This window comes from Paenibacillus terricola (assembly GCF_014779765.1).
Taxonomy (GTDB): Bacteria; Bacillota; Bacilli; order Paenibacillales; family Paenibacillaceae; genus Paenibacillus_T; species Paenibacillus_T terricola.
This window is the reverse complement of the sequence record NZ_JACXZA010000001.1, coordinates 922,744-980,414: the sequence shown is the minus strand read 5'-3', so window position 1 is coordinate 980,414 and position 57,671 is coordinate 922,744. Positions and strand designations below refer to the sequence as shown.

Sequence of the window (57,671 nt, the reverse complement as noted above, 5' to 3'; positions counted from 1 at the left end):
ACCGATCGCTTGCCGCACCGAGACGCGAAGCGACTCCCAGCCTTCCTCGGCTAATACCGAGGATGTGCTGTAGAAGGAGCCGTCTTTCTTAATCGCAAGCGGCAGCACCTCGGAATGTCCGGAATCGAGCTCGCCATCCATAAGGCGGACTACACGTTCGTCGGCAACTAGCAGCCCTTTAGGCTTAAACTTCTTCAGCCGCTGCTTGCGTGCTTCCTCGCGATCCATGCCGCCCGATGAGCTAAGCAGCGGATTATGCACATGGAAATAGAGCACACCAGCTGGCTTTACTTCTTGACCGAGCCATTCCGCTCCATGCGTCAACAGCACGTCGAGGTAAGCGAGCATCTGAAGCGACAAGCCAAATGCGACTTCTTCCATCCGTAAGCTGGTCGAGCTGGACTTATAGTCCATAACGCGCAGCAGCAGACCTTCATCCGTCTCTGCCGCATCGACGCGGTCGATTCGCCCGACCAGCTCTACTTCGCCGCCTTCCGGCGTTGGAATGATTAGCGGAGGCAAATGGCCTTCCGGTCCAAAATCAACTTCAAGACCAACCGGATGAAACTCTGCGCGGCGCGCATGATCGGCAAGCATCATAGCAGCCTGCGTAATGATCGCCTTCAGCTTAACGAGCATATAGCGATGTCGTCCGCTGCTTAGCAGTATTTCCGATTGCAGCCGCGGCGCAATCGCCTCCACCGTTTCTGCGACGACATCAACCGCTTGCTGCTCCGTAACCGCACCCCAGCGTTTGCCGAAGCGATCAGCAATCCGACTAAGCGCAGCATGGAACAACTGCCCAATATCCGGCGCCTCCAACCGATAGATTGGACGCTCCTCCAGACGCAGCCCATATACGGCAAAATGCTGAAACGGACAAGACACAAACCGTTCCATACGAGAAACGCTTGCTCGTAGACGCTCTCCATAAAGCTGACGCGCCGTCTCGGGATCCAGCGGTTGAACATCATTCGTATAGCCAAGCGCAGCAATCCGCTGACGCAGCGGCTCCTGCCAGTCCGGACGGATCGCTAACCAGTTGAAAATATCCCACCAGATCGCATCCAATTCAGCGCCTTGCTGCCATGCACGCAGCTGTGCATTCAAGTAAGGCAGCACGGCTGCAGGGCGAACAATGAACGATAGCTGCTCGTCCCTGCTCATCTCCGTTGTTGGTTCGCTGCTGAGCGTCCTTTCTTGAAGCAGCGGGAACATCACGCGCAGATGCCGAATCAGTTCGGAAGGATGAAGGCTCTTGCCTTCTTCATCCGCCATCGCATAGCTTATCCACAGATGGCGGCTTGGCGCAGCAATCGCGTTGTAGATCATGAAGCGTTCGTCAAGCAGACGACGCCGAACACTTGGCGCTAACGGCAGCCCTTTGTCCGCTAGCGTGTCGCGTTCCTGCTCGGTCAGGATGCCGTCCTCCTGCATCCGCATCGGCAGCACGCCGTCGTTCGCTCCCAGCACATAGCATATTTTCACCTCGCCCGAACGTGTCCGATCCACGCTGCCGATCAGCACTTGATCAAGCGATGGAGGAACAGAGGCGAGCTTCAGACTGTCGAGGCCGGTCTCGACCATACCTGCGAATAGCTCTGGCGTCAGCTGCTCGTCCCCTGTCATCTCGACGAGCTGGTCGAGCAGCGACATGACGCCATCCCACAGCTGGCGATGGGAACGCGACTGCCTTACGCGGCCCGCTTCAGCGTCCGCACGGCTCCAGCGCTCGAGTCTGTCGGCAGCGTCCGCGCGTTCGAGCAGCCGGTACAATGCCATGCACATGGACCGGACATCCTTCGCGCTGCGGAGCGCGTCGCCGAAACGCTGGAGCGGCGCGACAATCGCTTCGCGCGCCTCCAGCACGACTTGGAAGCGAGCAAGCTCACTCTTGCTCGCTTCCGCCGCCTCTTCGTTGTCGAGCGATTCGCGGACGAGCGGTCTCCAGCTTTTCTTATCGCACCAGCGCCAGCCGTCGATGCCGGCGGCGAGGGCGTAATTTTCGAGAAGGTCAAATGACTCACGGGTTAATCTCGACTCACTGCTATCCGGAAACAACAGCTCTGTCTTCATGCAGCGGCATACCGCGTCATAGCTCCAGCCATGCAGCACCGTCTCCATCGCCGAACGAATAAACTCGACAAGCGGATGATGCGAAGCAGTACGCTTCTGGTCAAGGAAATAAGGAATGCCATGATCATGCATCAGCTCGGTGAGATAGTCCGTATAATCGGTTGCGTTGCGCACCATGATCGCCATATCGCGCCAGCGCATGCCCTCTTCGCGCGCACGGCGGACCATATCGCGTACGGCGGCTTCCGCTTCTGTCCGCCTATTAGGCGCTGCATGAAGCGATACTTCACCCGCAGGCTGTTCAGGGTCGAACATCGCTTCCGTACTGATGGACGATGGCATTGGTCTGCGGGCAGCGTAACTTCGCTCCGCATGCGCAAGCGCTGCTCGTCCTTCGAAACGCGGCAGCGCAGCGCTGCTCAATGTGATCGTGTCGAGGATCTGCACACCGTTTAATTCCGCAATCTCACGCAGCTTAATAAACGTCTCGGCCGTTGGATGGAACAGTTCGAGCTCATGCGGCTGTTCTCCCGCCTCATAGGGACGGTCAAGCGTTAGTGCGATTGTTACGTTAGATGATGCGCCAATAATCGCAGCAAGCGCTTCGTACTCCTTCGGCGTGAAGCCATGGAAGCCGTCGATCCATATCTCAGCGCCTGCTACAGCAGAACTAAGCGCGAACCCTCGTGCGAGGTACGTCAAATAATCTTCAGCATCTGCATATAAATGTGCGGTTTCCAGCTCAAGCGATTGGTAGAGCAGCTTCAAATCATGCATTTTGTTCGCTAGTAACGGTGAAGCTGCTGCATCTGCAGCGGGGTGAGTATTCGTCACATCTGCCAGCTGTCCGTCGTCTACTCCATACCGCTTCCATTCCGTCAGCAGCTCGCCGAGACGCTCAATGAAGCCAGGCTGCGAGCCTGCTCCTTGAAACAGCTTCAAGTCCGGCGACAAACGATGCATCAGCTTGTAGAGCAGCATGTTTTTGCCGTTCTCATCAATCGGCACAAGCGCTGTTCCGCCCGTTTCTTGCATAACGCGAAACGCAAGACGGCGGAAGCTCAGCGCCTGGGCACGGATCGTGCCTGGACGCGTGCTCTCGCGCAGCATCTCGTATTCGGTCTGGAAGGTTGCCTGTTCCGGCACCAGCATAATAAGCGGCGGACCATCGGGCTCCGTCCGCAACTTGGCGCGAATTTCGTCAATGCAGTACCGGGTTTTCCCCGCCCCGGAGCGGCCTAACACAAATCGCAGCGCCATCTCGATCCACCTTTTCCCGATCATTTTCACGCTCTTGGCGACGCATGAAGTGACTTCTATTCTAGCATATTGCGACATAGATTTCACAGGGAAGTCGAACGTACATTCTGGGAAAAGACGAGCGATTGGGCAGTATCATCAATGATGGTTTTAATACTTAGATGATTACAATAATTTTTGCGCCGGAATCCGCTGCGAGTCAGGGTCATGCTTACGATCGCTGTTGTCCTCGGATTGTTCTGATTATATAAATTCAGAATTTGTAACAATCCGAGTGACAAAGGCGAACGCTTAAAGCTTTTCGGAGAAAAGCTACTTCGGAAGCATATGCTTGCTTCTACAGCATGACCCTGACCCCTCCGCTTTGCGGACGCAAATCAATGCGTTTAAAAGATAATTGCGACGTGCATGATCCGCCAGTTGGAGCCGGGGGATCGAGATTATTAAATAAACTTAACGGCGGTGCTTTTAGATATTAGCACCGCCGTTTCTTGGGCGATGATTAAGCCGCTGCTCGGCTGGTGAGTGAGTCGATATAGGCAATCCTTAACGGCCGACATCGGGCTTATTTGGCCCCTATAGGACCTTTTTCCACTGTAAAGGTTGTAGCTGGGCTTATTGGCTCGGATTTGTGTGGAAATGCGGCTCTCGGAAACTATTAGCCACTGTGGGAACCGTTACGTTTGAGAAGTGGCGATTTTCGGCGTTATAAGCACTGTGACAACCGTAATACCAATGAGCGTGTATAAACGTATAGTTTCGTATGGGGAGAGGCTGTTGTGGCTAGGCTCTATTGAGTTTAATATGGTTCCCTGTGGTGTGCGGCTGTTGTGGTGGAAAGTTTGATTTATTGTGCGGTGGTGAATGCGTCGAGAATGAGAACAGACGGTGCTAGGGGATGATAACACCGTCGTTTAAGAGCATATTACTCTGATAGGGAGTAGACGTTGTACTTGAGATAATGATTATTGGTTTGGATGTCGGCGGTTGAGCGAGTTAGTCCGGAGGATGCGTTTGCATGTTGGTAGGAGCGGACGATTTCTTGGGTTAAGCCTACAATTTGAGGATCTGCTAATACGTCGGCGATGGGGACGTATTTCACTTCTGAGATTTCTGCGCCGTCTGCGGCGAGATCTCCTGAGATGGCTTCCATCTCGAAGATGAAATAAATGCCATGCTCAGAACCGTTAGGCTGTTCTTTCAAGCCGGTTCTGACGCCGATGAGACGTTTCGGGACTGCGTGGATCCCTGTTTCCTCCTTCACTTCTCTGACAGCCGCTTCTTCGAAGGATTCCCCTTCTTCAACAAATCCGCCTGGCAGCATCCGCAATCCCTTATTCGCACCATACGTAACTTTTACGAGCAGCACTTTGTTATCCCTAACAATCAAACCTCCAGCCGAAACTGCGATTCTCATGCTTTCCCCTCCATCTGAACATGATTTGCTGTGATCTTATCACACCTAGTTATATAAAAATTATATCGAATTCCTATCTCGTAATAGAAAAAGACTATAAACGATACTCAGTCAGATGAAAAATATATTCTGTGCAATATTTACAACAGTTGAAAGGCTTGAGCGGCTCCAGTACAATGAAGCTTAGTAGAAAGGACTGATACGTCATGAGAATAGGCATCTTGGACCAAGCGCCGATTGCCAAAGGCAATACGGCGACGGGTGCGCTGCAGAACGCGGTTGAAACAGCGAAGCTTGCGGAAGAACTGGGCTACCACCGCATGTGGATGGCTGAGCATCATAATTTACGCACGTTGGCGAGCAGCGCGCCTGAGATTACTGCTTCATTCCTTGCCGCGAAGACGAACCGCATTCGCGTAGGCACTGGCGGCATTATGGCGATGCACTACTCGCCGCTCAAGATGGCTGAAATTTTCAAAACGTTGAGCGCCCTTGCGCCAGGCCGTATTGATTTTGGCGTGGGACGTGCGCCAGGCGGCGATCATCGTTCCACTCAAGCGCTGGCAGAAGGCCGTCCATATATGCCAACGGACCTTTATGATAAAATCCAGACTACCTTGGACCTCATCAGCGAACAGTCGCTCTCTGACTCGCTGCATGATGAGATCGTAGCGACACCTGCCGAGATCCAGCTGCCCGAGGCGTGGCTGCTCGGTTCAACAGGTAACAGCGCGATTCGAACAGGCCGACTAGGCGTTGGCTATTCGTTCGCACAATTTTTCAACGGGGAAATGTCCAAGGCTATCTTCGATGCATACAAATATAACTTCGTCCCTTCGGCTTTCATGGAGAAGCCCGTCATTAACGTGACGTACTCCGTGTCCGTCGCCGAAACCAAGGAAGAAGCTGAATACATTGCGCTGCCCGGCGATCTAAGCCGCCTCTTCCTGATGAAAGGCCGCATCCAGCAGCCGCTTACACCAGATGAAGCGCTCGAATACCCACTGACCGCATCGGACCGTGCGCTTATCGAATCCAACCGCGAACGAAAGCTGCATCTGGTCGGTACCGCTTCAGAAATCGCCGATCAACTGCGCGCGGACCAACAAGCGTTCGGTTTCGATGAGGTGATGATCTCCGCTTCGGCTCCAACCCAGGAGATCCGATTGAAGCAGCTGCGGCTGCTAGCCAAAGAGCTTCTCTAGGCCCCTCAATACAAAAAGACATTCGCCCCTCAACGACGAGGGATGAATGTCTTTTATTTTAATTACTCGAGTCTTCAATTCTGAGATCCATTACATTCGTATCAGGATTCAGCCATTTGCCGATAACTTCATTCGCAAACTTAACATCATCTTCATCAAGGATGTAATAATAGACGCCATTCTTCATGGAGTCTTTGCCTTTCAGCATATAACTCGTGATTTGCGGTGAGAATTTAAACGTCGATTCCGCCAGATCAATAATTTTGTCTGGCTTCATATTCGTTTGCAGATTGTTTCCGCCAATCCGAATGACATCATCGATCTTGGTCACGTTGTTAAATGTTTTGATCCGACTGAACAGCTGGCCAATAAACTCCCGCTGCCTTGCCGTCCGATTAAAGTCGGAGTCTTCGCGATACCGCACATAGTTCAATGCTTCCTGGCCGTTATATATCGGCTTGTTCGCCTCGATCGTGAACTTCTCATGATCCTTTTGTTTATTCACAATATCCTTAGTGATGGGAAGCTTAACGCCGCCTAATGTATCTACGATATTGATAAGGCCTTTAAAGTTAACCGTTGCATAGTATTGAATAGGCTGGTCAAGCAGCTTCTCGACGGTATTGATCGTCATGCTTACGCCGCCATGCGCATACGCCGAATTGATTTTACTTTTCGCATCGCCTTTGTAGCCAACGATCGTTGCATAGCTGTCCCTTGGAATGGACAGGAGCAGCATTCGATTATCTTTAGGCCGCACAACCGAGTAAATAAGGGTGTCGGAACGAGCCGGTTCATCCGCCCTCTGGTCCGTGCCAATGAGCACCAAGGAGAACGGCTTATCGGGATCATCAGCTTCCGCTGTATCCGACTGTTCATCGCCTTCTAATGGGACATAGGAATCTTCAAGTGTAGTTTTAATGCCGTTCTCGAAAAAAGTATGAAAAGCGAACAATGCGAGCTGTTTCTTAAAAAGAAGTCCCGAACCTGCTGCGAGCACCAGGATGATGCCGATCACTAGCAGAAGCGGGCGCCAACTCTTCTTTTTCTTCCTGGCTCGCTTAAGCTCACCGTTATTTTTAGCCATATCATTTCCTCATCCTTCTTTTGGTTTAATCGTTCTCGCCCGTCTCAGGCCAGCTCTTCAAGGAATCGAACATATGCACAAACCTAATTAACCAATCACATCGTCTGTAAAACATGTAATGAATATCAAATTTCACCCTTCTTCGACAGAATGCTCATAAAAACAAAAACAACGGACCTATGGAATCTCCAAAAAGTCCGTTGTTTTTCACTTAAATAGCGAACCGCTTATCGTTTACTGCGCACTTCGAAAATCGCAAACTTGAGATAATGTCCTTCGCTGACACCTAGAAGCTGCGGGTGGTCTTTGCCTGCAGCGCGCCATTCAACGAGACGAAGCAGCTTGCCTGCATCGCTTGCCGCCTCTTGAATCGTATCGAGGAACAACTCTGGCTTCATGTGGTAAGAGCAGCTCGCCGTTACAAGATAGCCGCCTTCGTTAACCAACTTCATGCCGTGCAGGTTAATGTCCTTATAACCGCGGACTGCGCCGCCGACTGCACCACGCGTCTTCGTGAACGCTGGCGGGTCAAGAACAACGACGTCCCAAGTGCGACCGCCGCCTGCAGTCAGCTTCTTGGAGGTGTCAACCTTGCCGCCGTCCTCGCGGTTAACGACTGCACGAGCAGTACGCTCGTCCACTCCTCTTGCTTGCTGGCGCAAATAATCAAACGCATCGGCTACCACGAATTCTACCCGATCCTCGAAGCCGTTGCGGGCAACGTTGCGACGAGCGGTGTCAATCGCATGCTCCGAGATATCGAGGCAGGTTACTTTCTTCGCCCCATATTGGCACGCATGCAACGTGAAGCTGCCTGTGTGAGCGAAGCACTCAAGCACTGTAGCGCCATCCCAATACGGGAACGTGACTTCTTTGCCATTCGGGTTAACAGGAACGCGCTTCACGCCTGCTCCATCCTCCGCAGGCACATCCTGCAGTCGGATGCCGCTTCGCTCGCCCCAGCCCGTCATAAGCGGTGCGATAGAAGCCCGATTTTCCCGCTGGTCGAAGAAATAACCCGTCTTCTGCCCCTCAACAATATCGACTTCGATCTTGAGGCCGTTCTCCGTAATTTCAACGATGCGTGGGCAATCGCCATACAAAACGCCTGTCCGCTGCTCGAGACCCTCTAACGAACGCACGCCAACATCGCTGCGCTCATAAATGCCCTGAGGCGCAAACACTTCGATAAGCGCTTGTACAATCGCATCTCGGCGTAAATCCATGCCAAGCGTTAGAATTTGTACGACAAGCACGCCGCCGAAACGATCTACCACGAGTCCTGGCAAATAATCAGCTTCTCCATATACGAGCCGGCAATCGGCATCGCTTACGAAACGACGGCGATGGTCAGCGCTGCGCTGAAAACGTTCGCGGAAGAACGCTGTGCCCATCTCGATACCCGTTTGATAGCTGACAATCCGTACCGTAATTTGCGATGCAGGATTCCAGAACCCGCTCGCAATATATTTGCCTTGGTGGTTGAGCACATCCACAATGTCGCCTGGTTGTGCTTCGCCATCCATCTTGCTGATCTCGCTTGCGTATACCCAAGGATGACCTTCCTCGATCCTTTTCTTCCGGTTCTTGCTCAATATAACGGTCGCGCGCGTCATAGTCGTCCATCCTTTCCGCAATCTTTATGATATTGTCCAATCTTTAACTAGAGGCTTGTCATTGCAGCTCTCGCTGCCACATACAAATACGAATAGTGCTTGTACGTCATATCGTCGTATGTATGATTTCATGGAGTCACCATGCAGTACTACTGATGCCTTATCGAAAGGAGCCATCGCTATGATGCATACCATTATTATACCTTTAATTCTCGGGTTCGCGATATTCATGTTCGGCATGAAGCTGATGGAGCTGGCGCTCAGCCGCTGGGCCGGACCCTACTTGGCTGCTGTGCTAAGGCGTTTCACGGCTACACCCATACACGGTCTGCTGACGGGCACTGCAACAACGGCGGTGCTGCAGAGCAGCACCGCCGTTACCGTCCTATCAATCGGCCTCGTCAACACGGGCCTATTAACATTCTCACGTACGCTTGGCATTGTACTTGGCACGAACATCGGTACCTGCATAACAACCGAGCTCATAGGGCTGCAGCTCGGTCGTGTCGCCATGCCGCTGCTTCTTGCAGCTTCTGTCGCTTGGCTGCTGACCGCAGTTCTAGGCGAGATGCGTATACTGGCATGGAGCCGTGCACTGCCTTTCTTGCAGCCCGTTCGTCTGATAGCCGTTGCATCAGCAGGCTTTGCCCTTATCCTAATCGGCATTACAACGATGCAGTCGATTGGGCCGGCTGTTCAAGCTACTCGCTTATTCGGAACATTCCTTGAACGCTCGCAAGGAAACGTGCTGTGGGGCCTTGCAGCAGGTACGCTGCTAACGGCAATGGTACATAGCAGTGCTGCCGTCATCGGCCTTGTCATGGGACTTGCCGCTACAGGCGCTATGCCCATCGATGTTAGCGTCGCCATTGTACTAGGCGCCAATATCGGCACCTGCTTCACTGCGATACTCGCCGCAATCAGCGCGACGAATGCTGGCCGGGGCGTCGCAGTCGCTCATATCGTCCTGAACGCCGCAGGCGCGCTGCTGTTCCTTCCGTTCATCCCGCTGTTAGCAGCTGCAGCAGGCGCAATCAGCGACTCTCCCGCCGCTCAGATCGCCCACGCTCAGACGATCTTTAATATGGCGTGCTCGCTTCTGGCCCTGCCGCTGTGTTACCTGCCGGTGTGGAATTCACGTTTCCTGCAGCCTCAGTAACAATCGCAACACCTGCGCTCGTACCAAGACGCGTTGCACCTGCATTCAGCATAATAAGCGCTGTTTCACGGCTGCGGATGCCGCCTGAAGCTTTAACCCCGATACCAGGCGATACGGATTTGCGCATGAGACGAATGTCCTCTTCCGTAGCGCTGCCCACGCCGAAGCCAGTTGAAGTTTTCACGTAATGGGCGCCTGCTGCTTCTGCTACCCGGCACGCTTCGAACTTCTGCTCATCGGAGAGCATGCCAGTCTCAAATATGACTTTCACGATCGCGCTGCCTTCTACAGCCCGTACGACAGCACCGATATCGTTCGCTACGACTCCGTAACGGCCTTCGAGCAATGCACCAATCGGCAGTACCATATCGATCTCGGCAGCGCCGTCATCCACCGCTTCAGCCGCTTCGAATACTTTCACCTTCGTAGACATCGCACCAAGCGGGAATCCAACGACGGCGCTTACAGCGACATCCGTTCCAGCCAGCTTCTCCGTGCAATACGATACCCAAGAGCCGTTCACGCATACGCTGTAGAACTGATGCTCCATCGCTTCTTCGCACAACTTATCGATGTCAGCAGCCGTCGCGCCTGGCTTAAGGAGCGTATGGTCGATGAACCTTGCAATGCTTTTCTCAGGTGACCACAACTCAAGCATGACTCTCTGCCTCCAAGCCAAGCAGTCTCAGAGCGCCAGCAACAATCCGATCATTGTTGTCGTAACCCGATGTCCGCTGCTTGCGCCATGCCTCTTCAGGTGAGAACCAGTCTACGCCGCGGATTTCTTCCACCTGCGGCTGCAGCGTTCCCCCGATCGCTTCTACAAGGTAGTAATGAACTTCCTTGTCCACGATCCCTTTGGACTCATGTTTATATTGATATTTAATTTGATCGATGGGTGAAATGATGGAACCGATCATGCCCGTCTCTTCAACGATTTCACGAAGTGCCGTCTCCTCGACCGTCTCGCCTGGTTCCATCTTGCCCTTAGGAAGCGACACTTTGCCATAACGATCCTGAATCAACTGAATTTGCAGCACATTGTCCTCGGTGCGACGGAATACGACGCCTCCGGCCGATATTTCTTTCATGCTCGGCACTCCTCTCACGGTTATCGATTGATTTACAGCGCCTTCGCTTCCAGAGCAGGTGCGCTCATTTCATGGCGAACCGACGATGTGCCTTGATCCAATACGCGTACGAGTTGACCGCGACATTCGTTCACGCCTGCCTCCGTGATCTTCACGCGGCACAGCTGACCAACGAGCGCTTCGGTTCCTTCGAATACGATTTGCAAGTAGTTATCCGAGTAACCCATCACAAGACCTGTGCCTGGCGCACCTTTGTAGTCTCGTTCAGGAATAACGTCCACAACCTCGCCAACCCACTTCTTCGCATAATCAAGCTGCATGCTCTCCGACAGTTCGATCAGCTTGTGTACGCGTTCGTTCTTCACTTCCTCGTCCACTTGGTCGTCCATGCGGGCAGCAGGCGTGCCTGTACGCTTCGAATAAGGGAATACGTGCATCTCGGAGAAAGCGATATCCTGCATGAAACGGAAGCCTTCCTCGAACATTTCCTCCGTCTCGCCAGGGAAACCAACGATTACGTCCGTCGTAATGGCGACGCCTGGCAGTGCTTCATGCAGACGCTTAATCTTAGCAGCGAACTCTTCCGTCGTGTACTTGCGGCGCATCCGCTTTAATACGGAGTTTTCGCCCGCTTGCAGCGGGATATGCAAATGACGGCACATTTTACTCGAACGATTGAGCACGTCAATCATTTTCTCATCGATTTGGCTTGCTTCAATGGAACTAATTCGGATACGCTCCAGACCTTCCACTTTGTCCAGCTCCATAATCAGATCGGCCAGATCAAAGTTCTCCATGTCGTCGCCATAACCGCCCGTATGGATGCCCGTCAGAACGATTTCCTTGTAACCAGCCGCAACAAGCTGCTCTGCCTGCGAGATAACGCTCTTCGGATCACGGCTGCGGGACAAACCGCGGGACCATGGAATAATGCAGAAGGTGCAGAAGTTGTTGCAGCCCTCTTGAATCTTCAAGAAAGCACGCGTACGGTCGGCAAAATCAGGCACGTCGAGTTCTTCGAACTCACGCGTCTTCATAATGTTGCGAACAGCATTAACCGGTGTACGATCCGATTGGATCTGACCAACAAAATCAAGCAGTTTCTCGCGATCCTGTGTACCTACAACAAGGTCGACGCCTGGAATGGCTAGAATCTCTGCTGGCGATGTCTGCGCGTAGCAGCCCGTCACTGCGATTACGGCATCCGGGTTGCGGCGCACCGCGCGGCGAATAATCTGGCGGCTCTTCTTGTCGCCTGTATTCGTAACGGTACATGTATTGATGATATAAACGTCAGCAGTCTTCTCTTCAAAATCCACCTGCTCATAGCCGGCGTTTTTGAACAGCTGCCACATCGCTTCCGTATCGTAAAAGTTAACTTTGCATCCCAAGGTGTAAAATGCGACTGATGGCATTTCTTATAGTCCTCCCATTTCTCCGGATTCGTACAGCAGTGCCGTCAGTGCGACTATACCCGCTGTTTCCGTACGCAAAATGCGCTTGCCTAAGCCAACAAGCACGGCGCCGGCAGCCTGCGCCTGAGACGCCTCCTGCTCGGTGAAGCCGCCTTCCGGCCCGACAATGACGAGCGCCCGCAGATCGCGGCGCGCGGCGAATGGCGCTGCCGCTCCGCGCAGTCCAGCAGAGCCGCTGCGTCCTTCTTCCTCATAGCAAAAGAGCACCAAGTCATATTCCTTCATGCTGCCGACAAGCTGCTTCCAGCTCAGTGGCTTGGCGATATCAGGAATACGACTGCGATGCGCTTGTTCTGCTGCTTCTTTGGCGATTTTCTCCCAACGCTCCAGACGCTTCGCTTCCTTCTTGGCGTCATACTGGACAATCATCCGCTCGGATTCGAAAGGAATGAACGCATAAGCGCCAATCTCCGTCCCCTTCTGGATAATTAGCTCCATCTTATCGCCCTTCGGCAAGCTCTGAGCGATCGTAATCTGCCAAGCAGGCTCACGATCGGAAGCCAATAGCTCCTCGATCGCGGCATCCACGCGTCCTGCTGCAATGTCGGTAACCTTCGCGATTGCCTCGCGCCCCGCTCCATCGCTTACGATGAATGAATCGCCGACGCGCATTCGCATGACACGGGATGCATGATGGGCATCGTCGCCCATCAGTGCAACCGTATCATCTGCGAACTGCTCCACCGGCACAAAATATCTCTGCATACGTCATACCACACTTTTCAGAGGTTGTTCAAAAAGTCCGCCTTTGATGGACCTTTTGAACTCGCACTATTTACGAAAGTTCCAAAATACTAACCCTCATCATACCATGGAACGGTCGTGTAATCCATGTTGAACTCGTTGCCAGCTAGAGGAACCATGGTTGAATGATGTCATTAAACGCAAGCATAATATCGTCAATCAAGCCGAATAGCGGTCCAATTGTAATGTCATGAAGCGGCGGAATGAATACGAGCAACAGGAAGAAGATCATGCCCCAGTGCAAATTTTGTTCCAGCTTCATCTGCACGCGAAGCGGCAGCAGGTTCGAAATAATCCGGTAACCATCAAGCGGCGGCAGCGGAATTAGGTTGAACAAGAACAGCAGTATATTAATCCAAACGAAATATTTGATTAAGAAAATATAGAGCGCCTTCTGTACACCAATCGAGCTTGAATCAAGTATACCGGTGCTAAAAAGAAGGTGGAAGACGATGAGTCCAATAAACGCCATCACCAAGTTGCTGATAGGACCGGCAGCCGTCACAATTATACTCATCAGCCTTGGCCGTTTGAACCGGTTCGGGTTCACTGGAACAGGCTTCGCCCAACCGAAGCCTGCCAGCAGGATAAGAATCGTTCCAAGCACGTCCAGATGGACGCGCGGATTGAGTGTGACACGTCCTGCATTATACGCTGTCATGTCACCAAATTTATAAGCTGAATAGGCGTGTGCGAACTCGTGCACGGTGAATGCAATAACGAACGTCAGGACGACAAATGGAAATTCATTAAACGGAAACCAGAGAAGGCTCTCCATTCCGGCTTATTCACCTGCTTTCGGCTTGCTCGCAACGAAGGCGATCCAATCATCTTCGCGGCGGCGGTCTACAATCTCAAAGCCTGCCTGCAGCAAGCCCGACTCCACAACATCCTCTTTGTTCTTCCAAATGCCCGAAGCGATATAGAAGCCGCCTGGTTTCAGCGCGTCATATACATCACCGATGAACAACATAATTATTTCAGCAAGAATGTTCGCTACAACAACGTCAACAGGCACGCTCACATTGATCGGACCTGCATCCGCTCCGCTCTCGTCCTTCGTCTCGCCCTTCAGTACGCCAAGCAGGTCGCTCAGACGGACGTCGATCTGCTCTGACAGGCCGTTCAGACGCGTATTCTCTTTCGCGCTGGAGACCGCAACAGGATCAAGATCAACTGCAAGCACCGCTTTCGCGCCAAGCTTCATAGCGCCGATGGCAAGAATGCCGGAGCCCGTACCAACGTCGATGACTTCTTCGCCGCCACGGATAACAGAATCAAGCGTACGCAAGCATAGAGCCGTCGTAGGATGCGTTCCTGTACCAAACGCCATACCGGGGTCAAGGTCGATGACGCGCTCATTCGGACCCGCTTCATACTCCTCCCAGGTCGGACGAATCGTCAACCGTTCGGATACACGGATCGGTTTGAAATACTTCTTCCACGAATCTGCCCAATCCTCTTCATCCACCATCTTATAGGACAGCTTGAAGTCACCGGGATCAAGATCGAATTCCCGCAGTCCCGCGATAAACGGCTCGATCGCTGCGATCAATGGCTCCATATCCGTCTCTTCTGCAAAATAGCCCTGAATAACCGCATCGCCAAGCGGAATGTTATTCAGCGGACGGTCGTACCACTGGCCCAACTTCGTGTCGCGCGGACGCTCCAACGAGCCGGATTCCTCAATCGCTACGCCGCCTGCTCCCGCTTCGTGCAAATAATCAGAGATCGCCTCGACGACTTCCTCGCGTGTCGAGATCGTTAGTTCATGCCATTTCAATGTCTTTATCCTCCTAGAACTTCTTGTACTTCTTGAACTTCTTCTTGGTACGGCTTCGTAAGAATACACCGTTAACCTGTGTCGGGAGCATTTGCTCCACTTGTACGACCTGATAGCGACTATTGTAGCATAAATCGGACCATAAAATCTTCCTGCCCCCTCCCTAACGCTCAACCAAGCCCATTTTTCAAAAAGGACAAGCCCCACCTATTGACACTCAGGTTCATCGGTTGTATGGTTAGTTACATGAGTAATTAACCAACACGGTGGTGAACGCAAATGGGTCCTGCAATGGATGATACAAGGCCAATTTTCTTGCAGATTGCTGAACGGATTGAAGACGACATTATCGAAGGCGTACTTGAGGAAGAAGCGCAGGCGCCATCTACAACTCAAATTGCGGCCTTCTACCACATCAACCCTGCAACGGCGGCGAAAGGCGTCAACCTGCTTGTTGACGAAGGGATTTTGTACAAGAAAAGAGGGATTGGCATGTTCGTAGCGACAGGAGCACGAGAGATAGCACTGACGAAGCGCAAGGAGCAGTTCTATGAGCAATACATTGTCAGCCTTGTTAGAGAAGCTAACCGGCTAGGCATTACCGCTGAGCAATTAAGCGACATGATCAAGAAAGGGGCTGTTCAGCAATGACCTATGTAGTCGAAGTTAACGGTTTAACGAAAGCCTATGGCGATGTCAAAGCGGTCAACAACGTTAGCTTTAAGCTGGAAACAGATAAGATCTACGGCCTGCTCGGCAGCAACGGCGCCGGTAAAACAACGATCATGCATATGATATCTGCTCAGCAGTTCGAAACGAGCGGCAGCCTCCGCGTATTCGGCGAGCACCCTTATGAGAACAATCATGTCCTGCAGCAGGTTTGCTTCATCAAGGAAAGCCAGAAGTACCCTGACAACTATAATGTCCGCGACGTGCTGGAAACAGCGGCAGATTTGTACCCGAATTGGGATCAGCAGTTTGCCATGTCTCTTGTGGAGGAGTTTCAACTCCCGCTGAAGCGCCATATGAAGAAGCTCTCTCGCGGCATGCTCTCCTCAGTCGGCATTCTGATTGGTCTTGCGAGCCGTGCGCCGCTGACGATATTCGATGAACCTTATCTCGGATTGGACGCAGAGAAGCGCCAGCTGTTCTACGATCGGCTGCTAGAAGATTACGCCGAGCATCCGAGAACGATTCTGCTCTCCACCCACCTTATCGATGAAGTCGGAACGATGTTAGAGCATGTGCTGCTTATTAACCGCGGCCAACTGCTGTTAGATGAAGAAACCGACTCCTTGCGCGGGCGCGCCTTCTCTGTATCTGGTACGGCTGCAGCTGTCGATCGTTTCACTTCAGGCCGCACGGTCATTGACCGCCAGCAGCTTGGCGGACTTGTAACAGCTTCAATTCTGAATAATCCAGGCCAATTGAATGGGCAGGCAGAAGCCGAAGCAAACGCTCTTACCGTTGCACCTGTGTCCTTGCAGCAGCTCACCGTCTATTACACGCGATTGCAAAACCGAGACTCCGTATCATCGAAGGGGGCCAAATGATGAACAGAACATCTGCCGTTATGCGCATGCATTTGCGCAAAAAGTTAAATTGGTTACTCGTTCCGGTTGCCGTCCTTCTCTCCAGCTTCATCATTAATGTGCTCATCGGGGCATTCGCCGAGGATCCTATCTACACAGGCGGCCTATCATCGATCTTCGTCTACATGATGGTCATGGGGATCATCACGTTCGCACAGACGTTTCCCTTCTCGCTTGGCATGGGCATTCGGAGAGCCGACTATTACAAAGGGACTTTCGCGACAGGCCTTCTAGCTGTCTTCGTCTTCGCAATATTCCTGTTCCTTATGTCAATGGCTGAGGGCAAATGGACGAATTATTGGGGCGTACGACTTCATTTCTTTGATCTGCCGTACTGGAGCGACGGTCCGATCATTAACCGGCTGTGGATTCCTTTCCTGCTGCTGCTCTGCATGTTCGCTGCTGGTTTTCTGATCGGCACGTACTACCGCCGTTTCAACAAAACAGGTCTGCTGATCGGCGCGCTCGCTATCGTCCTTCTCGGTACAATCGCCTCGTTCGTTATTGGTCTGAACGACTATTGGACGAATATCTTCCATTGGCTGCAAGATCAAACGATGGCCGGCCTTGCCCTATGGACACTACCGTTTACAGTGCTGTTCGCGGCGGTCTCTTATCTGCTGCTTCGCCGCTGCACCTAACGAATGTCTTCTATATTTAAAAGCGCCTCATCGACCTGATAGATAGGTTCGATGAGGCGCTTTGCTATAGACGAAAGCCGCTAGCAGATAGTCGTTATAGTGGTCGAATCGTAAACTCGAACGACAGCGATTGGTTCGCCTTGATCCGATACTCCTCATGAACCGGAGCGCCCCAGCTGTCATCGCCGCCAACGCCCATCTGACGACCAGCAACGGTAACAACAGTATAATGTACCTTTGGCAGTTCGTAGTGATGCGCTGCATTCTCCAGCTCGAACGCTGTATACGGCGAGATATTGCACTCTACCGGCTGCGTCGCAGGTGAAGTAATCCGGATTCCGTGATTGCTGTCATCTGCGATGTCGACGCGACGGACACCTGTACGGTTGCCCGATTCCTGGGGCACAACATAAGCCGCAACGTTATCGGACGCTTGATTGCGGAAGACGCCAAGTCGAGCGCCGAATGCGCGGTCAATGTAGTTCTCCTCTGGTCCTAATGCGTAATATTCGAGGTTCGAATAGTCTGCCGGCACTTTGAACGATAAAGCGAAGATAGGAAGATCTGGCAGACCTTCAGTACCGTCGTAACGAGATTGAACGTTCACGCTGCCATCCGCATAGACGGTGTAGCTAACCGTGACCTCTACATCCTTGTTGATGCTAAGGGCATAGCGATACGATACCGTTACGCTGCCGGGCTGCTCCTTGAGCTCGATGTCGACACATTTGCGTGTCAAGCTTGCCGCATACCAGCCAGCCGCTTCGAAGCCTTGCGCATATCCCTTGTCGTTGTCCGTCGACGCTCGCCAGAACAGTGGCGCCGGCGGCGTTGCAATCATCTCGCGGCCGCCATAACGAAGCGAGGTCAGACTGCCGGCCTGCTTCGAGAACATGACCGTGAAGTCGTGTCCATGCACGCCGATATTGACGTCGCCATGGGCAACGCGCAGCGGACCTGCAGGAAGCGCAGCTTGCTGGTTGCTCTCAACAATATACACATGCTGCCCGAATGCAACTTCATAGCCTGCATCCGCCCACAATTCAGGCTGCTTCAGCACTAACGATACATGAAGGGCATACTCACCCGCCTTGTCCGCTGTGTTCGGGAGATCCAGTGAAATATACTTCTCCGTTTGCGCATCCACTTGAATATCCAGTTGTCCCGCGTACACCTCTTCACCCTCGAGGAATAGCGTGTACTTCAGAGCATAGCCATCCGTACCGATGAACAAATTCTCATTACGGACATGTACGCCATTCGCATCCGGCGTCAGCTTCACATTCTGGTACAAATATTTTACTTCCTGCATCTTCGGCGATACGCGGCGATCCGCGTACACGATGCCGTCTGTACAGAAGTTATAATCGGTAGGACGATCATCAAAGTCACCGCCGTAAGCAAGGAATGTCTCGCCATAACGATTCTGCTTCACTAACACTTGATCGATGAAGTCCCAGATGAAGCCGCCTTGATACTTCGGATATTTGTTCTCCAGCTCGGTGTACTTGTGCATGCCGCCGACGGAGTTGCCCATCGCATGCATGTATTCGCAGCTAATGTAAGGCTTCTGCGGATTATTGTTCAGATATTCCTCGATCATATCAGGCCGAGCATACATCCGGCTCTCCATGTCGCTCGTCGCATCATAATCGCGGTTATGGAATACACCTTCATAATGAACGAGACGGCTGCTATCCCGTTCGTGGAAGTAGTTCGTTACACTGAGAATAACCTCACCAGCATACGATTCATTCCCGCAGGACCAGATCAGAATCGATGGATGGTTTTTGTCCCGCTCCAACATGGATACCGCACGATCCATAACAATATCATGCCATTCCGGCTTATTGCCTGGAATGTTCCATGAAGGCTCTACAGCACCCATCTTCTGCCATGAACCGTGCGTCTCCAGATTCATTTCGTCAATAAGATAAATGCCGTATTCGTCACACAGCTCATACCACCGCGTCTGGTTCGGATAGTGAGACGTTCGAACCGCATTCATATTGTTCTGCTTAATCGTCTTAATGTCCCACAGCATATCCGCTTCCGTAATGACTCGGCCGCTGCGGTGGTTAAACTCATGGCGGTTCACACCCTTGAAGACGATGCGCTTGCCATTGATCTTCATGATGCCGTCTGCCATCTCGAAACGTCGGAAACCAACCTTCTGCGGTACGACTTCCACAAGAGCGCCGGATTCATCGAACACTTGCACATAGAGGGTATAGAGATAAGGACGTTCTGCGCTCCACAGCTGAACAGCGCCAGCATCGAGCGATACAGAGACAAGCTCACCCGACGATGAGGCTTCGCCAGTCACTACTTGATTCCCCGCTGCGTCTTGAAGCTCGAATGCGATACGACTCGCAGATACGCGGCCAATCATCTTCGTATCTACACGAAGCGTACCCTCGCTATATGTCTCATTCAACTCAGCGCGCACAAACAGGTCACACACGTGAACATCGGGTACCGTATATAGATAGACGTCGCGGAATATCCCCGAGAACCGCCAGAAGTCTTGATCCTCCAGCCAACCGCCTGTGCTGCGCTGATAGACCTCAACAGCAAGCTTATTCTCACCTGCTTGCACATAAGGCGTAAGATCAAACTCCGAAGGCGTAAAGCTGTCTTCGGAATAGCCAACGAACTTGCCGTTAAGCCATACATAGAAGGCGGATTCCACGCCTTGGAACGAAATATATAGAGGTCTGCCGTCCATCTGTTGCGGCAGATCAAACACTTTTACATAACTGCCTACAGGATTGTCGTTCTCCGGGATCGCTGGCGGACGCAAATCATGATGGCCATCCCATGGATACATCGTGTTGACGTATTGCGGCTTGCCGTATCCTTGCAACTGAATGTGGCCTGGCACTACGATGATGTCCCAGCCGCCACAGTCATAATCGGCCTCATAGAACGACGCAGCCCTTGCAGCCGGATGCACTGCGTAGCTGAACTTCCAATTGCCGTTAAGGCTGTGCCGCATCGCCATCGGCGCAAGCTTCTGCGCCTCTTCCATCGTTCCATAGTAGCGATGATCCGAATGAGCAGGAATTCGATTAACAGCGAATACTGCCGGATCCACAAGCCAATCGAGGCTTGGTTTTGTTACGTTAGTCATTGCACTATCTCCTGCCTTCCTATATCAAACCGTTACTTCACGGAACCTGTCATACCTGCTACAAAATGCTTCTGCATCAGGAAGAACACAAGCGCTGTTGGAATCGTCGAGATGACAACGGCTGTCATAATGACGCCGTAGTCAGGCGAGTAGCTGGAGCCCAGATTCGAGATCAACAGCGGAATGGTTTTCTTCTCCGGCGTTTGCAATACGATCAGCGGCCACAGGTAGCTGTTCCAGCTCGACATGAACGTAATGATGCCTGCAGCTGCGTAAGTTGTCTTCATCGTTGGCATGTAGATGCGGAAGAACAAACCAAGCTCACGGAGACCGTCGATGCGGCCTGCCTCAAGCAGTTCCCTCGGAAACATCTTCGTGCTCTGCCGGAAGAAGAAGATAAGGAACGCCGTCGTGAAAGTTGGCAGAATAACCGCTGGCAGTGTATTGACACCAAGTGCCGGGAAGCTGTTAGCGATTGACGCGAACATTTTGAACAATGGAACCATCAATGCTGCGAACGGAATCATCATCGACATAAGCAGAATATTGAACACGGCATCCTTCGTCTTGGTGCGGAAAATTTCAAATCCATAACCCGCAAGCGAAGCGACCAGCAAAGCCAGAACCGTCGTAATAATCGAGATCTTCGCCGAGTTCCAGAATGCAGTTCCCAGATCGATCGTATCCGTTAGCTTCTTGAAGTTATCAACCAAATGCGAGCCGATCGTCAGCTTGCCCTTTGTGACATCGACGGATTTATTCGTCGCGCTGATGAGCATCCACAAGAACGGGAAGATCGAGACGAGCGAGACGACACTTAGGAACACATAAGTAAACGTCCGTTTCAACTTACCCATTATTTATCACCTGCCGCTTTAAACTGTACGATCGACAAGATGACGATCATGATTACGATGGAATACGAGACAGTCGCCGCATAACCGAAGTCCGGTGAGTATTTGAACGACAAATTGTAGATGTACTGAGAAATCGACATCGTTGCGTTACCTGGTCCGCCCTTCGTAATGTTCACAATTTCATCAAACAGCTGAAGCGTACCGATCGTCGACGTAATGGACGTGAATAGGATGATAGGCTTGAGCAGCGGAACCGTAATGCTGAAAAATTGTCTAACAGCTGACGCGCCATCGATCCGTGCAGCCTCGTAGATCGAGTTGTCGATATTTTGAAGCGCGGAGAGGTAGAAAATCATGTTGTAGCCTGTCCAACGCCATGTGATCGCGATAATAATGGTCACCTTCGCCCAGAAGGGATCCGTAATCCATTGAATCGGCGCTGAAATCAAATGCAGCTTCGTAAGCAGCATGTTGACAAGGCCGTCTGCACCAAACAAATATTTGAATACGATCGAGTAAGCAACTAGCGATGTAACGCATGGAAGGAAAATCGCTGTACGGAAGAAACCTTTGAATTTCAGCTTGCTGTCGTTAAGTAATACCGAGATGAACATGGCGAGCACGATCATAACCGGCACTTGAATAATTAGGTAAATAAAGGTGTTCTTAACTGCCGCCAGAAATGTTCTATCGCTGAAAAGCCGCTTATAGTTGTCGAGACCCGTGAAGTGCAGATTTGCACCTTTGCCTGTCTTGAACGACAAGAGCAGCGCTTGAATCATCGGGTAGAAGTAAAAAGCTGCAATCATGATGACTGCGATTGCGATGAACCACCAACCGGTAAGTCGGCCTTTGTTCATGAGCTTAATGCCGGGCTTTGCCGTTTTCACGTCAGCCTAACCCCTTTCTGTCTGAAAATTCGTGTACCTCTGGATAATAAAAACCTTGGGCTTGCTGCTCCGCCTTGCCGCCATGATTGAATCGGCAGGCGGAGCATGCGAACGCCCAAGGTTTCATGCCGTATTAGTGGATTTGCGTTTCTGCTTGCGATTGTGCGTCAGACAGCACCTTATCCAGCGCTTTGCCGTTCAAGTAGTTTTGCACTTCTACGGCTAGAAGGTCTTCGATCTCATACGTATGCATGCCGTAGTTAACGCGCGGAATTTGCTCCGTCCATTTTGCGAAATCTGCAGTAATCTTCTGACCGCCGAAGAATTCGTCTGCCGCGCTGTACGCTTCGCCGCTAGCGGCTGCCTTCAGCGTTCCGATTGCACCAATTTCCTTGTTCAAGTTCTGGTACAGATCCGCATTCGATCCGAACGTTTGCTTCAGGAAGTCAGCTGCTGCTTCTTTACCGTCAATATTAAGCACGTACCACGAGCTGCCGCCAAGGTTCGATGCATGTACCGAGCTAGGCGTGTTCGGCAGCGTAGGGAATGGTACAACCGCCCATTGGCCGGATTGCGAAGCTTCCGCTTTGACCGATGCCGTAATCCAGTTACCCGTTGGAACTGTTGCAACGTCGCCGCTGTTGAACGCGCCAACGAATTGGCTCCAGTCGGACGTTACTTTCACGATGTCCGCTTCCATCAGCTTCTTATACGTTTCAAGAGCTTGCTTCAGGATTGCGTTATCTTTGAGGTTAGGCGTCGAGCCGTCTTCTTTCGTGTACCAAGAACCAGCCGATTGAATCATCATGCGGATCAGGCCCAGATCGTTAGGATCTTGCGTCAGAAGCGCTTTACCTGTTTTAGCCTTCACTGCTTTACCGATTTCAATGATTTTGTCCCAGTTAACGTCTTGAAGATCTTCTACTTTGTAGCCTGATTGCTCGAGCAGGTCTTTACGAACATACAAGCCTGCTACGCCGGAGTCGAACGGAACGCCGTATTGTTTGCCATCCAAGCTCGTTGGTCCGATTTTGTAATCTGCAAAGTCGGAAGCGTTGATTACGCTCGACAGATCATAGAACGCATCCGGGTAAGCTTGCAAGAAGCTTTGTGCGCGATAGTCTTCGATAAGTACGATGTTAGGCAGACCTTTTGTCGTGCCGGAGTTGAGTCCCGTGTTCAACTTCTGAACAATGTCGGCCTGCGCGTTTTCCTGAACATCGATTTTTACATCAGGATTTTGAGCTGCGTATGCATCCTTCGCCATATTGAGAGCCTTGACATTGAAATTAGCGTCCCATGCCCAAGCGGTCAATGCCTTCGTACCCTTCGAAGCTGTGTCGTTCGTACCTTCAGAAGTCGATGTTCCGTTGTCTGATTTGCTCGAGCATGCCGTCAGCAGAACGAAGCTGGCGAGCAACAATACGAGTACTTTTTTCAAGCGTAACAACCCCTTTTCTTCATACGATGCTTATGTGTGGTGATTCCATGAAACCTTCGTTGAAAGCGTTTGCCGGCTAACAACATCATCATAGCACCCTGCGAAAACCGGTCGTTAGCAATAAATTTGCATTCCGCTTGTCATTCTGTTGTCCTTTGTAAAGCGCTTTATTCACGGCTTTGTAAACGTTTTAGCTTCTGGTACTTTCTTTAGGTCATTTGTAAATCCTCTAGCTACAACAGCGGCATTCGAATTCTAACCTTCGTTCCTTCGCCAGGCTTACTGTCAATCTCAACCCCATAAGCTTGTCCGTACAGCAGGACGATACGATCGTGGACGTTACGGATGCCAATGCCAGAGAACAGCTGCCTGCCGCCTTTCGGATTAGGCAGCTTGCCGTTATCTGACAGCCCTTCAATCCCAGAGCCATTGTCGACGATTTCACACAGCAATGCACCTGCCTCTGCCGAAACAAGCACATAGATATAACCATCCGGTTTATCGTTGAAGGCATGGAAGAACGCATTTTCCATGAACGGTTGAAGGATGAGCTTAGGAACCCGAACATCCATGCAATCCGGAGCGACAAAATAACTCACCTTGATTCGTTCACCATAACGCATGTGGTTGATGAACACATAATGCTTCAGGTTCTCGATCTCGTCGCTGACCGTAACGGTCTCGCTTACGTTGCCGATCGTATTTTGCAGAAGCGAAATTAACGAATTGATCGTTTCCGACGCCTTCTCCTTGCTGCCCTGCTGTACTAGTATTTTGATGGAGGCCAGTGTGTTATACAGGAAATGCGGATTTATTTGCATCTGCAAGGCGGCAAGTTCTGCATTATGCTGTTCTCGCTGCGTTTCGACCAGACGTTTCACGTAATCGTTCAACTCGTCCAGCATGTAGTTATAAGCATGGCCAAGCTCCTTCACCTCGAAGCTGCCTTTGACATTAATATAGTTGTGGAAGTTTTTCTTAGTAACATTAGACATCTGCCTAACGAGCAGCGACAATGAGCGTGTCAATCTCTTCGAGATGACGAATACGATCAAGAGCGCCACAAGAACGATTGCAGCACAAATGAGCGCCACCGCCCGCGTGTTCACGAGCTGCTTCAGCGCTGTTTTCTTATCGACCAAATTGATGAGAAAGAAGTCGTAGGTGGGCAAATATTCGGCCAACAGCACATATTCGCCGCCCATAACCGAAGCATTCTTATACTGAAGACCACCCTCGTCGATCTCCTTCGCATAACTCAGCAGTCCGACATTTAACTTCCCGATCAGATCATCGCGATTGCTGGATACGATGACACCTGACCGATCGATGATGACTACATCGTTCCCGTCGCTTGTGAAATTCGTGTAGAAGCGCTTGAAGGCTGTCTCCCGAATCGCGATATACAGATCCCCATATAAGGTGCCGGTCGTCCGATCGTACAGTGCCTTAGTCGCCACAATAACAGGGTTAAGCGAACCTGGCGTTCCACCGCTGAATTGATACATCACCCGTTTGGGCTCAGCATTCGTATTAATGGTGATGGGATGCGCGCGCAGCTGATTTTTGGGAATAGGCCATACGGTATTGTCGCTTGTATAGCTTCTCCCGTTCGTGCCTGTAATGGTCATTCCGACATCATAGGCATCCAGATTGGCTTGATACTGCTTCATCAGCTGAATAGCCGTGTAATAAGTTTTGTTCGTTGCGATTGTGCCACTGTCCCCTTGCGTGAGGAAGCCCTTGATCGAGCCACTCTGCAGAACGTTGTTTGCAGCTGTAATAACCGCATAATTAAACGACTCGAAGTTCGTCTTAATCTGCGTAATCACCTTCGAATTCGTAATGCTGAAGGTATTCATGAACAAACGCTCCGACATTCGAATCGTCACCCAAGATGTCAGAATGGTCACCGTGATGATGCTCACGACCATGATGACGAACATTTTGACGAACAACCCGTTATATTTTAACCGCTCGACAATCGCTCGCATCGCATTAGTCCTTTCGCTGCTGCCGCTGCAGCTGTTGTATGCGGTATTGACTTGGCGACAGACCGGTCCGCTTCTTGAACACTTTCGTGAAGTAGCTGTGATCCGAATAACCGACCATCCCGCTAATTTCCGAGATGGATGCTTCTCCGTCCCGCAGCAGCTCGCTCGCCTTCTCCACCCGAATTTTGTTGAGGTATTCATTGAACCCCTCTGGATTATGTGAAGCGAAGAACGTCGACAAGTAGGATGGGTTAAAATGGAACACTTTCGCGACTTCCGTAAGCGTCAATGTTTCAGTGAAATGAGTATGAATGTAATCCAGCAGCAGTTGCATATTCGGATTCGTCGTCTGGTCCTTCGCGCCGATCAGTTCTTCCGCTTCGCCGATGAATGCATTAAGCTGATCGACGACATCATCAGCATACTTAGCTTCTTCAATCGATTTGAAATAAGCATACTTATGCTCCTCCAGTGATTTCACATCGATATCCATATTGCCTAGCAATACAATCATATTGAAGATGATGTTGCTCAGGAATGATTTGAATTCGAAGATGTCCATTCGATAATCGCCGCTCATCGCGGTTACATGCTCACGCAAATAGTCCAAGGCTTGACCGAACTGTTTGCGGCGAAGCTGATCGGCAAAATCGTTTAACTGGAACGGCCCAACCGACTTCGCCGCAGCGGGAAGTTGATCCATCGACAACAGATGCTGAGCAGGCAAGTAGAACCGATAACCGAGCAGCTTCTGCAGCTCGCCTCTGTAGATTTCGCCCAATTGATTGAAATCCTCAAACGTACGGCTGAGCATCCAACCCAATTCGAAGGAAATCGTGCTATCAGCTATCGCTTCAGCCAATTTATCGATCGCTGCCCTCGTCCGAATAGAAGCATTCAGAAGTAATATCCAATGTTGATTCTCCGTTACCGCTATTCGGTATTCGATCGGATGGTCTTTCAGTAACCGAACCGCCAGCTCTTGCAGCATCGATGCGGTTCCTTCTGATTGCTGTCCAGCACGCCTCAAATCCGTTCCGAGCAGCCAATAGCGATCATAAGGAAATGCTTCTTGAACCGTACCGTCGGACTCGACCGTATCAAAACCAGAAAGAAGCTTCTCCATCTTCTTCTCAATAGATGACGCAGCACGCTCATTCGATCGCTCCAACTGCAGCATCGGAATTCGGCCCGCTGTTTTTCTTAGAATCGCCAGCAGCTCCTGCGCATCAAGCTTTGGCTTCAGAATATAATCGGCCACTCCGCTCTGAAAGGTAGAACGGACGTAATGAAACTCACTGAAGCTGCTGAGTACGATCACTTCAATTTCAGGACGACTAGCTTTAAGAATTCGGGTCATTTCCTCTCCGTCCATGATCGGCATGACAATATCGGTTAATACGATATGCGGCTTCGTAAGCTCGATCAACTCCAATGCTTCCTTCCCATTGGATGCTTCACCAACGATCTGAAACCCTTCCTGCTCCCAGTTCAAATAATGCTTGATTCCTTGCCGAATCAATATCTCATCGTCAACGATGACGACACGGCACAGACTCGTATCGGTCATTCTCGGATTCCCCATTCGCCATTCGAAGTTAATTCGTTCTATTATACCCGAATACGTAATCGCGGCAATACAAAAACGGGCATCCCCCGTTGGCAACGAATTCGCGATGCCATAGGTCATACCCGTTTCTATTGTGTATATTTATATCCGGCTCTGTCTTACAGACGCTCGCGAAGCCACTGCTCGAAATTGACTGCCGACAACCATTGCTCGGCGAGCAGCGTGTGACCAGCCGTCGTCGGATGGACACCGTCCCACATCCAATACGAAGCGTCAGCACGATTGCTAGCCTCATTGAACACCGATTGCAGCGGTACGAAGATTGCATCGTATTCCTCAGCAATGGCGCGAGCCACGCGCTGTTTCTCAATTAGTCTAGGCTCCCAATCCTGCTCCCAACGTTCTGCTGTCATCCCTGTACGAAGCGCAAACGGTTCGCATACGACGAGCGTCACAGACGGATCGTTCTCTCTTGCTTCCTCGAGCAGTCTGCGCAGCGAGCGTTCGTATCGGTCGAAGTTCGCTTCTCCTTCTCCAATGCCACGAAGAATATCGTTGATGCCAACGAGGATGCTGATCATCTGCGGACGATAAGCAAGCGCATCCGTCTCCCATCTCGCATACAAATCGACGGCTCGATCGCCGCTTACGCCACGGTTGATGAAGGTGATGCCATGTTCCGCATAAGCAGCGCCAATTCGACTTGCAATAAGATAAACGTAGCCATGGCCGTGGATATGATTAGGGTCTTCGCTGCGACCCCTGTTGCCGTCTGTTATGGAATCCCCTTGGAACAGGATTGTCAGCTTGGATTTGTTGTCGCTCATGTTGAACTCTCTCCTCCTATGCATAGATGGTGTTGAACGAATTGTCCGATCTGCTCAATTGATTCGACACCCTCCGGCATAATGCCTGCCATCAACTGAAACGCGCACCACATATGTTCCCATACCTCAATCTCCGCGTCCACGCCTGCCGCCTGCGCACGTTGAACAAGCCGCTGACACTCACCTAGCAGTACCTCGTCGCCACCTGCGTGTACGAGCAGCGGCGGCAATCCCTTCAACTCAGCGCCAACAGGATAGAGGAGTGGATCAACGGAAACTTCCTGACCTGTATATAGTTTAGCACATTGCCGTGACGTGTCACGGCTCCCAAGCGGATCTGCTTCTACATTCGATTCATACGTCTCACTGTCGTAATGGATAAAGTCAGTATGCGGGGATAACAGAAAAGCAGCAGCAGGCAGTGGTTCTCCCGCATCCCGAAGCGATAGCAGCGTCGCTAACGCTAAATAACCACCGACCGACTCGCCGCCAAACACAATATTCTCCGGTTGTACACCTTCTTGCAATAGCCAGCGATAAGCGGCAATACAGTCCTCATTCGCAGCGGGAAACAAGTGCTCCGGCGCCAGCCGGTATTCGAATACGAGCACTCGTTTACCTGACGCTTGTGCGATCCGAGCAGCCAGATCACGATGCGTATCGCATGTGCCAGTCATGAAAGCACCGCCGTGCATATAAAGCACAACGCCAGGCTCATTTGCTGACACATTGGGCGTGCTGACCCACTCTGCCCGCATGCCGGCAGCATGAACGGGATGAACGATCGTTTCCGTTAACCTCGGCAATGAGGCCAAAGCGGCTGCTTGCTGACTCCTCGCTTCTTCGACACTCATAGGCTGTACAGAACCCATCTGACGTAGAAATTGTTTAACCCCCTCGATATGCTCCCTCGTTGAACGCTGCATGCCATTTCATCTCCTCGAATGGAATTGAATGATCCGGCAACTTATGATTGATGCTGCCCGCCGCGGGCAAGATGATAGCCGCTGTGAGCGGCCGAGAAAACATCCATGAACAGCTTGTCGAACATGGCACGGTCCATGTCATAGCTGCGGGTCCACGAATCCGCGAAGCAGATGTAGCCGAACAATGGCAGGACGCCGTTGAAAAATTCGCCAACCATTCGTTCCTTTCGATCCTTGTCCGAGCTCGCGTCGTCCGCTGCTGGTTCTGCCTCGGAATCAACTAGCACTTCCACAACCCGATACATAATTGGCTTCTCTGCACTCTTCTTGAGCGACTCCATGAACATGACGCGAATCAGATCTGCATTCGCCATTGCGAAGCTGTAATAATGGTTCATCCGCTGCTTCACGGCATCCCCATTACCATGATTAACGCCATCAGACCCCGATCGGAGCAGCGCCTCATAGGAGGTTATAAATTCGCCCAGCAGCACGTCCAGCATCTCATCCTTGCTCTTGAAGTGGTAATAAATGAGCGACTTCGGGACGTTCGCCTCCTTCGCGATTTCATCAATACGCGCGCCTTCAAAGCTCTTCTCTGCGAATACGCGCACAGCCGCCTGCAAAATCCTCTCACGTGCGTTAGGCACATTTGTTTTCCCCATCGTGCTGTTGACCTCATCTCTAATTTAGTACTGAATGGTCAGTTTTAATCATAACAATAAATCCATAATCTGTAAACCAATTTTCCTTGGCACAAAGAAAAGGCATAAGCAGCTCGCAATGAGCTTCTTATGCCTTCTACTGTCTATTCACGAGAAAGTATTAGCCAAACGTGTCCGCCACATTCGGCTCGCCCCCCGTCTGACGAATCAGATGGAGCGCACGTTCTAGAACATCCGGATTCACTGTTGCAGTTAAGAAGCCGCCATCTCCGGTAACTTCTTCAGCGCGAAGGAGCCTAAGCTTCATCGCTGCTTCCCGAATACCCGCTTCATGCGTATATGAGGCGTGGATGGCGATGCCTTCGGCCTCATCAGACGAATTCATGATTGCTCGCCTTTGGCACGCTGATCCGCAGCAGCTGCGCGCTGCTGCGCGACACGATCCGCTTCGTCTGCCAGCTCTTCCGAGAACTCAACGTCCTCATTCTCTGCAATCGGCAAATTGCCGAAGTTTACTTTTTCCATATCGGATTTTTTCAAGTTTACCATGCCGGATACGCCCTCCTAAAAGTAATTTGCTTACTTCTTCGACATTACTGCCTGCAGCAAATTGCTTGCTTCGTAAGCATACGCTTTGTAATTTGCTTACTTCTTCGACATTGCTGCCTGTATCGGTCTTAGAACCGATTATAGGATGGGCGTCCTTGCTGTAAACTATGCACGCAGCACGGGATGGGGCTAACTACTCTCCGCGGAACGCTTTCTTCATCCGTTCGAAGATGGACTCGTGATGCTCTTGTTCTGGCTCCTGAGCACCGTTGCCGCCAGACAAGCCGCCTAGCTGACGGATCAGTTCCTTCTGCTCGTCTGTTAACTTCGTAGGCGTAACGATCGTCACTTTGACGTGCTGATCGCCGCTTCCGCTTCCACGCAAGCGAGGAACACCTTTGCCCTTTAAGCGGAACGATGTGCCCGTCTGTGTGCCTGCAGGCACTTTCAGCTTTACTTTCTCCGTCAGCGTTGGCACTTCGATCTCATCGCCAAGCGCTGCTTGTGCGAACGTGAGCGGCACCTCGCAGAAGATATCGTCGTTGACACGCTCAAAGAACTCATGACGCTTGACGCGGAGAACGATATATAGATCACCTGCAGGACCGCCGCGAAGACCACCTTCGCCTTCGCCAGACAAACGAATTTGCGCGCCATCGTCGACACCCGCCGGGATGCGAACGTTAATTTTGCGCTGCTTCTTCACTTTGCCCGCACCATGGCATGTACCGCATTTCTCTTTGATGATTTTGCCTTGACCACCGCAGGTCGAGCATGCTCTTCGGTTAACCATACGGCCAAACGGCGTATTCTGTACAACCTCTTGCTGGCCCGTGCCTCGGCAAGTTCCGCAAGTTTCTGGTTTCGTACCTGCCTTCGCGCCTGAGCCGTGACATGTATCGCAAGATTCCGTACGCGGAATCGTAATTTCGGTTTCTTTGCCGAACACCGCTTCCTTGAACTCGATTGTCATCGAGTACTGCAGGTCGTTACCACGCTGCGGTGCGTTCGGATCACGACGACCGCCGCCACCACCGCCGAAGAACATATCGAAAATATCGCCGAAACCGCCGAAATCGCCAGCTCCGCCGCCCATTCCGCCGAACTGGTTCGGATCGACGTGACCATGTCGGTCATACGTATCACGTTTGCCAGCATCGCTAAGAACGTCATACGCTTCCTTTACTTCTTTGAACTTGGCTTCAGCATCCGACGCCTTGTTCACGTCTGGATGGTATTGACGTGCCATCTTGCGGTACGCCTTCTTGATCTCTTCCTCATTAGCGTTCTTATCAACACCGAGCACTTCATAATAATCGCGCTTATCAGCCAATTCCTCTCACCCCCACGTTGTTCCCACATGCCAAAACGCTGCGCTGTACATAGACACAAGGATAGGTCAAAGCCAGGCCACGCCTGACTTTGACCTATCTTCTGCGATCGCAAACGGTCGAATCATTAAATCCAAGAAGAGTTCATCATACTCGAAGCGAAGTACTTCGATCGATGTTTTTATTATTTCTTGTCGTCGACAACTTCGTAATCCGCGTCTACAACATTATCTTTGTTAGGGCCCGCATCGCCAGCTGCACCTTCTGGTCCTTCTTGGCCAGCTTGTGCTCCGCCAGCTTGCTCATAAAGCTTAACGGACAGCGCTTGAACCACTTGCGTCAGCTCTTCGACTGCAGCATTGATTTGCTCCAGATCATCGCTTTCAACCGCTTTTTTCACTTTTTCTTTTGCTTCTTCAGCTTTTGCGATTTCGCCTGCATCTACTTTATCGCCAAGATCTTTCAGCGTTTTGTCTACCGAGTAGATGAGCTGGTCTGCGTTGTTCTTCGCTTCAACGAGGTCGCGGCGCTTCTTATCTTCTTCAGCGTGCAGCTCAGCGTCTTTCATCATACGTTCAACTTCATCATCGCTCAAACCGCTCGACGAAGTGATCGTAATTTTCTGGCTCTTGCCCGTACCTTTGTCGAGAGCCGATACGTTAACGATACCGTTGGCATCGATGTCGAATGTAACTTCGATTTGTGGCACGCCACGTGGAGCCAGTGGAATGTCTCCGAGCGTAAAGCGGCCCAGCGTTTTGTTGCCAGCAGCCATCTGGCGCTCGCCTTGCAGGACGTGAATTTCAACGCTTGGCTGGCTATCAGCATACGTCGAGAACACTTGGGATTTGCTTGTAGGAATCGTCGTGTTGCGGTCGATCATCTTCGTGAACACGCCGCCTGCAGTTTCGATACCGAGCGACAATGGCGTTACGTCGAGCAATACGACGTCTTTAACGTCACCTGTCAGGACGCCCGCTTGAACGGCAGCACCAAGTGCTACGACTTCGTCTGGGTTAACGCCTTTGTGAGGCTCCTTGCCGATCAGCTTCTTGATTGCTTCTTGAACGGCTGGAATACGAGTCGAACCGCCAACGAGCACAACTTTATCAATGCCGGATGACGTCAGGCCTGCGTCATTGAGTGCTTGGCGTGTAGGTGCCAGCGTACGCTCAACGAGTTCAGCCGAGATCTCTTCGAATTTCGCACGAGTCAGGTTGAGCTCCAAGTGCTGCGGAACGCCGTCAACCATCGTGATGAATGGAAGCGAGATCGTCGTCGTCAGAACGCCGGACAGTTCTTTCTTCGCTTTCTCAGCTGCATCTTTCAGACGTTGTACTGCACCTTTGTCCTTGGACAGGTCTGTACCATGCTCTTTGCGGAATTCCGCTACGAGATAGTCGATGATCACTTGGTCGAAGTCGTCGCCGCCAAGTTTGTTGTCGCCGCTCGTTGCTTTAACTTCGAAGAAGCCGTCGCCAAGCTCGAGGATGGATACGTCAAACGTACCGCCGCCGAGGTCATAAACGAGGATTGTTTGATCTTCTGTTTTCTCAAGGCCGTAAGCAAGAGCTGCAGCCGTTGGCTCGTTCACGATACGAAGAACTTCAAGACCAGCGATTTTGCCTGCGTCTTTCGTAGCTTGACGCTGGCTATCATTGAAGTAAGCAGGAACCGTAATAACGGCTTGCGTTACCGATTGGCCGAGGTATGCTTCAGCATCAGACTTCAGCTTCTGCAGAATAATAGCCGAAATTTCTTGCGCTGTGTATTCTTTGCCTTCAATTACTTCTTTATGGTTCGTACCCATATGACGCTTGATCGACATGATCGTACGGTCTGGGTTCGTAATCGCTTGACGTTTAGCTGTTTCACCGACGATACGCTCGCCGTCTTTCTTGAAGCCGACGACCGATGGCGTCGTGCGGTTGCCTTCCGGGTTCGGGATAACGACGGCTTCGCCGCCTTCCATAACTGCTACGCAGGAGTTTGTAGTACCAAGGTCAATACCGATTACTTTACTCATCGAAATAGCCTCCTCATTGTTCTTATCCATATATTCAAGCTTAATGTCATCAATGACATTAGCCGCTTACTTTCACCATTGCTGGACGAATAACTTTATCCTTCAGCATATAGCCCTTCTGCAGTTCTTCGAGGACGATGCCCTCTTCATGATCAGCAGATTGCTCTTGCATAACAGCCTGATGGAATTCAGGGTTGAATGGTTCGCCCACCGCTGCCATCGGCTTCAAGCCTTCTTGTTCGAGCACTTGGTTGAACTGACGCGATACCATATCGACGCCTTTGGACAACGCCTCGAAATCGTTATTCTGCTTCGCAGCAGAGATTGCACGTTCGAAGTTGTCGACAACCGGCAGAAGCTGCGTAATAAGCTTCATTGTTGCATATTGTGCAAGCTCCTCGCGTTCTTTCGTCGTACGACGACGGAAGTTGTCAAAGTCTGCTTGAGCTCTTAAGTATCGTTGTTGATGCTCCTCAACCTGACGTTCGAGCTCCGCGATGCGCGCATCGCTTGCCGATTGTCCTGCTTGTTGTTCGCTGTCCTGCTCAGCAGCAGATTCATTAGTATGTGTTTGCTGCTCTTCATTTTCGATGTTCGTCACAGTTGGTTGTTCCTCCATCGTTTGATCGTTCGCACTCATCTTGCTCACCTCCTTAAAGCAATTTGCTTCTTCTTAGAATTGACTACCTGTAAAACAAATTGCTTGCTTCGAAAGCATACGCTTAGCAATTTGTTTCTTCTTCGATTTAATTCCTATAAGCAGATTGATTCCTTCGTAAGCATACGCTTAACTTGCCCGTCTCGGACGAATCGATATGCACCTTGTCGATCCCGCCAGATCAGCGTTCCACCATCAAACGTACCAGCGGGACAGCAATGCAGCCATATCTCTCGACACGACATCCAGTAATCCGATGACCTTCGCATAATCCATGCGAGTAGGACCTAAGATACCTATCGTACCAAGCGATTGCCCGTTCACGGCATAAGTAGCTGTAATTACACTGCAATCATTGATTGCCGCATGCTTGTTCTCAGTACCAATCCGCACTTGAATGCCTGACTGCGTTGACGACAACATCTTGGATAACGTCGGCGTCTCTTCTAATAGATCAAGTATCGTCTTCACCTTGTCGACGTCCTTGAACTCAGGCTGTGTCAGCATATTCGTCGCACCACCGAGGAACACGCGATGCTCATGCTCATCAACAACAGGCAGTGCATGATCCAGCATGCTCAAAACCTGCTCATAATGGTCAACATAACGGCTTAGCTCATCGCCAATCTCCGAATACAGCTTCGACGTTACGCGCATCATCGGGATACCCGCCAGCTTGGCATTTAGAATATTAACCGTCTTCTCCAGATCCGTAACACTGACGCCTGGCGGCAGCGAAATCATCCGATTCTCAACATGTCCCGTGCTCGTTACGACGATAGCAACAGCTGTCTCAGCATTGAGCGGAACGAGTTGAAAATGCTTCAAAGAATGATTAATCGATTCAGGCCCTAACGCAATAGAAGTGTAATTCGTCATATTCGCCAAAATGTTTGCCGCTTGCTGCAAAATTTGCTCGCGCTCTGTCATTCGTTCCGCAAAATAAGAGCGGAATTTGGTCATTTCCGTCGGGCTGGCGCCACCTAGTTGTATCAAATGATCGACATAGTAACGATAGCCTTTAATGGAGGGAACACGTCCTGCGGACGTATGCGGCTGCTCCAGAAAACCAAGTTCTTCAAGATCCGACATTTCGTTGCGAATGGTCGCCGGGCTAAAGCCGACATCGCTTCGCTTCGAAATGCTGCGTGACCCTACGGGCTCGGCAGAACGTATATAATCGTCTACTATGGCGTTCAATATCATTCGTTGTCGATCCGTTAACATAACCGAAACCCTCCTCTTGATTTTCCGGCAGAACATTTGCTTCCCGCCTAACCGTTAGCACTCATTGTCGTCGAGTGCTAATCGTCAATACAAAAATACCAAACCAACTTGACGATTGTCAAGTCAGTTCAGTACTTTGAGTACAGCTATTTCGTCGCAATTGTGCTGCTTAGGGCAGTTCACACAATCGGCCCATACTTTTTCCGGGAAAATCTCTTTATTCACAACTTCAAAGCCGTTCTTCACGAAAAATTGATCTGCATACGTGAGCGCCATAACTCTCGTGAGTCCCTGTTCCTTAGCCATCTCAAGCAGCTTATCGACTAGCTTGCTTCCGATACCAAGCCCTTTGTATCCATCCGTCATGCCTAGCGAACGAATCTCAACCAGATCTTTGCCGAGCTGGCACAACGACCCGCAGCCGACAACCTCGTCGTCTACCTCTGCAATAACGAAGGAGCCGATCGCTCTAGCGAGCGCTTCGCGGCTTCGCGGCAGCATAATTCCTTTCTCTGCGTAGCCTTGTATAAGATGGTACAGTACGTCAACATCCTCTGCAGCCGCCGGTCTGCAAACTACAACCGCTTGCTTCACGTTCGTCCCCCCGTTTCGTCGTCATATAAAACAATATGAATAAATATACATCGAAACGAATGAATGTTCAATAGAGAATTTAATGTTTTTCAACTATTCGGAAGCGACCGGAAGCACCCCAATAAAAGCGCCGAAAACCTCGTTCCCAAGCGGAATCCCTTTCTCCGTTAGACGGTAGCCTCCATTGCTAGGAATCGCCTCTAGCAGGCCGTCTCGTACAAGACGATCAAGCTGCTCGCCGAATACTCCCTCCATCGTATGGCCAGGGAATTGACGACCGAATGATTCCGCATTAACGCCTTGCAGGAGACGCAGGCCAACCATCATGAAATCTTCCATCGCTTCCGCATCGGAAATCTGATTCGTATCCAGACGCGGCAGACGTTTGTTAGCGGCATCGATATAAGGCTGGACGCCTTTAATGTTAAGATGACGCTCACCACGCGCATAACCATGAGCACCTGCGCCGAGTCCATAGTACGGCTCATTGCGCCAGTAGGTGGAATTGTGTCGGCTCTCTTTACCCGGAAGAGCGAAATTGCTGATCTCATAATGCTTGTAGCCAGCTGCATTAAGCTTATTCATAACGACCAAGAACATCGCGAGCTCTTCATCCTCTGTCGGAAGAGGCAGTTCATTGCGCTCATACAGCTTATGGAATAGCGTATTCTCCTCGACCTTCAAGCTATACAGCGAATAGTGGGTCAGGTCAAGTTGAAGCGCCTTGTCTACGCTGTCGGACAACTGCTCAACGGTCTGCTTCGGCAAACCAAACATCAAGTCGATCGACAAGTTGGTAAAACCAACTTTCTTCGCATTCTCGATGCTGCGATATACATCAGCCGTATTATGGATGCGGCCGATCCGCTCCAGCAATCCATTATCGAAAGATTGCACGCCAAAGCTAATTCGGTTAACGCCGCCTTCTATCATCGCGGTGAGCTTATCGATATCCGTCGTGCCCGGATTTGCTTCCATCGAGAACTCCACGTTCGGAGACAGCGGGAAATGACGACGCACAGATTCCAAGAATCGCTGCATCTGTGGAGGTGTAAGAACAGTCGGCGTACCGCCGCCAACGAATACGGTATCGATTATCTCTGGCGGAAGCGCCTCTACCGTCTGTTTCATCTCGGATTCCAGCGCATCCAGATAGGCATCGACCGGCTGCCCTTTCAATACGAAGGAGTTGAAATCGCAGTAGTGACATTTGTTCGTGCAGAATGGGATATGAATGTAAAGCGCTCGTGGCGCGTGCATAAGCATTGGGCCTTCGCCCTCCTTGCTGGACCTCTCTTGAATAGGCTGATGCCTATAAGGCCCTCTAATGAGAAAACCTCTATCGAGGCCATTCGAAGATGAGCGACCTACAGCTTTGCGGAGCAAAGCAGCTTCGTAAGCATGAGGTAGGTTTTATCGAAATATAAGACTGCATAAGTTTTCAACTTATATGTGAGCTTATATTTCACCGGAATGAAACTCACTGCGCCGTTCAAAGACGGCAACAGCCGTTTCACCCTCGCCAATAAGAATTTGTTCTTTCGAGAGACTCGAAAACTAATAAATTCTTATGCGGTAAGTGAAAAGACAGGAAGAGCAGCGCCCTCCCTGTCCATACATTACTGCATGAGCGACTGCGAGCAGTCGGCTTAGTCCTCGTCGATCTTGAGTACTGCCATGAATGCTTCCTGCGGAACTTCGACGCTGCCGACCTGCTTCATGCGCTTCTTGCCTTCCTTCTGCTTCTCGAGAAGCTTCCGTTTACGGCTAATGTCGCCGCCGTAGCACTTCGCGAGTACGTTCTTCCGCATCGCCTTAACGGTCTCGCGGGCGATAACTTTCGTACCGATCGATGCTTGGATCGGAACCTCGAACATCTGGCGAGGGATAAGCTCGCGCATCTTCTCGCAGATAATACGGCCGCGGTTATACGCACGTTCGCGGTGAACGATGATGGACAAGGCGTCGACCTGTTCGCCATTAAGCATAATATCCATCTTCACCAGATTCGATTGGCGATAACCCAGCATCTCGTAATCGAATGATGCATAACCTTTCGTACGAGACTTCAATTGATCGAAGAAGTCATAAACAATCTCGGACAATGGCATCTCGTACGTAAGCGTAACACGGTTTGTATCCAGATACTCCATGTTTACGTATTCGCCGCGCTTGCCTTGGCACAGTTCCATAATCGTGCCGACATAATCATTCGGTACAATTATGGAAGCTTTCACGTAAGGTTCTTCGACGTACTCGATCTTGCCGACCTCTGGGTAGTTCGACGGGTTATCAATTCGCAGCACTTCGCCGTTCGTCAGCGTAACGTGATACACTACGCTCGGTGCCGTCGTAATAAGCGGGATGTTGAACTCGCGTTCAATTCGTTCTTGAATAACTTCCATGTGCAAGAGGCCAAGGAATCCGCATCGGAAACCGAAACCAAGCGCTGTCGACGTCTCTGGCTCGTATTGGAGCGACGAGTCGTTAAGTTCAAGCTTCTCAAGCGCTTCACGAAGGTCGTTATAGTCTTGCGATTCAATCGGATACAGACCGCAGAATACCATCGGGTTAATCTTGCGGTAACCTGGCAGCGGTTCTTGTGCTGGACGCTTCGATTCCGTAATCGTATCGCCGACACGCGTATCTTTCACGTTCTTGATGCCGGCAACGACGAAGCCTACGTCGCCAACTGCCAGCTCATCAACCGTCGACATGCGAGGTTTGAACGCGCCAACCTCGATAACCTCAAATTCTGCGCCAGTTGCCATGAACCGAATTTTCTTACCTGCTTTGATGCTGCCATCCATAACGCGAACATAGACGATAACGCCTTTGTACGGGTCATAGTGAGAATCGAAGATGAGTGCCTTAAGCGGCTGGTCTGGATCGCCAGTTGGTGCTGGCACCTTCTGAACGACCTGCTCCAAAATCTCGCGAATACCGATGCCCGCCTTCGCGGATGCTAGAACGGCATCACTAGCATCGAGTCCGATAACATCCTCAATCTCCTGCTTTACCTTCTCCGGATCTGCGCTTGGAAGGTCAATCTTGTTGATGACCGGCAGAATCTCGAGGTTGCTGTCGAGTGCCAAATAAACGTTCGCCAGCGTCTGCGCTTCGATTCCTTGCGCCGCGTCAACGACGAGCAGCGCGCCTTCGCAGGCCGCCATGCTTCGCGATACTTCGTACGTAAAGTCGACGTGTCCCGGCGTATCGATAAGGTTCAGGATGTACTCCTCACCGTTATCCGCTTTGTAGCCGAGTCGAACGGCCTGCAGCTTTATCGTAATGCCCCGTTCCCGCTCGAGATCCATCTGGTCGAGCACTTGCTCTTGCATTTCACGCGTCGAGAGTGTTCCTGTGTATTCCAATATACGATCCGCCAATGTCGACTTACCGTGGTCGATATGAGCGATAATGGAAAAGTTTCTTATTTTCTTCTGTCGTTCGCGAACGTCCGCCATGCGTAACCCCCACACTGTCTAAGTGCTAACTATCCCGTTAATTATAGCAGTATTGAGGCCAAGCGGCAACGGATGGCTCAATCCATTATGCCGTCGAACATCGAAACGAACAATTTGATGCTGCCGCTCGACACGGACTGCAGAACGCCTGCCGCTCCGTCCGCAAGCTTATTCACCGTCGGTTCGCTTGTATCATAGGGGACACCAGGCAGCCTTTCATTACCGTTGTAACCATCACGGTTCGAATTGACCGATTCATTCGTACCTTTTGTGTATTCTTCATCTCTTGATGACGTATTCCGCTCCACTGTCGTATTCGTCGCTTCAGGAGTTAACTGATTGCCACCATTGACCGCCGGCGCCTGAACATCAGCGCCGACAGGTCCGTACACATTGCGGATTCCATTATCCGCCGAATCAATCCCATATACGATCAGCAAGGCGATGGCGCCGCCTGCTAGCGCCCATTTCCATCCGTCACGCTTCATATCGCGCACCTTCCTTCTATATCATCAGCTTTCCTTCGGCGCGGATACTTTCTCTGAATCGCCCCAATAAAGGTCAGCGACAACTTCTGCCAGTGCATCCGCCGTTCGATACGATTCTTCCAACGTGTTGTCAACACCGCCAACCTCGATCAACAAGCTTCCCGTAGACAACGATTGATTGTATTCGCCGTTGCCTTCCTTCGACGTCTTACCCCAGATCCCACGGGATATGCCTGGATATTTGGCCTCCAGCCCCTTCTGAATCTCGGTTGCCAGCTTCTCGTTCTGACGCCAATTCGGATTCTCCTGACCAATTATGAAGAATACCTGCGCATAGTCTTTGCCGTTAATCGTCGTTGTCGTATATTTGCGTTTCTGAGAATCGCGATGAATATCGAATATATATTTCAGTTCGTTGTTAGCAGCTAACGCATCTTTTACAATTTGTCGTGAATATTTGTAGGATTGCACCCATTTATAATTCTTGATCATAGTCGGGTAGTCATAATCGGAATCCGATGCGCCGATACCGCGTTCCGCAAGCTTCGATGCCATACGTTTGCCGACAAGCGTAATGTTCTGCTTGGTTGAAGTCGGATCATTGCTCTTGCCGCCTACGATCGGGAACCAAGATTCGCGATTGTGAGAGTGATAGATAAACACAACTTGATTATCTGTCGAATTGGCAGGCGGATTGGAATCATCGGATGGCGGCGTCTGCGAATCATCCTTGCCGCCAGGCTCAGTCGTATCGGGAACCGTTGTATCCGGCGCATTATCGGTTTCATCTGGAACCGGGTCGTGGGAATCAGGGACAGTTGAGCCTGTGCCTGTACCAGTGCCCGCATTACTACTAGAGCCTGAAGACGTGTTGTCAGGAAGCGGCGGATGATCTTCTGGCCCGATCGCCGTTTCATTGCCTGACCCTTTGCGAATAAGGAAAGGCTCGTCCGTCGAAAGACCTGGCATCTCCCGAGCGAGCAAACTTTGCGGATTGTTCGGATTAATATCCGTCACGAGTTGCAGCAGAAATGCGCTTACCTGCTTCGTCGACAGCACGCTGTCCGTTGAATCTTTATGCTCGGATGTGAATGCCGGCACTTCCATTTCTAGCATATCCGAGAACATCGTTCCGGAAACGTTCGCCGCGAAACCTTTCATCGTTGACACAGGCGATGCCGCCGTACGTTGATGGATCATATCTCCGAGACCAATTGCAACAAAAAATGCCATAGAACTGACCGACATGATTGCGAATGTGCGGCCCGTTACGAGCAGATTCCTCCATTTGCGGCTTCCTCTGCTCCAGTTAAACGTTACGATCATTCGTTTCATTGCTGCCCATCCTCCCTATCCTATCTTTCCGATCATAGCTTGATACTAGCCTATGAGAATAAGAGAAATGATAGAACCAACTATTCGATAGGGAGGTTTACAACCTAGTGAAAGACTTCTACCCACCCAAACCCTCCCTGCAAGGGAGGGCCCCAAAGGTCGTGTGACCTCTGGACATCTCACAAGGACGCTGCTTTGTTAACTTTGGAACGTGTGCCCGCACATGCCGCATCCTCGGCAAAGCTAATGGTTTGTTGTATATAGTGACGTTATGTCGACCGCACAATTAGTTCGTACATATCCACCTGTCACCGCCCATTAAAGTTACAGTCGATTAGGTGCAGCATACTAAACCGAACATACTAGAGTGAATTGAGAGACGGAACCTATGTTGCTGCGTGCTAGGAGTCGCGTGCCCTGTGGGGCACACCTACTTTCGAACATACTAGGAGGGTAAAAAAGCGTGTTAATAGACGAGGCTTACTTCGAACAAAAAAAAGAGAGACGCTTGTATGCGCCCCTCTTTATGCGAGATTAGTTTATCGTTAATGCGTATACGCAGCTACGTTCGACGTGTCCACGGCGTCGTGCAGAGAGGCATTCAAGCCGCTCGCGATAATGTTGGCGATATCTTCGATGAACTGGTCGATTTCTTTGGGCGTGACGATCAGATCGTGCCCCAGCGGCTGAAGCACTTCGCGAACGAGTTGAAGCCGCTCGGTCTCTTCCATTTTGTGCATCAACCCCATTACTTGCGATCCTGCGTCGCTCGTATGCTTCGCCAGATGTTCCTCCAGCATGCGTAAACTATCGTTTACTATATTGGAAGCGAAAACGACAGTCGGTACGCCGATGGCAACGACCGGTACGCCAAGGATTTCTCTTGTCAGCCCTTTGCGCTTGTTACCGATGCCAGAGCCCGGGTGAATGCCAGTATCTGCAATTTGGATCGTCGTATTCACCCGCTCCAACGCCTTCGATGCAAGTGCGTCGATGGCAATGACTGCATCCGGTTTCGTCTTCTCAACGATGCCAAGCACGATTTCGCTCGATTCAATGCCGGTAATGCCAAGCACGCCTGGCGCTACTGCGCTCACTTGCCGATAACCCGGCGACACTTGATCCGGCATAAGCTCGAAAAATTGCCTTGTAACCATCACGTTCTCAACAACAAGTGGTCCAAGCGCGTCGGGCGTAACGTTCCAGTTGCCTAAACCAACGATTAGAATTTTGGCTGTCTTGCCAATGCCAGCACGTTCGAGGAAGGCTTCGAACTCCTGTGCGAATTTCGTTGCCACTTTATCCTGAAGCGTCGTATCGCCTTTCCGCAAATCCGGCACTTCCAGTGTGACGTAACGGCCTGGCATTTTGCCAATTGCTCGTGAGCCTTGCTCCGTTTCGACGTGAACGCGAGATATCTTGATGCCGTCCTCGTCTGTAAGATCGGAGTGGACGCCCGGGATTGGACCTCCGTTAGCTGTTTCCGCCATTTCCTTCGCTTCCAGAGCGAGATCGGTACGAACGTCAAATTGACGCAAATCGAGTTGATCCATGCGCATGACCATCCCTTTCCTTCTTTGCCTTTAGTGTGCGATGGCGAAGTACGTTCTATGCGGTTCAAGCGTAATGCGATATAATGGATGAACTGTGGCAGGTAAGCGACACTATCCGTTTTACATCATGCGTTGCTATTGCTTTTTGGGCTTGCCCGTGATAAGATATTTTAAGTTGTGTTGCAGTATTGGGTTTTTTCCCTTTTTACAGGAGGTGAATGTGATGCCAAACATTAAATCCGCTATCAAACGCGTAAAAACAAGCGAGAAACGTCGCGCTCTGAACGCTTCGCAAAAATCCGCACTTCGCACGGCCGTTAAATCTGCTGACCAAGCTATCGCTGGCACAGACGTAGCAGCTGCTAAAGCAGCACTCGTCGCAGCTACGAAGAAGCTGGATAAAGCAGCAACTAAAGGCCTGATTCATAAAAATGCGGCTGCCCGCAAGAAATCCCGTCTGGCGAAAAAGCTGAATGCCCTTTCGGCACAAGCTTAATGAACGACGGCACCAAGTTCCTCGGAACTTGGTGCCGTTTTTTCATTTGAGCTGATATTCCACGTCCGTTAGAAAGCTGTATGGCGAGATCCTACATAAGGGTTTACTTATTGACGAAATCCCACATTCAATGAAAGAAGACTGCGCGCCGAGGCACGCAGTCTTCTTTCATTCATTTGCTATTCATTACGCCGAACGAGAGCAGAAACAGCTCAAGTCCAAGCGTCTTGTCCACTTGGCCCGTCTTCATACGGTAGTCGAGCTCCGCGAGCTCAGACAGGCTGTCGCCCAGTCGCTGCGTCGATAATCTAGACGACTTCTCTGCAGCCAGTTTCACGCGGAACGGATGAATGCTTAGATGCGAAGCAATCTGCTGCGGCGAATACTGCTGCGCCGACAGCTCCTTGACCTGGAGCATAAGGCGCAGCTGCGAAGCAAGCAGCGCAGCGATCTTGATCGGCTCTTCCCTGCGGAGGAGCAAATCCCGATATAAATTTAGCGCCTTATCTTTCTGCATGCTTGCAATGGCATCGATAAGCGAGAATACATCCTCTTCGACGGTCGAAGCAGTCAACAGCTCGACGCTCGTAACATCGATCGTTCCGCCCTCTCCCGCATACAGGCACAGCTTATCCGTTTCTTGAGCTAACTGTTGAAGTCGCGTGCCTGTACGCGTCACGAGCAGCTCTGCTGCATCATCTTTCATCGTACGGCCTTGTTCCGCTGCCCGGCGCGTTACCCATCTGCGAAGCTCAGGACCGTCCAGCTCATTGAAGCTGACGAGCGCCCCTTGTTCCTTCAGCCGCTTAACTAACTTCCGACGCTCGTCAAGCTTGTCTGCATATACCATGAACAACACAATCGTCGACTCCATCGGCTGTTCGATATATTCAAGCATCCGCTCAGCGCGATGCTCAATCTTGCCTTCCTTCGTTCCTGCACCTGCAGCAGCCAGCACCGAGGCGTCCCGTATGATGATCAGCTTCTTATCCACGAAGAAAGGAAGCGTCTCAGCCTCTGCAGCCGCTTCCTCGATAGCCGTCTCGGACGTATCAAACTTAACGATGCCGAGTTCCCGTTCCTCGCGGTTGAACAGCTTGTCCGCTAACATCGAAGAGAACTGCTCCATCCGATAACGATCGCTGCCGTACGCGACATAAACAGGCCTGAGTTTGCCGCTCTTCAGTTCCTTCAAAGCTTCTGTTGTTTCCATTGGCGCCTCCCCAGCTGAACATGAGCAAACCTAACACTTCTTATGTAGTCAACAAAGGGATGGAGCATTGATCTCCATCCCTTTGTCCCTGAACATCTATATAAACATCAGCCGTGCAGGTCCATGGCACCTGCCGCGGTGATGGTCATACGACGTCAAGGTAACCGTCGCTGACGCCTTCTATATACTATACGCAAGGCCATCAGCATGTGTGCCGATTCGTTTATCGTTTTACTGCTTCTCCACAGACCAGTCTTTCGTATTGATCTTATAACGAGTCGTGTTGCCATCTTGATCCTTCACGACGAAGAACAACGACACGCTGTCATCCGACCACGTCAGGCTGCCGATCTCGCCTGTAAATTTGCCGCTATCGAGCAGCACCGTTCCTTCTTGGACCGAATAAACGAATACCGCTTGATCGACAATGGCTGTAGATAATTTACCATTCGGAGAAACCAATACGTTCGAAATATCGGCATCCTGGGAATTGCCTGTGCTCGTAATCGCCATTGGCTCCCCGTATTGATCCTTTACGATCTGCGCCATGGAATCTTTCTTATCCAACGATTCCGATCCAGCAGTCCCCGTCGCATTCGCCACGTTCTTCGATTCATCCGCAATCGATTGCTTCGGCGGCGCAACCTCATACTCATTCGTTACGCTTGTATCGGCCGGCAAATCGGCATATGGCGATTGAACCGAGTATTTCTGGGCTGCATCCGGATCTGACGTACTGGCCTGATTATCCGTCACGCTACGTCCATTCTCCTTCGCCGCACTCTTCGTTGAAACCTCCGGCGATTGAATATGAACTTTCTCTGAATCTGCCGCAGCGTCAGGTGCGCTCTCCGTAAAGCTAGCAGCAGAATCTGCTGTTGCAGTGGCCATATCCATCGATTTCAGTTCAGCCGTGTCACCAGACTTCGATGGCGTGACCGGATTAGCAAATACGAGTACGAGACCAACGACGATACCAGCTGTAACAACACCGCCAATGGCGGTCCACGATACGTTCCTCAGCCATCCGCCCTCGCGCTTTCTGGATGTTCTCCGGTTCGTTACGCCGGTTTCGGCAGGCTGATTCGGCTCAGCAACAGCCGCGCTAATCTCAGGAACAAGCTGATCAAGCTGAGGCATAATTGCATCAACCAGACTGAAGGCTGGAACAACCTTCGGCAAGTTCTCTAACTCAAGAGACAATCGCTTAAGCCGTTCGAACGTATCCGCGCAGTCGGAGCAATGCCGTATATGTGCGAATAGCACTTCAGCCTCATGATCTTCGAGATCATGATCCAGCTGCCTCTGCATATATGCCATCACCTCTTGACAATTCATCCGCGGACACCTCCTTGTTGATATTCATGAAGTAGCGACTGCAGCTGTTGTCTTGCTCTAAATAGATAGGATTTGACCGTATTGAGCGGCAAATTAAGGGAATCTGCTATCTCATTGTATGAAAAATCCTGCAAATAGCGCAGAACGACAACAGCGCGATGATGTGACGGAAGCATCTCAATCGCCTGTCGTATATCTTGTGCTGTAAAAGTCGACAGCACTTCATCTTCGACGTTCGACTTCTCATGGAACACAAGATCGTGCTCCTCGACAGAGACCGTCGGCTTGTTCCGTCTAAACTTGTCGATACATATGTTCGTTACAATGCGCTGAATCCACGTCTTGAATTGCGCTTTCTCTTCGTAAGAATTGATTTTGGTATAAATGCGGATCAGTGCTTCTTGCGCGGCGTCCATCGCATCCTGCTCATTATTCAGTATATAGTAGGCTGTCCGATACACATGGGTTTCAATCTCGCGCAATAAGGTGATGAGAGCGTCGCGATCGCCCGATTGAGCCGCTCTGATGAGACTAGGCTCCACCAATGAAGGTTCCCCCTCTCATACAACCTTATCGACGTCTTCACGGTTCCAAAGGTTGCACGCTTCCTAAAATTATATTAAAGAAATTCAAATTGAATTAGATTGGCCTATGACTTATCTACCAAACTAACCTTTAGAATAACAGAAAAAGAGGTCGTCGTACATAGTAAGGATTTACAGTATATTACAGCTAGTCCTTCCACTTGTGCCTGCTCCAACGAATCGACAGTTCGCCATCCGGCTTCACCGCGAAGTCTGTCTCCCCGTCCCGATCTGTGCGCCACACCGTAACATCTGCATGGTCAAGCCGTTCCAGCGTCTCTGCATTAGGATGGCGGTACAAATTATCTTTACCAACCGAGATGACTGCGTAAACAGGCTTCCAATAAGACAACCATTCCGAGGTTGTCGAGCCTTTGCTTCCATGGTGTGCGACTTTCAGCACATCAAGACAATATTTATTTTTTGTCGAAAATGATGTCTTCATGGAAAAATCTCTTGTACATGCACTCGAATCAGCAAAATGATCTACCATCATTCGTTCGGATGCCTTACCGATATCACCGGTCAGCAGAAACGTTCTGCCGTATAACGTGAGCAGAAACGCAACGCTGCTTTCGTTCTGATCGCCAACTTCACGCAGCCGCGCTGCAGACATCGATGCTTCTGGCCACAATACATGAAGCGAAGCGCCATCATCAGGCTGCCAGTTCATACCCGCTGCCGCCTCGAACATCGGAATGCGAAGCTTCAGCGCGGTCTCCATTAGTTTAACTGCATCCTCCGAATGTTTAACCGTGCCATTCCACCAAATCCTTCGAACGGGAATCGATTCGATAACCGCTTGCAACCCGCCAATATGATCGGAATCCAGATGCGTAATGACAAGCAAATCGATTGCATGCACTCCTCGCTGCTTCAGCAGCGGAACGAGCACCTTTCGCCCGACCTCGAACGGATCCTGTCTTACTTGCCATGCTTCCTTCTTTTTGCCAAAAGCTACCGTACCGCCGCCATCAACCAGCACATGCTTCCCGCTCCCCGTCCGAATGAGCAGCGAGTCGCCTTGACCGATATCCAGCATACTGAATTGTGCAGTTCGATCGAATGCATCCGGCATCCAAGCATAGCCTAGCAAGGCTGCAATCATCATAACGGATGCTGCCATGCCAGCAAGCTGTCGCTGACCGCTCAATGTTGTCCCTGCTTGTTCGCCGCCGCTATCGAGCGAGATTGTAATTGCGTCAACCGCTGAGGAAGCGGATGCCCTCTCCAAGTTCACTTGACGATAATTCGACCATTGTCTTGCAGCATGAAATCCGATTCCCATCGCCACGTACCATAATACGATCCACCAAATTGGCGGCTGTGCCCATACGGTTTGCCAGCCTCGCAGCTCTGCCGTATATTGTACGAGCATAAAGGTAAGCCCGTTCATCGTCTGTCCCGCAGCAGCAAGCCATTGACCGACCAAGGTCCAGATCGGCCCGAGCGCTAGCGATGCTGCGCCTAACGGCATGACAATGAAACTTATGAAGGGCACAAATACGAAATTAGCCGGAATCGACAGCGGATTCCACTGATTGAAGTAATAAATAGAGATTGGAAACGAGACAAACTGTGCGACTAACGTCACGACTACAAGATCAAGCAGTGCCTTCCCCTTGCGCCAGCGCGGCAGCAATGCACGTACGGGCGCAACACCTACAATCAGTCCCGCTGTTACGAGGTAAGACAGTTGAAAGCCGACATTGTGTATGTATGTGGGGTTCCATAACAGCATTAAGATAGCGGATGCGGATAAAAGGTGCAGTCCATCCTTCAGTCGATTCGCATAAGCAGCGAGCAAGCCAATGACCGCCATTAGCCCTGCGCGTACAACCGAGGGCGAAGCGCCGGATATAAGAACATAGAACGGTGTGAGCGCTGCCATCATAAGCAGAGCACGTTCACGCGGCACACGAATCAACCGAAGCAGCGCATGCACGACATAGAGAAAGACAGCAACATGCAACCCCGATATCGCTAATATATGCGTAAGTCCGAGCGCTGAAAACCGTCTGAACACCTCGGGATTCATATCGTCGCTGTTGCCAAGAACAAGCCCTTTCATATAACCTGCTTGCTCCTCTGGATACAGTTCCTCCATCTTGGATCCGAGCCAGCTTCGGATTGCATCCATATGTCCTAGCATTGCCGCTATCGTATAGGGTGCACCCGGTGACACAGAAGCTTGTTCAGCCCCCTTGACACGCAGCAGCCAATAGATGTGATTCGTCGACTGCAAATAGGAGCGATAATTAAATCCACCTTCGTTCGAAGGACCAGAGGGCCGTTCGAGCACCCCTCTCACCTGCATATGCTCGCCGCGCCGCCAAGTATACGCCTTCCGCTGCTCTTCTTCAGTCAGCAGCTTTAATTGCACCTGTATACTCTCATTTATGATTCTCGGTGTTGTTTCGGCATTCACTAGTATCGATGCAGCTTGAAGCTGGAATTGCACACTGTCTCCATCCACCTGAATAGGAGATAGGATCATCCCTTCCACCTCTACTTCGAATGTAACAGGCGGATAGCTGCTTTGTGCCGTCTTCAACAGATCAGGCAAACCAGTTGCCCCTCGATAATCCGACCATGCTGCCCACGCGCTTCCGGCGCAGCATACAGCTAAACACAACACCGCTGCGCGGCTGGTTGACTCTTTCATCAATACGGCTGCTGTTAGCATGAGAATAAGTCCTCCACTCAGCAGCCACTTTACGAGCAACGGCTGGCTTGTGACAGCTATGCCGAGTGTCCAGCATACAGCGAGCCAGACGATTATTCTCCGATTGATCAAGTGCCATCCTCCTTGTCCGCAAGACACAAAAAAAACCTCTCGTACATCCCTTATGTGAAGGAGTGCACGAGAGGTTCTTCCTCTGTTAGTTTCGTTATGAGATGACCGAACGAGAAGTTTTCTCAGGCGGTTCATATTGGTCGATTGTTCGAAAAATAATGCCTTTGCTCCGCATCAAAGTCTCTACCTTCTCGCTGTCCTTCGGATATGGCCGATGGAACACGATCTCGCGGATGCCGCTGTTGGCGAGCATATTCGCGCAAGTCCAGCACGGTTGATCGGTTACATAAACGGTTGAACCTTCACGATCGTTCCGGTCAGTGAATAATAACAAATTTTGCTCTGCATGGATCGTTCGGATGCAGCGCTCTTTCTTCACCATTGCCTCTACGCCGTCCACGATATCCATCGCATATTCCTCGACGATCATACAACCGGCTTCCAGACAATCTTCTACACCCATTGGGGCGCCGTTGTAAGCCGTCCCTAACAGCTTCTTCCCTTGCACGAGCACCGCGCCGACATGCCGCCGATTGCAGCGGGATCTTGTAGCAACCATATAAGCGATATCCATGAAATACGTATCCCAGTCCTTACGGGATGCATCTTGATTAGCTTGTGTCATTCGTATATCGTCCTTTCCTTGCAGCCTCGCTCTCCCTAGGAGCCGATGCAACTGATGTTACCGTTTATTGTCGCATATTTATGGAAGAGCTACAACAGAGGCGCGCAGCTTCTCGATCATCTTCGCTCCGATGCCTTTCACACGGTCCAAATCATCAACCGACCGGAAAGGGCCGTTCGCCTCACGATCGGCAACGATTGCCGCAGCCTTCGCCGGTCCGATGCCCGGCAGCTCGTCTAATTGCTGAGCAGTGGCGTGATTGATGTCGATGCGCCCATCGGGAGCGGCGCTCACGACGGCGCTTGACTCTTCGGCAGCTGGAGCTGAAGGTGGTTGTGCTGTTTCAGGTAAACTGGCATTAGGAGCAGTCTGTGAAACAGCAATAGTTGCGACACTATTGTTTCCCGCTTGTTGAGAAGCATCTGCTCCGTTGGGTTTCGCGCTTGGGATTGCCGCATCAACAGGCGCAGCCGTTGCTCTTGCTGGCGATCCCGATGCTTCCTCCGTCAGCAACGCGTTAAGACTCTCATTCAATGGCTGCCAGCTGTCTTGTGTCCCCTGCTTCATCCGATAAACACCAAATCCAGCAAGCAATGCTCCAATACAACCAATCAAGATAGCTAGGCGCACCGGATGCGAGTGACGCGAGGATTCCGATCGAGCAAACATCGCTTTAACCTCCATTTCATTTTCTCCTAATCGCAGTTATAAAATAGCCGTCATGCTGGCCACGCTCTCCTGCATACAGTAGTAAGAGCATAAACGGGTCTTGCCGCCTAACGCTTGATCACAGTTGCAAGGGAGGGGTACCGATGAATGTCGGGTTTATCGGCACAGGCAGCATGGGCAGCCTGCTCATCGGCGCATTCATCACATCGGGCGCGCTCAAGCCATCACAGATCGCGGCGAGCAATCGGACAATTGCCAAGGTCGAAAGTTTGGCTATTCAATATCCAGGCTTACGGGTTAAAAGTACGAATGCAGATGCAGCACTAGGACGAGATATCGTCTTCTTGTGCATCAAACCACATGAGTTCCATTCCGTGCTCGCCGATCTTCGCGAGATCCTCCGTCCGAATCAGCTTGTCGTGTCGATTACGAGTCCGGTCATGCTGGCGCAGCTGGAAGACTGGCTGCCATGCAAAGCGGCCAAAGTCATTCCGAGCATCACTAACCATGTCGGCAGCGGAGCTACGCTCTGTATGTATGGAAGCCGTGTGACTGACAATGATCGCGAGCGTCTCGAGCAGCTTCTTCGCCATATCAGCGAACCAATCCGCATCGACGAGCAATACACACGAATTGTGTCTGACCTTTCGAGCTGCGGACCGGCATTTTTCGCCTTCTTCCTCCAGCGCTTCGTCGAGGCAGCCGTTGAAGAAACCGGCATCAGCTATGAAGATGCACTAGCTGTCGCGAGCGCAATGCTGCTCGGCACAGGTCGTTTGCTGACAGAAGGGAGCATGACGCCAGAGCAGATTCAAGAGCGTGTCGCCGTGCCTGGCGGGATTACAGCGAAGGCACTGGAACTGCTTAATCTGGACTGCGACGGCATGTTTAACCGCCTTATACGTACGACGCACGCCAAGTATAAAGAGGATGCTAGCAAAGTCGCTACCTCCCTATACGGCGAAGAGGTGAACGGCCAGTAACACGCTATGCTTTAGCGTGACGGGCCGCTCACCTCTTCAAGAGCGGATCATTGTCTGTTATAGGGTACGATCAAAAACCGGAACACAGTTATATTGAAGCGTACAGCGATTAGTTAGCTACGATGTTCACGAGTTTGCCTTTAACAGCAATTACTTTGCGAATCGTCTTGCCTTCAATCGCTTGCTTCACTTTGTCGAGCTCCTTCGCCAGGCGCTCCATTTCCTCTACGTCCGTGTCAGCAGCAATGCTGAGACGCTCCGCAATTTTGCCATTCACTTGGACGACGATTTCGACCTCTTGGTCGACTGTCCAAGCTTCCTCGTATGTTGGCCAAGCCACATAAGTAACGGACTCCGAATGACCCAGCTTCTCCCACAGCTCTTCCGCGATATGCGGCGCAAGCGGCGACAGCATCTGTGCAAAATGCTCCATTGCTTGGCGCGGCAGCTCTTCTGCCTTGTACGCATCGTTGACGAAGATCATCAACTGGCTGATCGCCGTGTTGAAACGCAGCGCTTCGAAGTCTTCCGTCACTTTCTTGATCGTACGGTGCCAAGTCCGTTTGAACGCGTCGCTGCCGTCCCCATCCGCAATCTTGGCATTCAGCGTTCCGTCTTCGTTTACAAACAGGCGCCATACGCGGCTCAAGAAGCGATACATGCCTTCTACGCCGCTGGTGTTCCAAGGCTTCGTTGCTTCCAACGGTCCCATGAACATTTCGTACATACGCAGCGTGTCGCCGCCGAACTCGTTAACAATAACGTCCGGGTTAATAACGTTGCCGCGCGACTTGGACATTTTCTCGTTGTTTGTGCCAAGAATCATGCCTTGGTTGACCAGCTTGTGGAACGGTTCCTTCGTATCGACTACGCCGAGATCGTACAATACTTTGTGCCAGAAGCGCGCATACAGCAAGTGGAGAACGGCATGTTCTGCGCCACCGATGTACAAGTCAACCGGCAGCCATTCGCGCTGCTTCTCCTTCGAGCAGATCTCATCGCTATTGTGCGGATCGATGAAGCGCAGGTAATACCAGCAGCTGCCTGCCCATTGCGGCATTGTGTTCGTCTCGCGGCGAGCTTTCATGCCCGTCTCCGGATCGATCGTCTCAACCCACTCCGTTACATTCGCCAGTGGAGATTCACCAGTGCCCGACGGCTTGATCGCATCGACATCAGGCAGCAGCAGCGGCAGCTCCGATTCCGGAACCGGCTTCATTGTGCCATCTTCGAGGTGCAGAATCGGGATTGGCTCGCCCCAGTAGCGTTGACGGCTGAACAGCCAGTCTCTCAGGCGGTAAGTCGTCTTGCCTTTACCTTTGCCCTCTTGCTCCAGATGAGCGATCATCTTCGCAATAGCTTCCTCATTGCCCAGTCCGTTCAAGAAACCGGAGTTAACGTGTTCACCTTCGCCCGTATAAGCTTCAGCTTGCACGTCTCCGCCTTTAAGCACTTCGACGATATTCAGGCCGAACTGCTTCGCGAACTCCCAGTCACGCGTATCGTGGCCTGGAACAGCCATGATTGCACCTGTGCCATAGCCAGCCAGTACATAGTCGGCGATCCAGATTGGAAGCTTCTCGCCGTTCACTGGATTCACTGCGTAAGCACCTGTGAATACGCCTGTTTTCTCCTTCGCAAGGTCAGTACGCTCGAGATCGCTCTTACGTGACGCCACCTCTTGGTAAGCCTCAACAGCCGCCTTCTGCTCGGCTGTCGTAATTGCAGCTACGAGCTCATGCTCTGGCGCCAGTACGCAGTACGTTGCACCAAACAACGTGTCAGGACGCGTCGTGAATACGACGAGCGACTCGCTGCTGCCGTCGATTGCGAACGCAACTTCCGCCCCCGTCGACTTGCCGATCCAGTTGCGTTGCATTTCTTTAATGCTTTCTGTCCAATCAAGCTCTTCGAGATCCTCGAGCAGACGTTCCGCATATTCCGTAATTTTCAATACCCATTGACGCATCGGCTTGCGGACCACTGGGTGGCCGCCGCGCTCACTCTTGCCGTCGATAACTTCTTCGTTCGCAAGAACCGTTCCGAGCGCTTCGCACCAGTTAACCGGAACTTCTGCAACGTAAGCGAGGCCCTTATTGTACAGCTGGATGAAAATCCACTGCGTCCATTTGTAGTAATCTGGATCCGTCGTGCTGAATTCACGGTCCCAATCATACGAGAAGCCGAGAGATTTGATCTGACGACGGAAGTTGTTAATATTCTTAACCGTAATTTCACGTGGATGCTCTCCCGTATCGAGCGCGTGCTGCTCCGCTGGCAGACCGAATGCATCCCAACCCATTGGATGGAGAACATTAAAGCCGCGCATCCGCTTATAGCGGGATACGATATCCGTTGCCGTATACCCTTCCGGGTGACCAACGTGGAGACCTGCGCCAGATGGATATGGGAACATATCTAATGCATAAAATTTCGGTTTGCCCGGATCCTCTTGGGTAGCAAACGTTTTGTTCGCATCCCAGAAGCGCTGCCACTTCGGCTCGATAACAAGCGGGTTATAGCCCTGTTGATTCTGATTGTCCTGACTCATAAAAAAACTTCTCCCTTCGCGACACTTTCCTTCATCCTAGGTAAATCCAAGCTCAAGAATAAGATTAGGACTTATCCTTCCTTGAATTAAAAAAACCTCCCGTCCCAGCGTATAACGCTAGGGACGAGAGGTTGTTATTCCCGTGGTACCACCCTAGTTAGCGCGGACGTGCTTCGTCCAATCGCTCACTCAATGCCCATAACGCGGGCGATTCGGCACTATGTAACAGGTATTCCTGATCCATCGTGCGGCTCCGAGGCGAGATTCTTCACGCGTCCGCACCGGCTTGCACCTACCGCCGGCTCTCTGCAGCGTACGTCTGCGAGTACTGCTCCTCATCTTGGCCTGTTGAATTGTTACTGTACAAGACCGATAAGTAATTGTACATATATAAAAAGATTATAGGAGAAGCCGCAGATGATGTCAACCAATGCAGAATCTGAATCACCGCACTTCCACACGAATGACTGTCGGATGAATAAATCGGACGATTTTGCGGCAAAATGATAGGTATGACCGATCAGGTACGAAGCAGCTTATCCAACAAATATGTACGTAATGATTGACAGCAGCTATAATATCAAGCTATTCTATCGTGTAGACCTTATATAGACAGGTGGTATGTGAAATGTCATTCAATCCGGTTATTATCGACATTGCCGACTCCGGGGATTACAACAACAAAGAAAAGATCTACCAGCTCATCGTAACGCTCGATGACTATTCGCGCACCCGCTTCTTCCTGAAGAAGGATCCGGAATGGCAGCTGGTCGACGTGGCTCGCTTATTGAATATTCCGTGCCCTGTATGTCGCAAAGATTACTACTGCAGCTGCATGAAACGCCATCTGCCTAGGCTTGAAGAGCAGTTCAAGGCGAAGATTGACAGCTATGCAGACCGCCTCAAGTTTATCGGTTAATGTGTAACTAGCGAATGCGACTAGCCCCGGTATCGCCAGGATGTCTCTTCCATATGGAAGGTGGATGTCTTGGCGTTAGCGGGGCTTTTTGCGTTATTCTACCCACCCAAACCCTCCCTGCAAGGGAGGGCCCCATGGGACTCCCGTCCCCTGGACCCCGGAAGGTGTCGTGGGATTGACAGAAGTGCGGGTTAGTTACTGCGTGCTAGGAGACGCGCGCCCCTGCGGGGCTCAGCTTTTGTTCGAGCATATTCCAATACCGTTGATAAGTATAATAGGAGCCGAATGCCTTACGCAGGCTTTCGTTCGAGCATTATAGTTTGTTTTTAGGTGAAACAAGTTTATATCATCGCAATATAAAACGCGCTGAGCCATATGCGGCCAGCGCGTTTTAGTTTGGTGAAAATATAAGTGCGTTACTTGTATGCTGCGAAAAACAGCCGTTCCGCTTCCTGCGGCGCCTCGCCCGTCAGCGGTTTCGTGCTGAAGTCAGCGAAGCGCTCTACACGCGTGAAGCCGGCTCGCAGCAGCGAGGATACTAGCCAGACCGAGTCGTACGCCCGTTCTACGTGCGTCTCTTCAATGCGAACGAATCGTCCGGACGGATCCTGCTCGTCCCGTGCGAATATCGTCAGCGCATGCTCAATCTCATTGAGTTGTGTATCGAGTTCGCTGGTCCATATGTACGCTACATCCCGCTCATCGAGCGTGAACGGCTGCTGATCCGCATACCGCTGCAGCTGAGTTGGGGGAAGCACGTCGAACAAGAATACGCCACCTGGGCGCAGCCCTTGGCACGTCGCGTGAAACGCAGCCTCTACATCCTCTTCCTCGGTCAAATAGTTCAAGCAATCGCAGAACGAGATAACCGTGTCTACCTTTTCCGGCAGCTCCCACTCCCGCATATCCTGCTGCAGCCAGCGGACCGAACCGCTTCCAAGGCGAGCTTGATACTGCGGTGTCTCATCCCATTTGCTGCGGCCAATCGTCAGCATATCTGCCGAGAGGTCGATTGCATAGACATGAAAGCCCGATTTTGCAAGCGGGATCGACAGGTTGCCCGTGCCACAGCCAAGATCGACGACCGAATGCGGCATCTCACCATCCTGTGACCATATCGTTCTAGCGAAACGAAGCCAGTCGGCATAAGGCATATTCTCCATTAGCCGGTCATAGACGGCAGCAAACTGTCGATAGGACGCCATCATTGCGCAGGTCCTTTCGTTGCATCTGCTGAGCCATCTTCGGTTGGCTTCGCAATCAGCTTGGTCCAGTTACCTTCCTGCTCAATGATACCGTCGCGCATAAGCTTGCCAAGCGCGCGTTTGAAGGCGGATTTGCTAATTCCGAAACGCTGCTTCACGAGATCAGCTGGCGTCTCGTCCGAATAAGGCATCGCGCCATTCGGGCGTTCCTTCAAGAACGCGAGCACCCGATCCGCATCCTCCAGACGGCCAACTTCCTTACGTTCGCCAAGCGATAGATTAACGCGTCCATCCTCACGCACGAACGTTACGCGTGCGCGTACCCGCTCACCCAGCCTCAGCGTCCGATTACGCTCGGGAGCCGGAATCATGCCGAAGGCGCCGAAGCCCAATACACCGCCGTCCAAGAGGACGAATGAGCCCATCTGCAGCGTCTTCGTTACCCAACCTTCAATCCAGCGATTACGCCAGTCGGAAGGCGCACGGAACACTTTGGTCATGAAATCATCTTCGCCTGCAAGCTTGGCAATAAGCCGTCCCTGCTTATCATTGTGCAGCACAACGAATACTTCGTCACCGATAACGGGACGGAAGTCTTTATTCTCTGGCAGTTCCGACAGCGGGAGCAGCAACTGGCGGCCGAGGCCGATCTCTAGGAAGCAGCCAAGCCGCGGATGAATATCTGCTACGCGGAGCCGTGCCATTTCGCCCAAGGTGATGAGCGGTTTGCGCATCGTCGCCGAAATACGGTCATCGGTATCGTAATAAATGAATACCTCGACGTCATCGCCGGCTTTTATTTTCTGGCCAACAATCTCGCTATAATGGAGCAGCACATCTTGCGTTCCATCCGTCACGAAGAAACCATAGGGCGACACTTCACGTGCCACCCGCAGTCGAACTATCGTACCGGCAATCATGCGAACTCCACGACTTTCGCATCGGACCAGAGCCGCTCAAGATTGTAGTAGTCGCGCTCATCACGGTGGAAAACGTGCACAACGACATCGCCAAGGTCAATGAGAACCCAACGAGCCGAGTCCATCCCTTCGATACCACGAACGCGAACACCAATCATCTCGGCCTGTTTGCGAATTTCGTTAGCAATTGCCTGTACCTGTACATCCGAATTACCGGAGCAGATAACAAAATAATCGGCTACGAGCGAAATTTCCTTCAAGTTAAGCGCAACGATACGAGTCGCTTTCTTCTCTTCCGCTGCAGCAACTGTTACTTCTAGCAATTTATCAGCATTCACTGTCATTCTTCAGCCTCCATTTACTTGTCTTACCATATCATTACGCGCCAGCACGGTCAGCGGGAAGATTCGTTTGCCCTTCTCGATGAGAAAAGTTATTGTGCCATCGAATCCAGTCAGCAACGCCTTCTCCACACTATGCTCGGCTTCACTTCGAATTTTATTCACGCCAGGAAAGTCTCGGCTTGGCTCCATATAATCGGCCAGGCATACGATTTTCTCCAGCAATGTCATGCCAACACGGCCTGACGTGTGATAACGAATCGCATCCAGCACCTCAGCATCCGTCACACCGTAATCTCGCTCTGCTATAAAAGCGCCAACAGGAGCGTGCCACAGCTCTTTATCGTAATCGA

The 57,671-nt window shown here is 51.3% G+C and carries 50 protein-coding genes and 1 other annotated feature (2 of these 51 only partly in view); of the genes, 8 read left to right on the top strand and 42 right to left on the bottom strand.

Going from position 1 to position 57,671, the window contains the following annotated elements:
* Positions 1-3,336, bottom strand: the 5' portion of a protein-coding gene (addB, locus tag H8B09_RS04220) for a helicase-exonuclease AddAB subunit AddB (RefSeq protein ID WP_191202200.1). It extends 288 nt beyond the left edge of the window; 3,336 of the gene's 3,624 nt are visible here — the first part of the coding sequence; its start codon is at positions 3,334-3,336; its stop codon lies beyond the left edge, outside the window.
* Between the two features lie 925 nt (positions 3,337-4,261).
* Entirely contained in the window at positions 4,262-4,753 is a 492-nt protein-coding gene (locus H8B09_RS04215; RefSeq protein WP_191202199.1) for an NUDIX domain-containing protein, read from the bottom strand.
* Positions 4,754-4,959: 206 nt separating this feature from the next.
* Between H8B09_RS04215 and H8B09_RS04210 the strand changes: the two genes are divergently transcribed.
* Positions 4,960-5,958, top strand: a complete 999-nt coding sequence (locus tag H8B09_RS04210; RefSeq protein WP_191202198.1) for an LLM class flavin-dependent oxidoreductase — start codon at positions 4,960-4,962, stop codon at positions 5,956-5,958.
* A gap of 58 nt (positions 5,959-6,016) precedes the next feature.
* Here the strand turns inward: H8B09_RS04210 and H8B09_RS04205 are convergent, their stop codons facing one another.
* Both H8B09_RS04205 and H8B09_RS04200 read right to left on the bottom strand, forming a co-directional pair.
* Positions 6,017-7,045, bottom strand: a complete 1,029-nt coding sequence (locus H8B09_RS04205; protein ID WP_191202197.1) for an LCP family protein — start codon at positions 7,043-7,045, stop codon at positions 6,017-6,019.
* Positions 7,046-7,272: 227 nt separating this feature from the next.
* Positions 7,273-8,661, bottom strand: a complete 1,389-nt coding sequence (locus tag H8B09_RS04200) for a class I SAM-dependent rRNA methyltransferase (RefSeq protein WP_191202196.1) — start codon at positions 8,659-8,661, stop codon at positions 7,273-7,275.
* A gap of 181 nt (positions 8,662-8,842) precedes the next feature.
* On the opposite strand from H8B09_RS04200, the gene H8B09_RS04195 reads away from it, so the two are divergent.
* Complete coding sequence (locus H8B09_RS04195) at positions 8,843-9,820, top strand: Na/Pi cotransporter family protein (protein WP_191202195.1); 978 nt, start codon at positions 8,843-8,845, stop codon at positions 9,818-9,820.
* Here H8B09_RS04195 and deoC read toward each other — a convergent pair.
* The 6 genes from deoC to prmA form a co-directional block, all read right to left on the bottom strand.
* A complete protein-coding gene (deoC, locus tag H8B09_RS04190) occupies positions 9,741-10,478 on the bottom strand; it encodes a deoxyribose-phosphate aldolase (protein WP_191202194.1) in 738 nt (245 codons plus the stop codon). The genes H8B09_RS04195 and deoC overlap by 80 nt on opposite strands.
* Positions 10,471-10,911: an NUDIX hydrolase gene (locus H8B09_RS04185; protein ID WP_191202193.1), complete on the bottom strand. Its 441-nt coding sequence runs from the start codon at positions 10,909-10,911 to the stop codon at positions 10,471-10,473. The genes deoC and H8B09_RS04185 overlap by 8 nt, the downstream gene beginning before the upstream one ends.
* Positions 10,912-10,943: 32 nt before the next feature.
* On the bottom strand, positions 10,944-12,326 hold the full coding sequence (gene mtaB, locus H8B09_RS04180) for a tRNA (N(6)-L-threonylcarbamoyladenosine(37)-C(2))-methylthiotransferase MtaB (protein WP_191202192.1): 1,383 nt from the start codon (positions 12,324-12,326) through the stop codon (positions 10,944-10,946).
* 3 nt (positions 12,327-12,329) lie between these two features.
* Entirely contained in the window at positions 12,330-13,091 is a 762-nt protein-coding gene (locus H8B09_RS04175; RefSeq protein ID WP_191202191.1) for a 16S rRNA (uracil(1498)-N(3))-methyltransferase, read from the bottom strand.
* A gap of 145 nt (positions 13,092-13,236) precedes the next feature.
* Positions 13,237-13,908, bottom strand: coding sequence for a site-2 protease family protein (locus H8B09_RS04170; protein WP_191202190.1), 672 nt, complete (start codon positions 13,906-13,908; stop codon positions 13,237-13,239).
* A 6-nt stretch (positions 13,909-13,914) separates the two neighbouring features.
* On the bottom strand, positions 13,915-14,913 hold the full coding sequence (gene prmA / locus H8B09_RS04165) for a 50S ribosomal protein L11 methyltransferase (protein WP_191202189.1): 999 nt from the start codon (positions 14,911-14,913) through the stop codon (positions 13,915-13,917).
* A 279-nt stretch (positions 14,914-15,192) separates the two neighbouring features.
* Between prmA and H8B09_RS04160 the strand changes: the two genes are divergently transcribed.
* The 3 genes from H8B09_RS04160 to H8B09_RS04150 are packed head-to-tail and all read left to right on the top strand — an operon-like array spanning position 15,193 to position 17,146.
* On the top strand, positions 15,193-15,564 hold the full coding sequence (locus tag H8B09_RS04160; RefSeq protein ID WP_191202188.1) for a GntR family transcriptional regulator: 372 nt from the start codon (positions 15,193-15,195) through the stop codon (positions 15,562-15,564).
* Positions 15,561-16,466 (top strand): ABC transporter ATP-binding protein, encoded by a 906-nt coding sequence (locus H8B09_RS04155; RefSeq protein WP_191202187.1) that lies wholly within the window; start codon positions 15,561-15,563, stop codon positions 16,464-16,466. Before H8B09_RS04160 ends, H8B09_RS04155 begins: the two co-directional genes overlap by 4 nt.
* Positions 16,463-17,146 (top strand): hypothetical protein, encoded by a 684-nt coding sequence (locus H8B09_RS04150; protein ID WP_224753240.1) that lies wholly within the window; start codon positions 16,463-16,465, stop codon positions 17,144-17,146. The genes H8B09_RS04155 and H8B09_RS04150 overlap by 4 nt, the downstream gene beginning before the upstream one ends.
* Positions 17,147-17,240: 94 nt before the next feature.
* Here the strand turns inward: H8B09_RS04150 and lacZ are convergent, their stop codons facing one another.
* The 21 genes from lacZ to gpr all read right to left on the bottom strand — a co-directional run bounded on the left by lacZ (position 17,241) and on the right by gpr (position 42,677).
* On the bottom strand, positions 17,241-20,279 hold the full coding sequence (gene lacZ / locus H8B09_RS04145) for a beta-galactosidase, LacZ type (RefSeq protein ID WP_191202185.1): 3,039 nt from the start codon (positions 20,277-20,279) through the stop codon (positions 17,241-17,243).
* A 32-nt stretch (positions 20,280-20,311) separates the two neighbouring features.
* Positions 20,312-21,136: a carbohydrate ABC transporter permease gene (locus H8B09_RS04140; RefSeq protein WP_191202184.1), complete on the bottom strand. Its 825-nt coding sequence runs from the start codon at positions 21,134-21,136 to the stop codon at positions 20,312-20,314.
* Positions 21,136-22,026, bottom strand: a complete 891-nt coding sequence (locus H8B09_RS04135) for a carbohydrate ABC transporter permease (protein WP_397376040.1) — start codon at positions 22,024-22,026, stop codon at positions 21,136-21,138. The genes H8B09_RS04140 and H8B09_RS04135 overlap by 1 nt, the downstream gene beginning before the upstream one ends.
* A gap of 133 nt (positions 22,027-22,159) precedes the next feature.
* Positions 22,160-23,467 (bottom strand): ABC transporter substrate-binding protein, encoded by a 1,308-nt coding sequence (locus H8B09_RS04130; protein WP_191202183.1) that lies wholly within the window; start codon positions 23,465-23,467, stop codon positions 22,160-22,162.
* Positions 23,468-23,700: 233 nt separating this feature from the next.
* Positions 23,701-25,461 (bottom strand): cache domain-containing sensor histidine kinase, encoded by a 1,761-nt coding sequence (locus tag H8B09_RS04125; RefSeq protein ID WP_191202182.1) that lies wholly within the window; start codon positions 25,459-25,461, stop codon positions 23,701-23,703.
* Positions 25,462-25,465: 4 nt separating this feature from the next.
* Complete coding sequence (locus tag H8B09_RS04120) at positions 25,466-27,031, bottom strand: response regulator transcription factor (protein ID WP_191202181.1); 1,566 nt, start codon at positions 27,029-27,031, stop codon at positions 25,466-25,468.
* 158 nt (positions 27,032-27,189) lie between these two features.
* On the bottom strand, positions 27,190-27,858 hold the full coding sequence (locus H8B09_RS04115) for an SGNH/GDSL hydrolase family protein (RefSeq protein WP_191202180.1): 669 nt from the start codon (positions 27,856-27,858) through the stop codon (positions 27,190-27,192).
* The gene (locus H8B09_RS04110) at positions 27,855-28,784 is read right to left on the bottom strand and encodes an alpha/beta hydrolase (RefSeq protein WP_191202179.1); all 930 of its coding nucleotides are present in this window, start codon (positions 28,782-28,784) and stop codon (positions 27,855-27,857) included. The genes H8B09_RS04115 and H8B09_RS04110 overlap by 4 nt, the downstream gene beginning before the upstream one ends.
* A 41-nt stretch (positions 28,785-28,825) precedes the next feature.
* Complete coding sequence (locus H8B09_RS04105; RefSeq protein ID WP_191202178.1) at positions 28,826-29,449, bottom strand: TetR/AcrR family transcriptional regulator; 624 nt, start codon at positions 29,447-29,449, stop codon at positions 28,826-28,828.
* Positions 29,450-29,609: 160 nt separating this feature from the next.
* Positions 29,610-29,834 carry a hypothetical protein gene (locus H8B09_RS04100; RefSeq protein ID WP_191202177.1) on the bottom strand — a complete coding sequence of 75 codons (225 nt, stop codon included), beginning with the start codon at positions 29,832-29,834 and terminating at the stop codon, positions 29,610-29,612.
* On the bottom strand, positions 29,831-29,998 hold the full coding sequence (locus H8B09_RS04095) for a YfhD family protein (protein ID WP_191202176.1): 168 nt from the start codon (positions 29,996-29,998) through the stop codon (positions 29,831-29,833). The genes H8B09_RS04100 and H8B09_RS04095 overlap by 4 nt, the downstream gene beginning before the upstream one ends.
* 193 nt (positions 29,999-30,191) lie before the next feature.
* Complete coding sequence (dnaJ, locus tag H8B09_RS04090; RefSeq protein WP_191202175.1) at positions 30,192-31,331, bottom strand: molecular chaperone DnaJ; 1,140 nt, start codon at positions 31,329-31,331, stop codon at positions 30,192-30,194.
* 182 nt (positions 31,332-31,513) lie between these two features.
* Positions 31,514-33,355: a molecular chaperone DnaK gene (dnaK, locus tag H8B09_RS04085; RefSeq protein ID WP_191202174.1), complete on the bottom strand. Its 1,842-nt coding sequence runs from the start codon at positions 33,353-33,355 to the stop codon at positions 31,514-31,516.
* A 58-nt stretch (positions 33,356-33,413) separates the two neighbouring features.
* Positions 33,414-33,995 carry a nucleotide exchange factor GrpE gene (gene grpE / locus H8B09_RS04080; protein ID WP_191202173.1) on the bottom strand — a complete coding sequence of 194 codons (582 nt, stop codon included), beginning with the start codon at positions 33,993-33,995 and terminating at the stop codon, positions 33,414-33,416.
* A 213-nt stretch (positions 33,996-34,208) separates the two neighbouring features.
* Complete coding sequence (hrcA, locus tag H8B09_RS04075; protein ID WP_191202172.1) at positions 34,209-35,240, bottom strand: heat-inducible transcriptional repressor HrcA; 1,032 nt, start codon at positions 35,238-35,240, stop codon at positions 34,209-34,211.
* A gap of 123 nt (positions 35,241-35,363) precedes the next feature.
* Positions 35,364-35,834 (bottom strand): N-acetyltransferase, encoded by a 471-nt coding sequence (locus H8B09_RS04070; protein WP_191202171.1) that lies wholly within the window; start codon positions 35,832-35,834, stop codon positions 35,364-35,366.
* 93 nt (positions 35,835-35,927) lie between these two features.
* The gene (hemW, locus tag H8B09_RS04065) at positions 35,928-37,100 is read right to left on the bottom strand and encodes a radical SAM family heme chaperone HemW (RefSeq protein WP_191202170.1); all 1,173 of its coding nucleotides are present in this window, start codon (positions 37,098-37,100) and stop codon (positions 35,928-35,930) included.
* Positions 37,101-37,483: 383 nt separating this feature from the next.
* Entirely contained in the window at positions 37,484-39,301 is a 1,818-nt protein-coding gene (gene lepA, locus H8B09_RS04060; protein WP_191202169.1) for a translation elongation factor 4, read from the bottom strand.
* 77 nt (positions 39,302-39,378) lie between these two features.
* Complete coding sequence (locus tag H8B09_RS04055) at positions 39,379-39,789, bottom strand: hypothetical protein (protein ID WP_191202168.1); 411 nt, start codon at positions 39,787-39,789, stop codon at positions 39,379-39,381.
* A gap of 24 nt (positions 39,790-39,813) precedes the next feature.
* A complete protein-coding gene (spoIIP, locus tag H8B09_RS04050) occupies positions 39,814-41,124 on the bottom strand; it encodes a stage II sporulation protein P (protein WP_191202167.1) in 1,311 nt (436 codons plus the stop codon).
* A gap of 545 nt (positions 41,125-41,669) precedes the next feature.
* Entirely contained in the window at positions 41,670-42,677 is a 1,008-nt protein-coding gene (gene gpr, locus H8B09_RS04045) for a GPR endopeptidase (protein ID WP_191202166.1), read from the bottom strand.
* Positions 42,678-42,900: 223 nt separating this feature from the next.
* Between gpr and rpsT the strand changes: the two genes are divergently transcribed.
* Positions 42,901-43,173: a 30S ribosomal protein S20 gene (gene rpsT / locus H8B09_RS04040; protein ID WP_191202165.1), complete on the top strand. Its 273-nt coding sequence runs from the start codon at positions 42,901-42,903 to the stop codon at positions 43,171-43,173.
* Positions 43,174-43,345: 172 nt separating this feature from the next.
* Here rpsT and holA read toward each other — a convergent pair whose 3' ends face one another.
* The 6 genes from holA to H8B09_RS04010 all read right to left on the bottom strand — a co-directional run bounded on the left by holA (position 43,346) and on the right by H8B09_RS04010 (position 50,414).
* Positions 43,346-44,386: a DNA polymerase III subunit delta gene (gene holA, locus H8B09_RS04035; RefSeq protein ID WP_191202164.1), complete on the bottom strand. Its 1,041-nt coding sequence runs from the start codon at positions 44,384-44,386 to the stop codon at positions 43,346-43,348.
* 231 nt (positions 44,387-44,617) lie between these two features.
* The gene (locus tag H8B09_RS04030) at positions 44,618-45,724 is read right to left on the bottom strand and encodes an anti-sigma factor family protein (protein ID WP_191202163.1); all 1,107 of its coding nucleotides are present in this window, start codon (positions 45,722-45,724) and stop codon (positions 44,618-44,620) included.
* A complete protein-coding gene (locus H8B09_RS04025; RefSeq protein ID WP_191202162.1) occupies positions 45,721-46,269 on the bottom strand; it encodes an RNA polymerase sigma factor in 549 nt (182 codons plus the stop codon). Before H8B09_RS04025 ends, H8B09_RS04030 begins: the two co-directional genes overlap by 4 nt.
* Positions 46,270-46,456: 187 nt before the next feature.
* A complete protein-coding gene (locus H8B09_RS04020; RefSeq protein ID WP_191202161.1) occupies positions 46,457-49,105 on the bottom strand; it encodes a ComEC/Rec2 family competence protein in 2,649 nt (882 codons plus the stop codon).
* 94 nt (positions 49,106-49,199) lie between these two features.
* Positions 49,200-49,730 carry a deoxycytidylate deaminase gene (locus H8B09_RS04015; protein WP_191202160.1) on the bottom strand — a complete coding sequence of 177 codons (531 nt, stop codon included), beginning with the start codon at positions 49,728-49,730 and terminating at the stop codon, positions 49,200-49,202.
* A gap of 78 nt (positions 49,731-49,808) precedes the next feature.
* Positions 49,809-50,414: a ComEA family DNA-binding protein gene (locus tag H8B09_RS04010; RefSeq protein WP_191202159.1), complete on the bottom strand. Its 606-nt coding sequence runs from the start codon at positions 50,412-50,414 to the stop codon at positions 49,809-49,811.
* A 128-nt stretch (positions 50,415-50,542) separates the two neighbouring features.
* Between H8B09_RS04010 and comER the strand changes: the two genes are divergently transcribed.
* Positions 50,543-51,382, top strand: coding sequence for a late competence protein ComER (gene comER / locus H8B09_RS04005; protein WP_191202158.1), 840 nt, complete (start codon positions 50,543-50,545; stop codon positions 51,380-51,382).
* 109 nt (positions 51,383-51,491) lie between these two features.
* Here comER and leuS read toward each other — a convergent pair whose 3' ends face one another.
* Entirely contained in the window at positions 51,492-53,933 is a 2,442-nt protein-coding gene (gene leuS, locus H8B09_RS04000) for a leucine--tRNA ligase (protein ID WP_191202157.1), read from the bottom strand.
* 116 nt (positions 53,934-54,049) lie between these two features.
* Positions 54,050-54,284 (bottom strand) — a binding site (T-box leader).
* Between the two features lie 277 nt (positions 54,285-54,561).
* On the opposite strand from leuS, the gene H8B09_RS03995 reads away from it, so the two are divergent.
* Positions 54,562-54,852 carry a hypothetical protein gene (locus H8B09_RS03995; protein WP_191202156.1) on the top strand — a complete coding sequence of 97 codons (291 nt, stop codon included), beginning with the start codon at positions 54,562-54,564 and terminating at the stop codon, positions 54,850-54,852.
* A 416-nt stretch (positions 54,853-55,268) separates the two neighbouring features.
* Here the strand turns inward: H8B09_RS03995 and H8B09_RS03990 are convergent, their stop codons facing one another.
* The 4 genes in view from H8B09_RS03990 to yqeK are tightly spaced (at most 3 nt apart) and all read right to left on the bottom strand, a layout consistent with a single transcriptional unit that may run on beyond the window.
* Entirely contained in the window at positions 55,269-56,057 is a 789-nt protein-coding gene (locus tag H8B09_RS03990) for a class I SAM-dependent DNA methyltransferase (protein ID WP_191202155.1), read from the bottom strand.
* On the bottom strand, positions 56,057-56,977 hold the full coding sequence (locus H8B09_RS03985) for a CvfB family protein (RefSeq protein ID WP_191202154.1): 921 nt from the start codon (positions 56,975-56,977) through the stop codon (positions 56,057-56,059). Before H8B09_RS03985 ends, H8B09_RS03990 begins: the two co-directional genes overlap by 1 nt.
* Positions 56,974-57,321: a ribosome silencing factor gene (gene rsfS, locus H8B09_RS03980; protein WP_191202153.1), complete on the bottom strand. Its 348-nt coding sequence runs from the start codon at positions 57,319-57,321 to the stop codon at positions 56,974-56,976. The genes H8B09_RS03985 and rsfS overlap by 4 nt, the downstream gene beginning before the upstream one ends.
* Positions 57,322-57,324: 3 nt before the next feature.
* On the bottom strand, positions 57,325-57,671 hold the 3' portion of the coding sequence (gene yqeK, locus H8B09_RS03975) for a bis(5'-nucleosyl)-tetraphosphatase (symmetrical) YqeK (RefSeq protein ID WP_191202152.1). The gene runs 223 nt beyond the window's last position; only the last 347 of its 570 coding nucleotides appear in the window; its start codon lies beyond the right edge, outside the window; it ends in the stop codon at positions 57,325-57,327.

Bases quoted from the DNA above. Each gene is read 5' to 3' on its own strand.
- H8B09_RS04215 (WP_191202199.1), bottom strand. From the start codon at position 4,753: ATGAGAATCGCAGTTTCGGCTGGAGGTTTGATTGTTAGGGATAACAAA.
- H8B09_RS04210 (WP_191202198.1), top strand. From the start codon at position 4,960: ATGAGAATAGGCATCTTGGACCAAGCGCCGATTGCCAAAGGCAATACG.
- H8B09_RS04205 (WP_191202197.1), bottom strand. From the start codon at position 7,045: ATGGCTAAAAATAACGGTGAGCTTAAGCGAGCCAGGAAGAAAAAGAAG.
- H8B09_RS04200 (WP_191202196.1), bottom strand. From the start codon at position 8,661: ATGACGCGCGCGACCGTTATATTGAGCAAGAACCGGAAGAAAAGGATC.
- H8B09_RS04195 (WP_191202195.1), top strand. From the start codon at position 8,843: ATGATGCATACCATTATTATACCTTTAATTCTCGGGTTCGCGATATTC.
- deoC (WP_191202194.1), bottom strand. From the start codon at position 10,478: ATGCTTGAGTTGTGGTCACCTGAGAAAAGCATTGCAAGGTTCATCGAC.
- H8B09_RS04185 (WP_191202193.1), bottom strand. From the start codon at position 10,911: ATGAAAGAAATATCGGCCGGAGGCGTCGTATTCCGTCGCACCGAGGAC.
- mtaB (WP_191202192.1), bottom strand. From the start codon at position 12,326: ATGCCATCAGTCGCATTTTACACCTTGGGATGCAAAGTTAACTTTTAC.
- H8B09_RS04175 (WP_191202191.1), bottom strand. From the start codon at position 13,091: ATGCAGAGATATTTTGTGCCGGTGGAGCAGTTCGCAGATGATACGGTT.
- H8B09_RS04170 (WP_191202190.1), bottom strand. From the start codon at position 13,908: ATGGAGAGCCTTCTCTGGTTTCCGTTTAATGAATTTCCATTTGTCGTC.
- H8B09_RS04160 (WP_191202188.1), top strand. From the start codon at position 15,193: ATGGGTCCTGCAATGGATGATACAAGGCCAATTTTCTTGCAGATTGCT.
- H8B09_RS04155 (WP_191202187.1), top strand. From the start codon at position 15,561: ATGACCTATGTAGTCGAAGTTAACGGTTTAACGAAAGCCTATGGCGAT.
- H8B09_RS04150 (WP_224753240.1), top strand. From the start codon at position 16,463: ATGATGAACAGAACATCTGCCGTTATGCGCATGCATTTGCGCAAAAAG.
- lacZ (WP_191202185.1), bottom strand. From the start codon at position 20,279: ATGACTAACGTAACAAAACCAAGCCTCGATTGGCTTGTGGATCCGGCA.
- H8B09_RS04140 (WP_191202184.1), bottom strand. From the start codon at position 21,136: ATGGGTAAGTTGAAACGGACGTTTACTTATGTGTTCCTAAGTGTCGTC.
- H8B09_RS04125 (WP_191202182.1), bottom strand. From the start codon at position 25,461: ATGCGAGCGATTGTCGAGCGGTTAAAATATAACGGGTTGTTCGTCAAA.
- H8B09_RS04120 (WP_191202181.1), bottom strand. From the start codon at position 27,031: ATGACCGATACGAGTCTGTGCCGTGTCGTCATCGTTGACGATGAGATA.
- H8B09_RS04115 (WP_191202180.1), bottom strand. From the start codon at position 27,858: ATGAGCGACAACAAATCCAAGCTGACAATCCTGTTCCAAGGGGATTCC.
- H8B09_RS04110 (WP_191202179.1), bottom strand. From the start codon at position 28,784: ATGCAGCGTTCAACGAGGGAGCATATCGAGGGGGTTAAACAATTTCTA.
- H8B09_RS04105 (WP_191202178.1), bottom strand. From the start codon at position 29,449: ATGGGGAAAACAAATGTGCCTAACGCACGTGAGAGGATTTTGCAGGCG.
- H8B09_RS04100 (WP_191202177.1), bottom strand. From the start codon at position 29,834: ATGAATTCGTCTGATGAGGCCGAAGGCATCGCCATCCACGCCTCATAT.
- H8B09_RS04095 (WP_191202176.1), bottom strand. From the start codon at position 29,998: ATGGTAAACTTGAAAAAATCCGATATGGAAAAAGTAAACTTCGGCAAT.
- dnaK (WP_191202174.1), bottom strand. From the start codon at position 33,355: ATGAGTAAAGTAATCGGTATTGACCTTGGTACTACAAACTCCTGCGTA.
- grpE (WP_191202173.1), bottom strand. From the start codon at position 33,995: ATGAGTGCGAACGATCAAACGATGGAGGAACAACCAACTGTGACGAAC.
- hrcA (WP_191202172.1), bottom strand. From the start codon at position 35,240: ATGTTAACGGATCGACAACGAATGATATTGAACGCCATAGTAGACGAT.
- hemW (WP_191202170.1), bottom strand. From the start codon at position 37,100: ATGCTTATGCACGCGCCACGAGCGCTTTACATTCATATCCCATTCTGC.
- lepA (WP_191202169.1), bottom strand. From the start codon at position 39,301: ATGGCGGACGTTCGCGAACGACAGAAGAAAATAAGAAACTTTTCCATT.
- H8B09_RS04055 (WP_191202168.1), bottom strand. From the start codon at position 39,789: ATGAAGCGTGACGGATGGAAATGGGCGCTAGCAGGCGGCGCCATCGCC.
- spoIIP (WP_191202167.1), bottom strand. From the start codon at position 41,124: ATGAAACGAATGATCGTAACGTTTAACTGGAGCAGAGGAAGCCGCAAA.
- gpr (WP_191202166.1), bottom strand. From the start codon at position 42,677: ATGGATCAACTCGATTTGCGTCAATTTGACGTTCGTACCGATCTCGCT.
- rpsT (WP_191202165.1), top strand. From the start codon at position 42,901: ATGCCAAACATTAAATCCGCTATCAAACGCGTAAAAACAAGCGAGAAA.
- holA (WP_191202164.1), bottom strand. From the start codon at position 44,386: ATGGAAACAACAGAAGCTTTGAAGGAACTGAAGAGCGGCAAACTCAGG.
- H8B09_RS04030 (WP_191202163.1), bottom strand. From the start codon at position 45,724: ATGAATTGTCAAGAGGTGATGGCATATATGCAGAGGCAGCTGGATCAT.
- H8B09_RS04015 (WP_191202160.1), bottom strand. From the start codon at position 49,730: ATGACACAAGCTAATCAAGATGCATCCCGTAAGGACTGGGATACGTAT.
- H8B09_RS04010 (WP_191202159.1), bottom strand. From the start codon at position 50,414: ATGGAGGTTAAAGCGATGTTTGCTCGATCGGAATCCTCGCGTCACTCG.
- comER (WP_191202158.1), top strand. From the start codon at position 50,543: ATGAATGTCGGGTTTATCGGCACAGGCAGCATGGGCAGCCTGCTCATC.
- leuS (WP_191202157.1), bottom strand. From the start codon at position 53,933: ATGAGTCAGGACAATCAGAATCAACAGGGCTATAACCCGCTTGTTATC.
- H8B09_RS03995 (WP_191202156.1), top strand. From the start codon at position 54,562: ATGTCATTCAATCCGGTTATTATCGACATTGCCGACTCCGGGGATTAC.
- H8B09_RS03990 (WP_191202155.1), bottom strand. From the start codon at position 56,057: ATGGCGTCCTATCGACAGTTTGCTGCCGTCTATGACCGGCTAATGGAG.
- H8B09_RS03985 (WP_191202154.1), bottom strand. From the start codon at position 56,977: ATGATTGCCGGTACGATAGTTCGACTGCGGGTGGCACGTGAAGTGTCG.
- rsfS (WP_191202153.1), bottom strand. From the start codon at position 57,321: ATGACAGTGAATGCTGATAAATTGCTAGAAGTAACAGTTGCTGCAGCG.